This is a genomic window from Butyrivibrio sp. WCD3002 (assembly GCF_000424265.1).
Classification (GTDB): Bacteria; Bacillota; Clostridia; order Lachnospirales; family Lachnospiraceae; genus Butyrivibrio.
Genome location: NZ_AUJO01000013.1, coordinates 57,672 through 115,342, shown reverse-complemented (window position 1 = coordinate 115,342; position 57,671 = coordinate 57,672). Strand labels below are relative to the sequence as shown.

The 57,671-nt window shown below is 43.1% G+C and carries 44 protein-coding genes and 1 pseudogene (2 of these 45 cut by a window edge); 37 read left to right on the top strand and 8 right to left on the bottom strand.

Translation table 11 applies throughout. From position 1 onward, the window contains the following. The 11 genes and pseudogenes from G608_RS0112200 to G608_RS0112150 form a co-directional block, all read left to right on the top strand. A protein-coding gene (locus G608_RS0112200; protein WP_026496272.1) for a carbohydrate ABC transporter permease crosses the window boundary here: on the top strand, positions 1-96 show its 3' end. It extends 804 nt beyond the left edge of the window; only the last 96 of its 900 coding nucleotides appear in the window; the start codon falls outside the window, past its left edge; its stop codon occupies positions 94-96. A 125-nt stretch (positions 97-221) separates the two neighbouring features. Beyond that, the gene (locus tag G608_RS0112195) at positions 222-1,862 is read left to right on the top strand and encodes an extracellular solute-binding protein (RefSeq protein ID WP_026496271.1); all 1,641 of its coding nucleotides are present in this window, start codon (positions 222-224) and stop codon (positions 1,860-1,862) included. A gap of 96 nt (positions 1,863-1,958) precedes the next feature. Next, complete coding sequence (locus G608_RS0112190) at positions 1,959-3,509, top strand: carboxylesterase/lipase family protein (RefSeq protein WP_196809800.1); 1,551 nt, start codon at positions 1,959-1,961, stop codon at positions 3,507-3,509. A gap of 103 nt (positions 3,510-3,612) precedes the next feature. Beyond that, positions 3,613-5,097, top strand: coding sequence for an aminotransferase class I/II-fold pyridoxal phosphate-dependent enzyme (locus tag G608_RS0112185; protein WP_035795491.1), 1,485 nt, complete (start codon positions 3,613-3,615; stop codon positions 5,095-5,097). A 19-nt stretch (positions 5,098-5,116) separates the two neighbouring features. After that, the gene (locus tag G608_RS0112180) at positions 5,117-5,710 is read left to right on the top strand and encodes a hypothetical protein (RefSeq protein WP_026496268.1); all 594 of its coding nucleotides are present in this window, start codon (positions 5,117-5,119) and stop codon (positions 5,708-5,710) included. A gap of 11 nt (positions 5,711-5,721) precedes the next feature. Continuing rightward, positions 5,722-6,162, top strand: a complete 441-nt coding sequence (locus G608_RS0112175; protein WP_026496267.1) for a YaaR family protein — start codon at positions 5,722-5,724, stop codon at positions 6,160-6,162. 20 nt (positions 6,163-6,182) lie between these two features. Continuing rightward, positions 6,183-7,259, top strand: coding sequence for a DNA polymerase III subunit (locus tag G608_RS0112170; RefSeq protein ID WP_026496266.1), 1,077 nt, complete (start codon positions 6,183-6,185; stop codon positions 7,257-7,259). A gap of 3 nt (positions 7,260-7,262) precedes the next feature. Continuing rightward, positions 7,263-8,177 (top strand): annotated as a pseudogene (locus G608_RS24225) (PSP1 domain-containing protein); the annotation flags it as partial. A 376-nt stretch (positions 8,178-8,553) separates the two neighbouring features. After that, entirely contained in the window at positions 8,554-9,294 is a 741-nt protein-coding gene (locus G608_RS0112160; RefSeq protein WP_026496265.1) for a tRNA1(Val) (adenine(37)-N6)-methyltransferase, read from the top strand. Positions 9,295-9,327: 33 nt separating this feature from the next. Then, positions 9,328-10,200, top strand: a complete 873-nt coding sequence (gene rsmI, locus G608_RS0112155; RefSeq protein WP_026496264.1) for a 16S rRNA (cytidine(1402)-2'-O)-methyltransferase — start codon at positions 9,328-9,330, stop codon at positions 10,198-10,200. 16 nt (positions 10,201-10,216) lie between these two features. Then, positions 10,217-10,681, top strand: a complete 465-nt coding sequence (locus G608_RS0112150; RefSeq protein WP_026496263.1) for a restriction endonuclease — start codon at positions 10,217-10,219, stop codon at positions 10,679-10,681. A 69-nt stretch (positions 10,682-10,750) separates the two neighbouring features. Here the strand turns inward: G608_RS0112150 and G608_RS0112145 are convergent, their stop codons facing one another. The 3 genes from G608_RS0112145 to G608_RS0112135 all read right to left on the bottom strand — a co-directional run bounded on the left by G608_RS0112145 (position 10,751) and on the right by G608_RS0112135 (position 15,099). Beyond that, the gene (locus tag G608_RS0112145; protein ID WP_026496262.1) at positions 10,751-12,730 is read right to left on the bottom strand and encodes an alpha-glucuronidase; all 1,980 of its coding nucleotides are present in this window, start codon (positions 12,728-12,730) and stop codon (positions 10,751-10,753) included. 108 nt (positions 12,731-12,838) lie between these two features. Continuing rightward, entirely contained in the window at positions 12,839-14,215 is a 1,377-nt protein-coding gene (locus tag G608_RS0112140) for an MATE family efflux transporter (RefSeq protein ID WP_242829387.1), read from the bottom strand. Between the two features lie 83 nt (positions 14,216-14,298). After that, positions 14,299-15,099, bottom strand: coding sequence for an FRG domain-containing protein (locus tag G608_RS0112135; protein WP_051209270.1), 801 nt, complete (start codon positions 15,097-15,099; stop codon positions 14,299-14,301). 167 nt (positions 15,100-15,266) lie between these two features. Here G608_RS0112135 and G608_RS0112130 point away from each other — a divergent pair, with 167 nt between their 5' ends. The 3 genes from G608_RS0112130 to hflC all read left to right on the top strand — a co-directional run bounded on the left by G608_RS0112130 (position 15,267) and on the right by hflC (position 19,512). After that, positions 15,267-17,372, top strand: a complete 2,106-nt coding sequence (locus tag G608_RS0112130; protein WP_026496259.1) for a glycoside hydrolase family 3 C-terminal domain-containing protein — start codon at positions 15,267-15,269, stop codon at positions 17,370-17,372. Between the two features lie 220 nt (positions 17,373-17,592). Then, positions 17,593-18,615 (top strand): FtsH protease activity modulator HflK, encoded by a 1,023-nt coding sequence (gene hflK, locus G608_RS21050; protein WP_081677414.1) that lies wholly within the window; start codon positions 17,593-17,595, stop codon positions 18,613-18,615. A 21-nt stretch (positions 18,616-18,636) separates the two neighbouring features. Then, on the top strand, positions 18,637-19,512 hold the full coding sequence (gene hflC, locus G608_RS0112120; RefSeq protein ID WP_026496258.1) for a protease modulator HflC: 876 nt from the start codon (positions 18,637-18,639) through the stop codon (positions 19,510-19,512). A gap of 82 nt (positions 19,513-19,594) precedes the next feature. Here the strand turns inward: hflC and G608_RS0112115 are convergent, their stop codons facing one another. Beyond that, on the bottom strand, positions 19,595-20,893 hold the full coding sequence (locus tag G608_RS0112115; RefSeq protein WP_026496257.1) for a glycoside hydrolase family 5 protein: 1,299 nt from the start codon (positions 20,891-20,893) through the stop codon (positions 19,595-19,597). Between the two features lie 10 nt (positions 20,894-20,903). Beyond that, on the bottom strand, positions 20,904-23,678 hold the full coding sequence (locus G608_RS24300; protein ID WP_330367000.1) for a carboxylesterase family protein: 2,775 nt from the start codon (positions 23,676-23,678) through the stop codon (positions 20,904-20,906). A gap of 236 nt (positions 23,679-23,914) precedes the next feature. Here G608_RS24300 and G608_RS21045 point away from each other — a divergent pair, with 236 nt between their 5' ends. Next, complete coding sequence (locus tag G608_RS21045) at positions 23,915-25,396, top strand: glycoside hydrolase family 43 protein (protein ID WP_081677412.1); 1,482 nt, start codon at positions 23,915-23,917, stop codon at positions 25,394-25,396. On the opposite strand, the gene G608_RS21040 is transcribed toward G608_RS21045, so the two are convergent. Further along, on the bottom strand, positions 25,376-26,341 hold the full coding sequence (locus G608_RS21040) for a helix-turn-helix transcriptional regulator (RefSeq protein WP_242829386.1): 966 nt from the start codon (positions 26,339-26,341) through the stop codon (positions 25,376-25,378). The genes G608_RS21045 and G608_RS21040 overlap by 21 nt on opposite strands. Before the next feature lie 313 nt (positions 26,342-26,654). Here G608_RS21040 and G608_RS0112095 point away from each other — a divergent pair, with 313 nt between their 5' ends. From G608_RS0112095 to G608_RS0111990, 22 genes are all read left to right on the top strand, one after another. Next, positions 26,655-28,124, top strand: a complete 1,470-nt coding sequence (locus tag G608_RS0112095) for an endo-1,4-beta-xylanase (RefSeq protein ID WP_155833284.1) — start codon at positions 26,655-26,657, stop codon at positions 28,122-28,124. Positions 28,125-28,151: 27 nt separating this feature from the next. Further along, positions 28,152-31,076: an extracellular solute-binding protein gene (locus G608_RS0112090; protein WP_026496254.1), complete on the top strand. Its 2,925-nt coding sequence runs from the start codon at positions 28,152-28,154 to the stop codon at positions 31,074-31,076. 60 nt (positions 31,077-31,136) lie between these two features. Beyond that, positions 31,137-32,030 carry a carbohydrate ABC transporter permease gene (locus tag G608_RS0112085; RefSeq protein ID WP_242829385.1) on the top strand — a complete coding sequence of 298 codons (894 nt, stop codon included), beginning with the start codon at positions 31,137-31,139 and terminating at the stop codon, positions 32,028-32,030. 1 nt (position 32,031) lies between these two features. Beyond that, positions 32,032-32,895: a carbohydrate ABC transporter permease gene (locus G608_RS0112080; protein ID WP_026496252.1), complete on the top strand. Its 864-nt coding sequence runs from the start codon at positions 32,032-32,034 to the stop codon at positions 32,893-32,895. A 21-nt stretch (positions 32,896-32,916) separates the two neighbouring features. Further along, positions 32,917-34,440: an NHL repeat-containing protein gene (locus tag G608_RS0112075; RefSeq protein WP_026496251.1), complete on the top strand. Its 1,524-nt coding sequence runs from the start codon at positions 32,917-32,919 to the stop codon at positions 34,438-34,440. A 4-nt stretch (positions 34,441-34,444) separates the two neighbouring features. Continuing rightward, the gene (locus G608_RS0112070; RefSeq protein ID WP_026496250.1) at positions 34,445-35,104 is read left to right on the top strand and encodes a YIP1 family protein; all 660 of its coding nucleotides are present in this window, start codon (positions 34,445-34,447) and stop codon (positions 35,102-35,104) included. Positions 35,105-35,125: 21 nt separating this feature from the next. Next, the gene (locus G608_RS0112065) at positions 35,126-37,705 is read left to right on the top strand and encodes a DUF5696 domain-containing protein (protein WP_026496249.1); all 2,580 of its coding nucleotides are present in this window, start codon (positions 35,126-35,128) and stop codon (positions 37,703-37,705) included. Positions 37,706-37,721: 16 nt separating this feature from the next. Next, complete coding sequence (locus G608_RS0112060; protein WP_035792038.1) at positions 37,722-38,630, top strand: carbohydrate ABC transporter permease; 909 nt, start codon at positions 37,722-37,724, stop codon at positions 38,628-38,630. Next, on the top strand, positions 38,623-39,633 hold the full coding sequence (locus G608_RS0112055) for a carbohydrate ABC transporter permease (RefSeq protein ID WP_026496247.1): 1,011 nt from the start codon (positions 38,623-38,625) through the stop codon (positions 39,631-39,633). The genes G608_RS0112060 and G608_RS0112055 overlap by 8 nt, the downstream gene beginning before the upstream one ends. Before the next feature lie 83 nt (positions 39,634-39,716). Then, the gene (locus tag G608_RS0112050; RefSeq protein WP_026496246.1) at positions 39,717-41,258 is read left to right on the top strand and encodes an ABC transporter substrate-binding protein; all 1,542 of its coding nucleotides are present in this window, start codon (positions 39,717-39,719) and stop codon (positions 41,256-41,258) included. Between the two features lie 148 nt (positions 41,259-41,406). After that, entirely contained in the window at positions 41,407-43,137 is a 1,731-nt protein-coding gene (locus tag G608_RS0112045) for an SGNH/GDSL hydrolase family protein (protein WP_035795511.1), read from the top strand. Positions 43,138-43,290: 153 nt separating this feature from the next. Beyond that, a complete protein-coding gene (locus G608_RS0112040; protein ID WP_026496244.1) occupies positions 43,291-44,886 on the top strand; it encodes a xylulokinase in 1,596 nt (531 codons plus the stop codon). 11 nt (positions 44,887-44,897) lie between these two features. Beyond that, positions 44,898-45,593, top strand: a complete 696-nt coding sequence (locus tag G608_RS0112035) for an L-ribulose-5-phosphate 4-epimerase (RefSeq protein ID WP_026496243.1) — start codon at positions 44,898-44,900, stop codon at positions 45,591-45,593. Between the two features lie 192 nt (positions 45,594-45,785). Beyond that, entirely contained in the window at positions 45,786-46,619 is an 834-nt protein-coding gene (locus G608_RS0112030; protein ID WP_026496242.1) for a transketolase, read from the top strand. Between the two features lie 16 nt (positions 46,620-46,635). Continuing rightward, positions 46,636-47,577, top strand: coding sequence for a transketolase family protein (locus tag G608_RS0112025; protein WP_026496241.1), 942 nt, complete (start codon positions 46,636-46,638; stop codon positions 47,575-47,577). Positions 47,578-47,714: 137 nt separating this feature from the next. After that, positions 47,715-48,368, top strand: coding sequence for a ribulose-phosphate 3-epimerase (gene rpe, locus G608_RS0112020; protein WP_026496240.1), 654 nt, complete (start codon positions 47,715-47,717; stop codon positions 48,366-48,368). A gap of 198 nt (positions 48,369-48,566) precedes the next feature. Beyond that, positions 48,567-49,442: a methionyl aminopeptidase gene (locus tag G608_RS0112015; RefSeq protein ID WP_026496239.1), complete on the top strand. Its 876-nt coding sequence runs from the start codon at positions 48,567-48,569 to the stop codon at positions 49,440-49,442. A 140-nt stretch (positions 49,443-49,582) separates the two neighbouring features. Further along, positions 49,583-51,637: a methionine--tRNA ligase gene (gene metG, locus G608_RS0112010; protein ID WP_026496238.1), complete on the top strand. Its 2,055-nt coding sequence runs from the start codon at positions 49,583-49,585 to the stop codon at positions 51,635-51,637. A 136-nt stretch (positions 51,638-51,773) separates the two neighbouring features. After that, on the top strand, positions 51,774-52,709 hold the full coding sequence (locus G608_RS0112005; protein WP_026496237.1) for an alpha/beta fold hydrolase: 936 nt from the start codon (positions 51,774-51,776) through the stop codon (positions 52,707-52,709). Positions 52,710-52,800: 91 nt separating this feature from the next. Then, entirely contained in the window at positions 52,801-53,511 is a 711-nt protein-coding gene (locus tag G608_RS21035; RefSeq protein ID WP_051209264.1) for a YesL family protein, read from the top strand. Between the two features lie 235 nt (positions 53,512-53,746). After that, entirely contained in the window at positions 53,747-54,856 is a 1,110-nt protein-coding gene (locus G608_RS0111995) for an ABC transporter ATP-binding protein (RefSeq protein ID WP_026496236.1), read from the top strand. A 136-nt stretch (positions 54,857-54,992) separates the two neighbouring features. After that, positions 54,993-56,084, top strand: a complete 1,092-nt coding sequence (locus G608_RS0111990; protein ID WP_026496235.1) for a PucR family transcriptional regulator — start codon at positions 54,993-54,995, stop codon at positions 56,082-56,084. A gap of 52 nt (positions 56,085-56,136) precedes the next feature. On the opposite strand, the gene G608_RS0111985 is transcribed toward G608_RS0111990, so the two are convergent. Both G608_RS0111985 and tadA read right to left on the bottom strand, forming a co-directional pair. After that, positions 56,137-57,099, bottom strand: coding sequence for a radical SAM protein (locus G608_RS0111985; RefSeq protein ID WP_155833283.1), 963 nt, complete (start codon positions 57,097-57,099; stop codon positions 56,137-56,139). A gap of 45 nt (positions 57,100-57,144) precedes the next feature. Then, a protein-coding gene (gene tadA / locus G608_RS0111980) for a tRNA adenosine(34) deaminase TadA (protein ID WP_051209261.1) crosses the window boundary here: on the bottom strand, positions 57,145-57,671 show its 3' portion. 22 nt of this gene lie beyond the right edge of the window; 527 of the gene's 549 nt are visible here — the last part of the coding sequence; its start codon lies off the right edge, out of view — the gene reads right to left on this strand; the stop codon is at positions 57,145-57,147.

The following is a 57,671-nucleotide window of genomic DNA, read 5'->3' as shown; positions in this document are numbered from 1 at the left end:
TCAATCGTAGTTTCAACACTTCCGATCCTTGCTATTTATCCCTTCGTTCAGAAGTACTTTGTAACCGGTGTTATGGTTGGATCAGTAAAGGGTTGAGAAGGCCTAGAGAGATGTTTTCGAGCTTGGCCAGAGCATGTTCTGGCTAGGGCTTTAGCCCGAGAGCAGAACTTAATTAGTGGTATCAATTAAAAATGATATAAATGAAAGAGAGGTAATTTTTAATGAAAAAGAAGGTATTGGCAGTAATGCTGACAGCAGCAATGCTTGCAGGAACTATCGCAGGCTGCGGCAACAAGGGAGGCGACAGCGCAGGTACAGATTCCGCAAGTTCAGGAGATGCAGCTGCTACAGCAGAGGCAGGCGAATGGAACTGGCCCCTTTCCGAGAAAAAGGAGCTTAGTATCTGGATCGTTTGGAGTAACGACTATGTAGAGAATCCTAACGAACTTAAAGCTATCCAGAAAATGGAAGAAGAGACAAACGTACATGTTAACTGGCAGGTAGTTGACGCTGCATCCGCTCAGGAGCAGTTCGGTCTTATGCTTGCATCAGGTGAGTATCCGGATATCATCCGTGACTGCGGAACATACTATCCCGGCGGAACAGAGAAGGGTGTACAGGACGGCGTTCTCTTAGACCTTACAGATTATGTTGACAAATATATGCCTACATATCAGGCACTTCGTAAGAGCAACGAGCAGCTCGAGAAGGATACTGTAACTGATGAAGGTAAGATTGTTGGAACACGTACAATCGCATCTTACTTCGGTGATGTAAGAGGTGAGAGAGTTTGGGCAGGTATGGCACTTCGTGGTGACTGGCTTAACGACCTTGGCCTTGAGGTACCCAGAACTATTGATCAGTGGGAAACAGTTCTTACAGCATTCAAGGAGAACTATCCTGAGTGTGAAGCACCTCTTATGATCGGTACAAACGGTTACGACTACTTCAGCCACTTCCTTTCAGCTTATGGCTGCCTTGGTGAGTTCTACAAGGATGGCGACACAGTTAAGTATGGCCCTCTTGAAGATGGTTACAAGCAGTGGCTTACACTCTTCCATGATTGGTATCAGAAGGGACTTATCGATCCTAACTTCATGACAAACGCAGCCGACATCATGTCTCCTGCAGATTACATGGGCACAGGCAAGGCTGGCGCAGGTATTCAGCTTTGGGGTATGACAGCAGACGTATTTAAGCAGCAGGGTTACAACACAGATGAGGACTTCAATATCGTAGCTACATCTGCTCCTGTTCTTAAGGAAGGTGACACACCTGAAATCGGTTTTGCTACATCTGATCTTGTTAAAGAAGAAGTTGCTATTTCTACATCTTGCAAGGATGTTGAGCTTGCATGCAGATACCTTGACTACTGGTATTCACAGGATGCTATGATGCTTGATTCACTTGGTATCGAAGGCGAGTCTTACACAAAGGATGGCGACACATATCACCTTACAGACGCTATGCAGCAGATGGTTGATGAGGGTAAGGTTAACACACTTTCAGAGGCTGTTTACACATATTCACTTGGAACATCTGACTTCGGTCTTTACAACTGGGGTATGTTCGATCCTATCTACGAAGGAAATGCAGCACTTGATGCTTACGATGAGTTCGATAAGGACAAGTTCGACCTTATGCTTCCTTCCTGTATGACTCTTACAGATGCTGAGAACTCTGAGTATGTAACACTTTACACAGATATCCAGACACTTGTTCAGGAGAACACAGTTAAGTTCATCACAGGCGAGCAGTCACTTGATGACTACGATGCATTCGTAGAGCAGCTTAAGACCTACAACATCGATCGTTGCATCGAGCTTAAGCAGGCAGCACTTGATCGTTACAACGCTCGTTAATCTTTAAAGAAACAGAGAAGGTATTTAACAATATAGGGTAGGGGGATGATCATTATCCCCCTACCCAATTAATTACAGAAAAGTGGGGACATAATAATGAAATTTTTTAAACAGGATGAATCAACAATCGTAAGTACAAAGGCCGGAAAACTTCAGGGATATTTCTATGACGGTACTTACATTTTTAAGGGCGTACATTACGCAGAAGCAGAGCGTTTCTGTCAGCCTACAGAGGTAGAGCCCTGGGAAGGCATCAAGGATGCAACTTCTTTCGGAATGGTTTGCCCTCTTATGCAGCAGGATACACCCAGAGGAGAGCTGATGGTTCCTCATGCATACTGGCCTCAGGATGAGCACTGCCAGAACCTTAACATCTGGTCAACAAAGCTTTGCAAAGAAGCTAAGAAGCCAGTAATGGTATGGCTTCACGGTGGCGGATTCTTTGCAGGTTCTTCTATAGAGCAGCTCTGCTATGACGGAGCAGCAATGGCTAAGGAAGGCGACGTAGTAGTTGTTACAATCAATCACCGTCTCAACCTCCTTGGATACCTTGATCTTTCTCCTTTTGGTGAAAAGTACAAGAATTCCGGAAACTGCGGTAACGCAGATATGGTAGCAGCCCTTAAATGGGTTAAAGAAAACATCGCAGCTTTCGGCGGCGATCCCGACAACGTTACAATCTTTGGTCAGTCTGGTGGCGGTATGAAAGTTACCTCTCTTATGCAGACACCTGAAGCTGACGGACTTTTCCACAAAGGTATTGTAATGAGCGGAGTACTCGGCAAAGACTTTATGGATACAGGAAAGGGTGATGGCAGACCGATCGTTACAGCTATGCTTAAAGAACTTGGACTATCTGAGAACGACGTTGAAAAGCTTGAGACCCTTCCTTATCCGGCTCTTTGCGAGGCTTATGGCAAAGTAGTTGAGGATATCAAGAAGCAGGGACTTTACACAGGTATGTCACCTATGATCAATGACTGGTATAAGGGTGAGCCTCAGTTCGTAGGATTCACAGAGAATTCCAAGAAGATCCCGCTTATGATCGGTAGTGTATTTGGCGAATTCGCATTCATGCCTCTTACATTCGATAAGACAAAGATGACTGAAGAAGAGATGAGAGCAAAGGTTGCAGAGACCTTTGGTGATCAGGCAGATGAGCTCATTGAGAAGTTCAAGGCAGCTTATCCTGATAAGAAGATTGTTGATCTTATTTCTTATGACTCAATCTTCCGTGCGCCTACTAGAGTACTCATTGAGGAAGCAAGTAAGAGAACAGAAGCACCTGTTTACTCTTATGTATTTGCTCTTGAGTTCCCGATTCAGCACAACAAGCCCGCTTGGCACTGCTCAGATATTGCATTCTTCTTCCACAATATCGATCTCGTACCTGTAGCAAACGTACCCGGCGTATCCGATAAGCTTCAGGAGCAGATCTTCAAGGCAGTAATGAACTTTGCAAGAACAGGCGATCCTAACCACGAAGAGCTTCCTACATGGGATGCATCCAAGCCCGGTGATGAAGCTACAATGATCTTCGACAGAACCTGCGAGTGTAAGCACAACTTTGATGCAGAGCTCGTAAAGCTTCATTCAAGCATTATTCCGAAGTTTATGTTCGGCGGAGATGTTGAAATTCAGCACTAATTCATATCTTAAAATATAGTCATGACAGGCAGCTGCGTATGTAGCTGCCTGTTTTTATGATAAAATATAAATATATTCATTAAATTCCAAGAAAACGGACAAAATGGCGAAGAAACATATTTTAGACGAACTTAAAAACTTAAGAGACAGTGATCTCTATCCTTTACATATGCCCGGACATAAGAGAAATAAAAATGCAGGTCCCATGGCAGGCTATATGGATATTGATATCACGGAGATAGATGATTACGATAACCTCCATGATGCAGAGGGTATGATTCTTGATGCGGAAAAAAGAGCAGCAAAGCTGTACGGCGCAGAGGAGACGCATTTTCTTGTTAATGGCAGTACCTGCGGAGTACTAAGTGCGGTATCTGCGGCAGTATCAAAAGGTGGAAAACTGATAACAGCAAGAAACTGTCATAAATCCCTTTATAATGCAGCTTATCTGAGAGAGCTTGGCCTTGCATATATTATTCCGGAAAGTACGAAGATTTCCGGTCCTGTGGCAAAGGGTGAATGGGAAAGAGGCTCGGGTTTGGGAGATTCCTGTTATGAAAAAGGGACGAGACTTCTTGGAAGGATAAGTCCTGATTCAGTCAGGGAAGCACTATTACAAAATGAGGATACGCAGGCTGTTTTTATCACATCTCCAACCTATGAAGGGATATCATCAGATATAAAGGCTATAGCAGATATCTGTCATGAAAAAGGAGTTATCCTGATAGTTGACTCAGCCCATGGTGCACACTTTGGCCTGGATGACAGGCTGCCAAAGAGCGCGGTCTGCGAAGGAGCTGACATAGTAATATGCAGTGTCCATAAGACATTAGCCTCAATGACACAGACAGCGCTGATACATGTACAAGGGAATCTTGTTAACAGAGAAAGACTTCGCAGATACCTTAGGATTTACCAGTCAAGCAGTCCTTCATACGTATTAATGGCATCGGTAGATTCGTGCCTTAAGGATATTGAAGAACGGGGACAAGAGGTATTTTCAAGACTGATTAATTTCAGAAAAAAAATCGAAGAGGAAACAGCCGAATGCAGGAACATTTTTATCCCTGGCCTGGATGAGATATCAGATCCGGGGAAAGTACTTATATGCTCGGCATCAGCAAATATCACAGGGCAGCAGATATATGATATACTTCGTTTAGAGTATCATATGCAGCTTGAGATGGCAGGGGATGCCTATGGCCTTGCCATTATTACAGGTTATGATACGGATGAAGGAATAGACAGACTGATACAGGCCATAAAGGACATTGATTCGCGAATTTCCGCGAAGGATACTTCCGGCGAAAGCAAAACCTTTAATATTCCAAGGACAGTTTTCCCTTTATATAAGGCATGGGATGCAGATCCTGAGTATATCGACATAGCTCAGGCAGCAGGCAGGATAGCCGGAGATTTCATAAATCTTTACCCGCCGGGAATACCGCTTATAGTTCCGGGAGAAGTCTTTGATAAGGATTTGCTTTCTGAAATCGGCCAATTTATTAATGATGGTATGAATCTTCAAGGCGTGGAAATTACAGCCAGAGGAGAGAGACTGTTAAAAGTAATTAAAAGTGAAATATGATTTGGGGTAATTAATACTGATGGGAAAAATATATGAAATAATGGGCAGGAGCTCATGCGGTAAGGATACGATATACAAAAAGCTCCTTGAGAGAGGAAATGCGAACCTTAATAAGGTGATCATCTATACCACAAGGCCCATGAGAGACAGAGAGCGCGAGGGTGTACAATACTTTTTTTGCGATGAAGAGCGTTATCTGGAATTCAAAAACAGTCGAAAGATAATAGAAGAGAGGACCTATAATACGGTTTATGGTCCATGGCATTATTTTACAGTGGACGATGGACAGATAGATCTGGATAAAGGAAATTATCTAATAATCGGTACTATCGAGATGTTTACATCAATAAGCAACTATTTTGGGAAAGATAAGGTAGTACCCTTGATGATCCAGGTGGATGACGGAGTAATTCTTCAAAGAGCCCTTGGAAGGGAGTTGAAAAGAGAAAATCCGGGATATGATGAGATGTGCAGAAGATATCTTGCGGACAAGGCAGATTATTCCCAGGAGAACCTAAAGGCAGCAGGAGTCAACAATTTTTTCAATAATGACGGCGACATTGAGGATTGTCTTGGCGAAATCGAAGCATTTATCCTTGCGGATGAGAAATAAGAGAAAGCTATATGGATATACGAATAGACAATATTCAAAATACACAGCAGGTTCAACAGACACAGTCACAGCAGGAGGTGAGCGGTGACTTTAAATTCACGCTCACAAGTAAGATTGAGGACTCTTCGCTGGCAGAGCGTCTAAACCTTATGATGCAGGATATCGTCCAACAGGGAAAACAGATTTCCAAGAAAAACGATATCAGGGATATGCAAAGATACCGCTTTCTTATTAAGGATTTTCTTAACGAAGTGGTTACAAGATCCCATGCCTTTTCCAGGGAAAACTTCCTGGACAGAAGAGGAAGACATAGGGTTTACGGCATAATCAGACTTATTGATGAGAATCTTGATGAGCTTGCACAGGAGCTTGTTAAGGATGAAAAGGACAATATCCAGATACTGGCAAAGATAGGCCAGATTCAGGGATTACTTCTTGATATTTTTACGTAATTACGGGAGGAGCTGCAAAAATGGCGCATTTTGCAGACATAATTGATCAGGGACAGATAGTGGAGCACATGCAAAATGCCCTGAGAACAGGGAAAATATCTCACGCATATATTATCTCCGGGGATGTCGGATCAGGAAAAAAGCTGATCGCTGATACTTTTTCCAAAGCAATTCTTTGTGAAAACAGAATAGACGACGGAAAGCTTATTGAGAGCTGCGGCGAATGTCATTCCTGCAACCAGGCAGAGAGCGGATCACACCCTGACATCAGGAGAGTGACACACGAGAAGGCAACTATCGGTGTTGACGATATAAGGCAGCAGGTCTGCGATGACGTATATATAAAGCCCTATTCGGACCATAAGATATATATAATACCTGAAGCAGAAAAGATGACAATTCAGGCGCAAAATGCTCTTCTTAAAACGCTGGAGGAGCCGCCTGCATATGCGGTTATCATTATTCTGACAGCCAATATAGATGCATTTTTGCCAACTATTTTGAGCAGATGTATAGTTTTTCAGATAAAGCCTGTAAGAGACGATCTTCTTATGAAGTATCTTATGGAAAAGCGGAAGATTGTGGATTATAAGGCGAGACTGGCGGTTTCCTTTGCACAGGGGAATATTGGAAAAGCTATCTTACTATCTGAAAGTGAAGAATTTGAGAGGCTAAAAAACGGCACGATCGACCTGTTATCCAGAATGGAGCGGCTAACCGTAAATGAGATAACGGACAGAATGTCGGATATGCTGATTACAGGTAACTCGGCAGATGATAGCGGTGATATGGATACAGAAGAGAAAAAGGCCAAGTCCACCTCCAAAAAACCGGATCCTGACGCAGTTAATAACTATCTTGATATATTAATGTTTTTGGGCCGGGATTTCCTTGTGTATAAAGCCGAGGATAGCGCTGAACACTTGATTTTCGCGGATAAACTGTCGTATATTAGTAGTGTTACCACAAAATGTACGTTTAAACAGATTGGCAATATGATTAAAGCTGTCGATGAGGCCAGAAGCAGGATAAAAGCTAATGTTAACTCGCTTCTTACTCTCGAAATGCTAATGCTTAATATAAAGGAGAATTTATAATATATGACCAGGGTTATCGGCGTCAGATTCAGAACGGCCGGAAAGATCTACTATTTTGATCCCGGGGATTTTGAGATAAAAAAAGGAGACCACGTCATAGTTGAGACCGCAAGAGGTATCGAGTTTGGAACAGTTCTTTGCGATCCAAGGGATGTGGAGGATGAAGAGGTTACTAAGCCCCTCAAGGGCGTCCTTCGTATGGCAAATGATAAGGACGTTGAGCAGGAGGCTACCAACAGGATAAAGGAAAAGGAAGCTTTCCGCATCTGTAAGGAAAAGATCATCAAGCACGGCCTTGAGATGAAGCTCATAGATGCAGAATATACCTTTGATAACAATAAGGTGCTGTTCTATTTTACAGCAGACGGAAGAATCGATTTCAGAGAACTGGTTAAGGATCTTGCTTCAGAGTTCAAGACCAGAATCGAGCTTAGACAGATAGGTGTGCGAGATGAGACTAAGATAATCGGTGGATACGGCATCTGCGGAAGACCGCTTTGCTGCCACTCCTATTTATCTGATTTCATCCCTGTTTCCATAAAGATGGCCAAGGAGCAGAATCTTTCACTTAATCCTACAAAGATTTCAGGTGTGTGCGGAAGACTTATGTGCTGTCTTAAAAACGAAGAGGATGTTTACGAAGAGCTCAACCGCAAGATGCCGGGAGTAGGCGACATTGTTGCTTCTAATGATGGCCTTGAGGGCGAGGTTGCAAGCGTTAATATCCTTAGACAGACAGTTCGTATTCTTGTGGATGTGGACGATGAGAAGGAAGTTCATGAGTATCATGTGGACGATATCACTTTCCTTCGCAAAAAACAGAAGCATAAGCAGAACAATGCTCCCAAGGAGAAGGATGTAGATGAAGAGGCACTTAAGGCTTTAGAGCAGGAAGACATCTCAGGTCTTGATGAAGGAAGTGCCGTAGCACTCAAGGGCAACAAGGGCGGTGACAGAAACCGCGACAGAAAGAATAACGACAGAAGAGACAGACAGAATAAGCAGAACAGACAGGGTGGCCAGAACCGTCAGAATAATCAGAACGGTCAGGAACCTCAAAATACAGCCGGTAAAGATAATAATCAAAACGGTCAGAATAATCAGCCCGGTAAAAGTGCAGCTGATAAGGAAAACGTCCAGAATAATCAGGGCGGAAGCGTAGAAGCAACTGAGCAAAAGGGCCAGGGCGATGGCGATAACAGAAAAAAGAAGAATCGTCACGGCGGAAACAGAAAGAATTTTAACAAGAACGGTAAGGGTGGCGGAAAGCCCCAGGGCCAAAAGGGTAACCAGGATGGAAGCACCAAAGCTTAAGTCAGGTGAGAGACTTGATGACCTTCAAAGGAATGGTTTTCAGATAATCCAAAATCCCGAGAAATTCTGTTTTGGTATGGATGCGGTACTTTTATCTGCTTTTGCAGGTGCGGGAAAAGGGGCAAGAGTTCTTGATCTTGGCACGGGTACAGGAATTATTCCGATACTTATGGCCGCAAAGACAGAGGCAAAGGAACTGGTAGGTCTGGAAATCCAGGAAGAAAGTGCAGATATGGCGATGCGCAGCGTGATGCTAAATGATATAGCAGATCGCGTGCGCATTGTATGCGGAGATATAAAAGAGGCGGACAAAATATTTGAACCTGCCTCTTTTGACGTTGTGACAACAAATCCTCCATATATGATAATGGGACATGGACTAAGGAACCCTGAAGGCCCCAAGGCCATTGCAAGGCATGAAATTCTTTGTGATCTTGATGATGTACTTCGGGCAGCAAAGATAATGCTTCATCCAGGGGGCAAATTTTTCATGGTGCACAGGCCCTTTAGGCTTTCTGAGATTTTCGTAGCCATGACAAAGCACAGGATTGAACCAAAAAGAGTGAGATTTGTGCACCCCTACGCTGATAAAGAACCAAGCATGGTTCTTATAGAGGGACTTAGAGACGGTAAGTCCAGGTTATCTGTTGAACCACCGCTTATTATTTATAAAGAGGATGGCACGTATACTGATGAAGTCGCAGAGACTTACGGCTTTTAAGTATTAATTGCAATAAAGAAAATAGGAGTTTTAATGGAAGAAAACAGGACAGGAATGCTTTTTTTATGTGCAACTCCCATAGGAAACCTTGATGATATCAGCTTCCGCGTTCTCGATACGCTGAAAAATGTGGATATCATTGCGGCGGAGGACACGAGAAACAGTATAAAGCTTCTGAATCATTTCGATATTCATACAGAGATGACAAGCTATCATGAGTACAACAAGGTGGAGAAGGCAGAGTATCTCATAAGGCTTATGAACGAGGGCAAGGACATTGCTCTTATTACAGATGCGGGGACTCCGGCGATTTCAGATCCCGGTGAGGTGCTGGTTAGAATGTGCCATGAAGCGGGAATTATTGTGACATCGCTCCCGGGGCCGGCGGCATGTATCACAGCGCTTACGCTCTCGGGACTTAGCACCAGAAGATTTGTATTTGAAGGCTTTTTACCTCCTGCAGACGATAAAAAGGAGAGACGAAGGATTCTCGATAGCCTTAAGGATGAGCACAGGACTATCATCATGTACGAAGCACCTCATCACCTGAGGGGAACGCTGGCTGACCTTGCAGAGACACTTGGGGATAGGAAAATTACCATTTGCAGAGAACTCACAAAGCGCTTCGAGGAGATAGTGCCTACTACCATAAGCGCAGCCATAGCTTTTTATGAGGAGAATGATCCAAGAGGTGAGTATGTGCTTGTAATAGACGGGGTGAGCCTTCTTGAGCTTGAAAAAAGAGGGCAGGAAGAATGGCTTAAAATGAGCCTTCAGGATCACATGGCCTACTATGAAAAGGACGGAATGAGCAGAAAGGATGCCATGAAGCAGGTGGCTTCAGACAGAGGAGTCGGTAAGCGCGATATTTATAAGGCTCTTTTGGAGGAAGAAGGTACGGAATAAGATTTGGGGAGGATAAATGCAGGCAGATTTACTTAAAACCACATACATACTTATCGCTGTCATAGCAGTTATCCTGATTATGGTGGTTATCCTTCTTCTCATAAGGAGATGGAGAAACAGACCGCTTCCCATGGATGAGCTTGGCGGTCATGAATTTGAATATTACTGCGCTGATCTTCTAAAGAGCCATGGCTTTCAGGAGGCTACGGTCACTAAGGGAAGCGGAGACTTTGGGGCAGATATCCTTGCAGAGAAGGACGGAGTAAGTTACGCCGTGCAATGTAAGTGCTATGACAGACCAATCGGCGTAAAGGCCATACAGGAGGTGTATGCAGGAAAAGACTTCTACGACTGCATGGTCGGGGTGGTAATGACCAATCAGTATTTTACAGAGCCTGCAGTCACCATGGCAAAGAAGCTCAACATCATGCTTTGGGACAGAGGCTATATAGACAGTATGGAAAAAGAAAATGAGCATTAACAAAGTGCAAAAAAGAGGCTATGGAACCCGGTGTTCCATAGCCTTTAGTTTTACTGTTTCTCTATAAAATCAGAAAATATCTCTTCCCTTTTCATCGGCAATGCCGCTCTTTCTAAAGAAGTAGGAATTTACCTGATCACGCCATTCCTTGGCATTGTGAAGCTGCATTGAGAAGCGTTGCTTTACTCTTGCAAATGCTTCAGGTTCTATCTCTTTTTCAAGGCTATCCCACATAGCAGCAAGCTCTTCAGCCTCAGCTTCACCCTCAAAGTGAGTATCGTAGATGTATTGAATCAGCGTCCTTCCATCCTTAAGCTTCCAGGTGTAGGGAATATGGTGGAAGAAAAGAAGGAGTTCTTCCGGGCAGGTCTTGGGATCATTGTAGACTTCTGCGTTTTCCTTGTAGTATTGCTGAGCATAGCCTGTGCCCTTATCACTTCTGTCTACACCAAGTCCCAGGTGGTCCGCTCTGTGATAGGTGCCCCATCTTGAGTATTCATAACCATCTACACTTGGACCATAATGGGTTTCCGGTGTAACCATCCATCCAATTCCAAGGGGACATGTATATTTTTCATATATTCTTCTTGAATCAAGGAGCATTTTAACAAGCTTATCCTCAGCATCCTCGCTAAGATCAAAGGTCAGCTTAACCCATTCCCTGGCAATTTCTTCGGAAGAAAGTGTCATATCAAAAGCGAGTCTTCCAAAGCCGTAGGTGTTAGCTGCAGCCAGGTCATTTCCCGTCCAGTTGTAGTCATTACCGGTATTGATAACAGCAGCTATTCCACAGCTCTTATTGCCAAAGGCTTTTCCGCTTATGATATCTGAAACGCAGTCCTTGTCATCCTGACAGTGAGTTCTGAATTCAAGAACCTCCTTGAACATAGGCATAAGATAGCATAAATCAATCTGATGCCCTGTGTATTCCTGTGCGATCTGAACCTCCAGCATCTGATTTGTTTTAGTAAGACCGCCAAGAAGAGGAGAAACGGGTTCTCTTATCTGGAAATCCATGGGACCGTTCTTGATCTGAAGGATTACGTTATCGTGATATTCACCGTCAAGATCCTTGAAATAGTCATAGCCTGCGCGGGCTCTGTCTGTCTTTTTATCTCTCCAGTCCTGAGTGCAGTTATATACAAAGCATCTCCAGATTATGAGCTTATCGTATTGTTTTACTATGTCGGCCAGCATGTTTGCGCCGTCTGCCTGAGTTCTTCCGTAGGTAAAAGGTCCGGGTCTTCCCTCGGAATCAGCCTTTACAAGGAAGCCTCCAAGATTTGGAAGCTCTGTGAATACTTCCTTACATTTTTCCTTCCACCAGGAGATAACGCCTTCATCAAGGGGATCACAGATATCCATTCCACCGATTTCTATGGGAGATGCAAAGTTAAGTGACAGGTACATCTTAATACCATAGTCAGCAAATACATCCGATAACTCACTGAGCTTTGCAAAATATCTGTCTGTTATCATGTAGCTGGCGGCTTGCTTGACATTTACGTTGTTGATAACTATGCCATTAATGCCGATGCTCGCCATAAAACGCGCATAATCACGGGTTCTTTCATCAACTACAATCTCATTATTCACATAGAAAAATGATCTTCCGGAATAACCTCTTTCGATGCTGCCGTCCATGTTGTCCCAATGGTTCATCATGCGAAGCGGGTTGTCAGGCTCTGATAATAATTCAAAGTCAGCATCAGCCTCTCTTAAGGTGATAAGTCGTAAAAGTTCAAACATTCCATAGAGAGCTCCGTTTTCATCAGAAGCACCTATGGAGACTGTATTGTCAACCTTTTTTACAACATAGCCCTCTTTTGCTATGGATGAGTCTCTTATAACCCTGAGCAGGATATCTTCATTTCTATCTGTAATACTTGCACCGATAAGCTTTGGAAGAGCAAGGGAAAGTTCGTTCTTAAGGCTATTAATGATTCTGTTATCCTCATCAAATCCCTCGAAGGAAAAATTCCATTTTCCGCCATCATCGCTTACCTTGTGATAAGCAAGCCAAAGCTGTGACCAATCTGTATTTTTCATTGTAGTAATTCTCCTTAATGTACAAATAATGCCATGTAACACAATAATTCTAAAATTTTTCGTGGTACATGGCATTTCAATATTTGCGAAGTTGTATTTACTTATTGCTTAGGTAATTGCCTTGGTTTTCCATCTTCCGACTTTGTAGGTAAGGAAGGTTATGAATGCACCAAGGGTCCAGGTTATCAGCATGGAGAGCTGCATCATGTAGCAGTTACCCTGAGGAAGCTCCGGTGTTTTTGTCATGTATACAAAAATGTAAGCCATGGGTACACGCATGATTATGGATGAAAACATTGAGATCCACATGGGCGCCACCGTATCACCTGCGCCACGCATAATACCTGAAAGACACTGGGTTACCTCCATTGCGATGTAGCCTACAATCAGAATACACATCATCTTATAGCTCATATCGATGAGCTCCTGGGTACTTGTGAAAATTCCCATGATGTATTTTCCAAAGATTATGATCAGTACTGAGAGGACGGCGGAAATGCCCATAGCAGCCAGGGTTCCGCTCTTAGCTCCTTTTTCTACGCGATCGATTTTTCCTGCACCGATGTTCTGACCTGCGAAGGTAGTCATGGCACTTCCAAATGAAAATGCAGGGAGCATTACGAATCCATCTACTCTCATAACGATTACGTTAGCGGCAATATACAGCTCTCCGAAGGTGTTTGTCAGGTTCTGAACTACTATCATGGACATTGAGAAAATAGCCTGTGTCACACCTGAAGGAAGTCCTAACTTAATAAGATTCATGGTGTAGTACTTTTCGGGTATCAGATATTCCTTCTTCATGTCGAAAACATCTGACATTTTTGTGAGCTTTCTCATACAGAGAAATGCAGATACGAACTGTGCAAGTACTGTTGCAAGAGCAACGCCTGCTACGCCCATCTTGAAGGAAGCAACAAATACAAGGTCCAAAGCGATATTAAGGAATGTTGCAACCAGTAGATAAATTAGTGCTGAGACAGAATCACCAAGACCTCTCAGGATTCCGCTCATTATGTTATAGAAGCCTCCACCAAGAATACCGATAAAGATGATCCAAAGATAAACCGTACACCAGTCGATGATGCTCTCCGGGGTACCCAGGAGTTCCAATATGGGCCGCGTTATTATGGGACCAATGATCATAATGATGAGCGATGCAATTGCGGTTAATGTGATACTGCATCCAATAGCTTTTGATAAGTGTTCCCTCTGCTTTGCTCCGAAATACTGGGAAACCATGATTGATGCACCTACTGCGATACCCATGAAAAGAACCAGCATGAGATTCAAAATGGGACCGGCACTTCCAACCGCTGCAAGTGCGTTATCACCAACAAATCTTCCAACTATTATGCTGTCTGCCGTGTTATAAAGCTGCTGTGCGATGTTTCCCAGAAGCATGGGAATGGTAAATTTGACAATCTGCCTGACGGGGCTGCCCTCTGTCATGTCAACAGGGGCGAAAATACTTTTTAAACTCATAACTTTCACCAACTTCTTTTTCTTTCTCTTCTTTAATCTATGTTAATGAAAAGTATGACAATTGTCAAGGTTTTGGATGGCCATTATTTTACAAAATAATGCCTTCCAAGCCAGCGGGAAAGCCCGTCAAGACCGGGATACACTATCCTTTCGGAGATATTCTGGTGATCAAGCATGTCGCGAATCTGCCATCTGAGTTCCTTTTTGATTATGTACTTCACAGTCTTTTCGGTATTCTTGTCGAGAAAGCCCTGAATATCCTCCATGGCACTTGGAATAACCGCAAAAAACGAGTACTGGTTCACTATTCTGACATCAACAGAGGGTGGTTCGATCATAAGGATAGAATCTGAGCCCATATCCTCATCATACTGTTCAAGGGATGAGCAGATTTCAGCCAGCATATCCACGGAAAAAACAGTAGTAGCATATTTTGCAGCAATTTTCTGATATTTTTCCGGCAGGAGATCATGAAGCTCATGGATATCCGTTCTCCATACAGCGCTGTCATGGGCTTCCATCTCATCCATATCATTCTCGGTTACGGAAAAATGCAGGGCCATAAGAGGCGAAAAGGACCAGTCAAGAAGCCTTGTTGGCAGACCATGGTGCTGTCCGAAGATCATCTGACGCCACACAGAGCGCTCAATTGTGGGCTCTTCAAGAGCAGCATATTTAGTAAAGTTTCTCAGCATACATGGTTCAAGTTCCCTTCTTTTATCCTTACAATTGCGCATAAGACTTGTGGTCAAGGGAAACTCTGCGTCCGGCTGACCTCTGTAGACAAAGAGATTTCTGTGACGATCTAAGTCTTCTCTGTATTCCTGCTCGGAAACCATATCAAAAAGGGAATTCATATCAGAAATTTCAACCGTTTTAATCATATTGAGGACCCTCATATAAGAATGAAAACATTTATGGTTGCTTACAATAATATTTTATCACATTGCGCAATTTTTAAGAGCATTGAAGCAAAGAATGAGTGGAAAAAAAGAGGGCTAACACTTACAATTTGCTCATCAAACTGACTTTAGTTATAAGAGGATTCGACATGAACAGAGAAGAAGCAAGAAAAAGAGCAGAAGAGCTTGTCAGCAAGATGACCGTTCAGGAGAAGGCATCTCAGCTCAAGTTCGATGCAGAAGCAATCGACAGACTAGGAATTCCCGCATATAACTGGTGGAACGAGTCTCTTCACGGCGTAGCAAGAGCAGGCACCGCAACCATGTTCCCACAGGCAATAGGAATGGCTGCAGCCTTTGACGAGGAGCTTATGCAGGAGGTTGGTGAGGTAATCGCCACTGAGGGCAGAGCAAAGTACAATGAGCAGAGCAAGCGCGGTGACAGAGATATCTATAAGGGTCTTACCTTCTGGGCACCCAATGTAAACATTTTCCGTGATCCCAGATGGGGACGCGGTCATGAGACCTACGGCGAAGATCCCTTCCTTACAGGTAAGCTTGCAGTGCCTTTTATCAAGGGCATGCAGGGTGATGGCGAGTATATGAAGGTAGCTGCCTGTGCTAAGCATTTTGCAGTTCACTCAGGTCCGGAAGCTTTAAGACACCATTTTGATGCGAAGGCTTCCAAGAAGGATATGGAGGAGACCTACCTCCCTGCTTTTGAGACCTGCGTTAAGGATGCAGACGTAGAAGCTGTGATGGGAGCATACAACAGGACAAACGGTGAACCCTGCTGCGGACATGAGGTTCTTATGAAGGATACTCTTCGCGGGAAATGGGGCTTTAAGGGACATTTTGTTTCCGATTGCTGGGCTGTTCGCGATTTCCATGAAAACCACAAGGTTACAAGTATTCCTGAGGAATCAGTAAAGCTTGCCCTGGAGATGGGATGTGATCTTAACTGTGGTTGTACATATCAGAGAGTAATGAATTCATACAGAGCAGGAATGCTTGATGAAAAGTATATTACAGAATCATGTATCAGACTTTTCACAACAAGATTCCTTCTTGGTATGTTCGATGAGACAGAGTATGACAAGATTCCCTACACTGTAGTAGAGAGCCCTGAGCATCTTGCAGTTGCAAGCAGAGCGGCTCTTGAAAGTGTGGTAATGCTTAAAAACGATGGCGTTCTTCCTCTTAAGAAGGGCGAATATAAGACAGTGGGCGTTATAGGTCCTAATGCTGATTCCAGAGTTGCTCTTATGGGTAACTATCACGGAACAAGCTCTAAGTACGTGACAGTACTTCAGGGAATCCAGAACGCAGTGGGTGAGGACACGAGAGTTCTTTACTCAGAAGGCTGCGATCTCTGGAAGGAAAATATAAGCGGACTTGCTAACCCCTTCTATCCCGACAGATTATCAGAGGCTCAGACAGTTGCCGAATATTCAGATATTGTTTTCGTTGTACTGGGACTTGATGAGACACTGGAGGGTGAAGAGGGCGATACAGGTAACCAGTTCTCATCAGGAGATAAGAACGATCTTAACCTTCCTCTTTGTCAGAGACTTCTTTTGAAGAATGTCCTTGATATGGGCAAGCCTACAGTTGTCATTAATATGTCAGGAAGCTCTGTAAACCTTGAGCTTGCAGACGAGAGAGCAAACGCTATTCTTCAGGCATGGTATCCCGGAGCAAGAGGCGGTGAGGATATAGCTAAGATCATTTTTGGCGAAGTATCTCCTTCCGGTAAGCTCCCTGTAACCTTCTACGGAGAAGGCAAGGATCTTCCTGAATTTACAGATTACTCCATGAAGAACAGAACCTACAGATACTATGAGGGAACACCTGAATATCCCTTCGGCTTTGGGCTTACCTATGGTGATAACAAGGCGCTTTCAATGAAGGCAGGTGACTTCTCAGAGGAAGGAATGGATGTCACTGTAACAGTTAAGAACGATGGAAAAGTGGATACAGATGATGTGGTTCAGCTTTACATCAAGGATATGGACAGCGAATTTGCGGTAAGAAATTGCAGCCTTTGCGGCTTTAAGAGAGTGAGTCTCAGCGCCGGAGAAGAAAAGGATGTGATTGTTCACTTAGATAAAAGAGCATTTACTACAGTAGATGAAGACGGAAACAGAGAGATTTTCTCAAAGAATTTCACTCTTTATGCCGGCTTTTCACAGCCTGATGAGCGTTCTAAGGAGCTCACCGGCCATGAATGCGTATCTGCTAAAGTAACACTCTGATTAAAAAGCTTATAAATACCTTCTATTATACGGCGGCGGACCTTTTATGATCCGTCGCTGTTATTTTACATAAAAAGCAAGATAGAGCCCTGTAATAGTGATAACTGTATAATGAACGGCACACGGAATTACATTATAATCATATCAACATAAAAAACATGCAGATAGCGAAGATTACTGCTATACTGATTTTTGTTATGAAAAAAGCAGGAGGGAATAAATGGACGCAGAAAAGAAAGTAAATAAAAAAGTAGAACACTACAAGGACAGAAAATTCGGACCCTTTGTTCCGATAATCATTGCTCTGGTTTTCCTTGCAGGCGCCGCCTTCGACTCCTTCTACAATGTAAGTGAGCAGGAGCAGGCAGTAGTGACACAGTTTGGTAAGGTGGTGGCCACCAATAGCGCAGGACTGTATTTTAAGGTACCCTTTATCCAGGCTGTTCACAAAGTAGATATGACAACTCACGGTATCGGCATCGGATACACAATAGATGGAAATGGTCAGAACATTACTGTTGAGGATGAGGGACTTATGATCACTTCTGATTTCAACTTTGTTGATATTGATTTCTATCTGGAATACAAGGTAAGTGATCCTGTTGCTTATATCTATAACACAAGTGATCCTGAGACAATCATGAAAAATGCTGCACTGGCAAGCATCAGATCAACAGTTATAAACTTCCCTGTTGATGAAGTAATCACCACAGCGAAGGGACAGATTCAGTCTGATGTCAAGGCTCTTTTATCAAATGAGCTTACAAAGCAGGATATCGGTCTTACAGTTGTAAACGTATCTGTTCAGGACGCAGAGCCTCCGACGGATGAGATCAAGCAGGCCTTCAAGGCTGTAGAAACGGCTAAACAGGGTAAAGAAACCGCTGTAAACAATGCTAAAAAGTACCAGAGCGAGCAGGTTCCTGCTGCAGAGGCAAGCGCAGACAGAATTGTTCAGACAGCAGAAGCTGCAAAGGCTGCAAGGGTTGCAGAAGCAGAAGGTGAAGTTGCAAAGTTTAACAGCATGTTTCAGGAGTATAGCAAATACCCGCTTATCACCAAGCAGAGATTATTCTATGAATCAATCGAAGATGTTCTTCCCGGTGCAAAGCTGATCATTACTGACGGTCAGACCGAGCAGATTCTTCCCTTGGACAGCTTCAATCAGAATGATTTAGGAGCGGCAGCTCAGTTTGTTACTAATTCTGATGTAACAACAGAATCTTCTACAGATGGTGAATAAGATATTTGGAGGATACGATATATGAAAAAAACAATAGCCGGAACCCTGACAGCGTTTATCGTTGTAGCGCTTGTGGTAATCCTTGGCAATTCATTATTTACAGTTCATCAAAAAGAATTTGTTGCAGTAAGACAGTTTGGTAAGATTGTGCGAGTTGAAAGCGAGCCCGGTCTTAAGATGATAACTCCCTTTGTACAGTCAACCCAGAGAATCAATGCAGCAATCAAGATGTATGACATTCCTAAATCCGATGTCATCACAAGAGATAAAAAGTCAATGATAGCTGATACATACGTGCTTTGGAGAGTGGTAGAGCCGGTTAAATTTATCCAGTCACTTAACGCTATCGATTCAAGAGCTCAGGAGAGAATAGAAGCAGCTGTTTACAATGCAACAAAAACAGCCATCTCATCAATGAGTCAGGACGAAGTTATTGAGGCAAGAGGTGAGACACTCACAAAGCTCATAACAGAGGATGCTAACTCAGATATGGGCGGTTACGGTATTGAGATCGTTACAGCTCAGATAAAGGCTCTTGACCTTCCCGATGACAACAGAACAGCAGTATATGAGCGTATGACATCTGAACGTAACAACATCGCCGCTTCCTATCAGGCAGAGGGTGCAGCGGAAGCTCAGAAGATAAAGAATGAAACCGATAAAAAGGTCGCTATTTTAACAGCAGATGCTGAAAAGACCGCTGCACAGCTTGAAGGTGAAGGAGAAGCAGAGTACATGAGAATTCTTTCCGAAGCCTATAATACAGAGGATAAGGCGGATTTTTACAACTATGTTCGTTCTCTTGAAGCAATGAAAAAGTCTTTAACCGGTGGTCAGAAGACCATTATTCTTGATAAGAATTCAGAGATAGCAAGACTTCTCTACGGTATGAACTAAAACTTATAAGCGTAAAAAAAGAGGCTATGGAACTTAATTTGTTCCATAGCCTTTTGTTTTTACTGCAGTACCTGCGGGTTTTTTATTTATAAATCTCCATGATGGCGTCTACGACGCTTTCTCTGTACCAGGTCAGGTTGTTACGGTCAAATATTGCAAAGTGCTCATTGCCTGATTCATACTGTCCGTTGTCCCACCAGATGCAGGGTACGCCGTTTGCTTTTGCGATTGAGAGATAATCAGCAACCCATCTTGTTACCTGGCTTACATTATCATTTTTGTGGATGGCACCGTATTCAGTGATGATAACTGGAATATCCTTACTTAAGAAGGTCTTCTTTAAGTCATTAAATACGTCTAAGATATCCTTCTTGTGAGTGCCATCCCAGGTGTTAAGCTCCCAATCATCATCGATGTCAAAGGTAAATGCATAAGGAGTGTAGGCATGTATTGATACGCCTATATGGTCATCCTCAGGGATCTCAACATCATTAATTGTTACAGGAAGAGGAGATGCTGCAACAGATGTGATGAGAAGAAGTCTCTTCTCGTTGTTGCCGCCGGTTGCTCTTACGGTATCAACAAAGGTCTTGTTAAGACGATTTAAGCATTTTCTTACTTCGTCTGTTCCGCCGTCCCATTCGTGGGCATCTCCCTTTATTCTTGGCTCGTTTAAACCTTCGAATATCAGGTGGTCGCCATAGTCCTTGAAGTGCTCTGCAATCTGCTTCCAAAGTGCAGCGTGCTTTTCATCAACTTCGTCGATATGAGCATCATCCGGGATTCTCCAGTCCTCTTCGTGGTGAGTGTTGAGAATTACATACATTCCATCATCGAGAGCAAAATTTATAACTTCTTCGACTCTTGAAAGCCATGCTTCGTCAACAGTATAATCCGGTGCCTCGCCGATGTGGTCCATCCAGGTGGTGGGGATTCTGATAAGATCAAAGCCCTTATCGTGAATGACATCAATCATATCCTTGGTGGTTTTGGGGTTACCCCAGCTGGTTTCAGCGGCAACACCCTTTGTTCCGTGGGAATCGAAGGTGTTTCCGAGGTTCCAGCCGGTGGTCATTTCAGCAACCAGATCTTTTGGTGATATGTCTCTCATTTCGTATTTATCTCCCGCTGCTGCAGGTGCATCTTCTGTTGTTTCTTCATTGGCTTCATTGGCTTCATCAGCATCGTCTGCAGCATCTGTTTCGGTTTCATCTGTTTCTTCTGTAGCAGTAGTTTCGACTTCCTCGTTGGCAGCAGTCTCTGTTTCCTGAGCAGGAACAGTTTCAGCCGGCTTTTGTCCGCAGCCGCTTACTGTGGTAGCCATAAGGGCGGCAGCAACCATCACTGCCGAAATGTTTTTCTTAATTACATGTAACTTCATTTTTTGCTCCTTAATCATGTAAGAATTCTATGGAAGCAAGGCTTGCGCTTCCTGTACCATTATACCTTAGATAAAGAGCATGTGTGCCGCTTATTTTCGGGAACCTGCACTCAAAGGCTGTCCAGATATTTGAAGAAATAGCCTCTATTTCAGCAATAGGCTTTTCATTAATACCGGTCTTAACCTCAAATTTACCGCCAAAGTATGCCCTTGTGCGGATTCTAAGGCCTGTAGCATCCTTAAGGTCGAAGTATTTGAATCCGATTGTAGTGCCATCAGTAATGGACTTGATATATCCTGGATTCTGATCTCCATCGCCGCCTTCCTGAACAACTCTCGGAGCTGTGGGCTCAACGTAGATATCATGCTTCTCTGTAAAGATGTTGCAGGCAAGGTATGCCGGGTATTCACCTATATCGGAAAGAGGACCGCCGTTAAGTCCGCAGGATGTGATCTCTACCTGAGGAATGGAACCATCAGCATTAATTATGAGCTTTTCTGCGCAGCCCTGTCTGCTGTACCAGTTGCCGTTTGTGTGTCTGTGATAGAAGATATACCAGTCATCACCTATCTGAACCATGCTTCCGTGGTTATTTGCACCGTAAGCTGTAGCTTCCTCAGCCTTTTTGTAGCTATCTATGTGAAGATCGCAGTTACTTACAAGAACGCCGCCATACTTAAAGGGCCCTCTTGGATCCTTGGAGGTAGCATAGCAGAGCTCGTGCATAACCTCTGATGAGTAAATGAAGTAGTAGGTGTCGTTATGCTTTCTTATTGATGATGCTTCAAAGAATGCATGGCCTTCAAATTCAGTTCCGGCCGCATATTCTTTTCCGGGAGCTACGAAAATAGGAGCTTCCTTTATAGTCAGCATATCGGGACCAAGAACTGTCAGCATGGAGCCGTGTCTTGATTTATCTCCCTGTCCGCAGAAGCCTGTGTACATGTAGGTAACATCGCCTTCTGTGAGAACGCCGGGATCAAACTGAGGCTCATCACCTTCCTTATCTCCGAGCTTTGTGCCATCTTCATAGTGAACGTAGCCGTAGAACTCGTAAGGGCCAGCCGGTGTATCACTTACAGCCACGGAAACGATTGAAATCTTATCAAGTACATAATACAGATAGTATCTGCCGTCGGGACCCACTGTTACATCAGGGGCATAGAGACACATGTGTCCATCGGGATTAGCAGGATCCTGAGTCTTCTTATAAATAACGCCCTCGTAGTGCCAGTTACCAAGGTCATTTATGGGAGCAGAGTAGCAGATATAATCTCCGAGGCAGAAGGTCTCACCGTTGTAAAGATCATGGGATCCGTAAACATAGACTCTGTCTCCGAAAACATAGGGTTCTCCGTCAGGCACATATTCCCAGCTCGGAAGATAGGGATTTACAGCCTGCTTTTTGCTGTTCTGGCGGATGCCGCCTTCAAATCTTGGAGTTGCGCCTCTTCCGAGGAACTCCATCTCAGCTCTGCATTTATCTGTGTAGGGAATCCACTTGGGAAGCTCTTTGCCGTCCCAGCCCTTTCCGTTGGGATCGCCTGTTTTAATAAAGTTGGCAAAGTAGTCACACATCTGACGGGCAAGATCAAAGTGTCTTCCGGCATAGGGTCTGTGGCATTTTGAAAGTGATTCAAAGAAGAACCACAAATCTACGGAATGGAAGGTTCCGGGATAAGAATCACCCTTGTTGCCATCTCCCGGGATATCGGGGTCAAAGCGGTAGTAATAATTTTTCTGTCCGTTTTTCTCAGCATCAAGGAAGGTTTCTTTTACTGATTTTTCAACAATGCTTTCGCCATTAATTGCAAACTCATCGGAAGTATTTCCTGAAATTATGGGAGCCTTTGTGCATTTGCCCTCTGCAAGAAGCTCTATTGGATTACCTTTGCAGAACTGTCCGTCCATAATGGGGAACATTCTTGGATGATCAGCAATATATTTTCCATAGCCGTTAAAAATCTCTTCTGTGGAAAGTTTTCTTGCTTCTTCAAGTGTTGATACACCAAGAACCTGGAAGAATTCTTTTCCGTGAGCTTCTGCTTTTTCCAGAGAAAGAGGCTTGAAAATATCAGAGTCCTCATCGGGATGACGGATCATTCCGCTTATTACAACGGCGCCTTTTATGATGTCAAAATTCTCTTCGTTAGTGAACTGCTGCATTACGCTGGATCCGCCTGCTGACTGGCCTGCAATGGTAATTCTGTCAGGATCTCCGCCAAAGGCTGCGATATTTCTGTGAACCCAGTGAAGACCGGCTCTCTGGTCGAGAAGTCCAAAGTTACCGGGAGCATCGGGAGCTTCTGCTGTGATGTCAGGATGAGCAAGATATCCGAAAACATTCAGACGATAGTTTACGCTGACAACAATAACGCCGCGCCTTGCAAGCTTTTCGCCGTCAAATTCCATCTCGGCTGTGTAGCCCCACTGGAATCCGCCGCCAAAGAACCATACAAGAACAGGAAGCTTTTCGTCTGTCTTTTTTGCAGGTGTCCATACATTCAGATACAGACAGTCCTCACTAATCTCGATACCGGGATCTACGTGCCACTCGCGGCAGTAAATGTCTGTTCCAAGGCCCGGTCTGTCCTGAACGGATATGGGAGCAAATTCAAAGGCATTAAGTGTGCCGTCCCAATCCTTGCAGGGCTGAGGAGCTCTGAATCTGTTCTCACCCACCGGAGGAGCAGCGAAAGGAATGCCCTTATAAACTGTTATTCTGGGATCTGCGCCGGGCAGACCCTTAACTTTTCCATTTTCTACTTTTGTCTCTCTAAGCATGTCTTTTCCCCTTTATTTTGCTAACATTCATTAGTTTTTTAGTGAAAGAAATATATACTTAATTTATATTATCTGACACTTGTAAAGTCTTATCAATAATTGCTACGCCTTAGTCAATGCTTGCCTATATGCAGCTTTACGCAATTACTGAAATTATTTTCGCAACTTTTTTGTGGCGGCTCTTACAATCTCAAATTTATATTCTTAGTAAAGTAATATTTTGAGGAGACGTAAAAATGATGAACGTTTGCGCACAGCCTATAGAAATGACAGAGACTGTTGAGAATTTTGAATTAAAGGAGAGCGGCAAGGCAGCTACTGACCATAATCCGGTTATGGTGCAGCGCTTTGGTGCAGATCCTTACGCTCTTGTATATGACGGAAGAGTATACATATATATGACAGGTGATAAGATATCATATAATCCTGATCGCACTGTCAAGGAAAACACTTATGGGAATATAAATACTATCTGTGTTATATCTTCAAGTGATCTTGTAAACTGGACCGATCATGGAACCGTTTATGCGGCAGGTAAGCTTGGCGCTGCAAGCTGGGGCAACAATTCATGGGCTCCTGCAGCTGCTTATAAAAAGATTAACGGCAAGGATAAGTTCTTCTTGTATTTTGCCAATAACGGAAACGGCATAGCTGTTCTTACAGCAGATTCACCGACAGGACCCTTCACAGATCCTCTTGGAGAAGCTCTTATTTCAAGAGAAACACCCACCTGTGCTGAGGTTACATGGCTTTTTGATCCTGCCGTGCTTATGGATGATGACGGAAGTGCATATATCTACTTTGGCGGCGGCGTACCGGTACCTGATAAGGCAGATAACCCTGGAACAGCAAGAGTTGCTAAGCTTGGCGATGACATGATTAGCCTTGACGGTGATCCAAAGCCCATTAAAAATGTACCTTATCTTTTTGAGGATTCCGGAATAAATAAGATTGGAGACACATACTATTATTCATATTGCTCCAATTTTGACGTAACTAAGGATGCTACAAAGAAATACGGATTTGAGTCCGGCGAGATTGTAACCATGAAGTCAGAATCACCCATGGGTCCCTTCGAGCTTTGCAATCCTGTCCTCAAGAATCCTGAGTTTTTCTTTGGTCTTGGCGGAAATAACCATCACTGCATTTTTGAATTTAACGGCGAGTGGTACATTACCTACCATTCAAGAATTCTTGAGGAAAAGATGGGAGTTCTTGGCGGTTACAGAAGCACAAATATTGATAAGCTCATTTTAAATGATGATAATGAGCCCACAACAAGTAAGGGCACAAGAGCAGGAGTTAAGCAGCTTGAGACTGTTGATCCTTATAACGATGTGAAGGCTGTCACAATTTCAAACGCAGCAGGAATTGACACAAAGCAGTTTGGCGAAGAGGCTAAAAAGTACGGATCAGGAGATATGATTCTCTCTGAAATCTCTGATGGCAGCTGGACCTGTGTAAGCGGCGTAGATTTTGGAAAAGATGGCGCTAAGGAAGTTTCAGTAAATGCCTGTGGTGCCGGAAGCGGAAGCATTTCAATCCGCCTTGATACTCCCTCCGGAAAAGAGATGGGAACAGTTGAAATCGAGAAGCCCGGAAAAGAGCTTAAAAAGATAAAGGCTGTTTTGGACGAAAAAATAACCGGAAAACACAATTTGTACTTTGTATTCTCCGGTGAAGATTATGAAGTATATTCATGGAAGTTTGGGCGATGATACATCGCCCATATCTTTATTTCCCAGGCCGCCTGAGAAAAGGGTTCTGTATTCACCCGGCGTGCATCCCTTCTTTTGCTTGAAGGTTCTGTTGAAGGTAGGGATGCTTGAGAATCCGGCCTGAAGAGCAATATCTGTAATTGACAGATCGTCTCTTGTCAGAAGGACCTCTGTAGCCTTAATTCTGGTATTTATCAGATAATCGTAGAAGGTGCAGTTCATGTATTCCTTGAACAATCTCGAGAAATGGAACTTGGAGAAACCGCTGTAGGAAGCCACATCTTCCAGAGTGATCTTATTTGTATAATTCTCATCTATATAATCGATGGCATTATTTAATCTGTCGAAGTACTCTCGTCTCTTAACAGGTGATGTATCATTGAAAAGCTGAAGCTTATTCAGATGATATCTGGATAAGATGGTCAGTATCTGGAACAGATGAGAGTAGATCGAGAACTCATAGAATTCTGACTTTTGGAAATACTCGTTCCAGATCTGGGAAAAGAGATCGTAAATATCATTATATATAGGAGCATATTCATCCGGAGTTATATGGATGCAGTCCTGAAGCATGGATATAAGTCCCGAATATCCTCTTACAGATGAAAAGAAATCAATGTCAAACAGACATATGTATCTCTCTCCGGTTTTCGGAGCATGGAGATAATGCGATTTTCTGGGCGGAATAAAAATAATATCCCCCGGAAGAACGTGATGCCTGTCGGTATCAACATCAACGTCATAGAAATTTACAATAGGAAATACTATTTCCAAAGCATTATGCCAGTGAGTCGGATAATCCGTTGTCTCAATGTTGTGCCAGATACGGATGGAACTATCCTTAGGGAAGATAGACTTTTCGTTATCTCCCTCCAGCACACGCTCTGTAAAATCAGTATTCTGCTGATAATAATTGAGTTTTAACTCATCTTTCAATTTAATCACAATACGTACCCCTTGCTAACCCCAAATTAACATTGCAATCGTATATTAGCACAAATGATAACACATTACTATCAAATTTTGCTTTTTTGTTTTTAGTACAATGGTAATTTTATTAAAGAACACAAGGCATCTATGTGGTTTTTGTATATAGTGCACAAAAATCACGGTTCATTTTTTGCTCATTAATCGCAATATCTGAAAGGCGCAAGGCAAGAAATGGTAAGCATGCCCATTTTGAAGCCATTATACTAAGCATTATCATAGCTGACTATGATTAGCAAAATTTGGTAAGCAAATATTGGGAGGATACATCTTGTATCGGAGGGGCAAATCTTTTATTTCAGCAATTGCCTGCATGACAGCGTTGGGGTTAACACTTGGTGGCTGTGGCAGTGCAGATCATACAGAAAATCAAGCAGAATCAGAAAGTACCATAGCGAATGAATCGGCTGAGACTGAAAGCTCCGAAGAGAGTAAAGAAAGTCCTGCCGAGAGCGAAGAGGCTTCTGAGGGTGATTCGGAGGAAGCCGCAGAGGTCACAGAAACGACCGCGGAGGAGACAGAAGAGGTGGATGAAGCGCAGGAAGTTCCCATACTAAGGGACTGTGTACAACAGAAGATGGGATGTAGAATCGGATGCGCGCTTACAGGGGATGAGCCCTGGGACATTCCTCTCTGGAATCTGGTTACCACACATTTTAGTTCGGTAACACTTGGAAATGAGCTTAAGCCTGATTCACTGTTTGGGTACAGTGTAAGCACTTGCCCCGGAACAGAGGAGGCAGAGCTTAACGGAGAGACTATAACGGTTCCTGTTCTTAATTATAAGAATCCCGAGAAGATTCTTAATAAGATACTTAAATGGAACGAAGCCAATCCGGATAAGGCACTAGAAGTGAGAGGACATGTTCTTTTATGGCACTCCCAGACGCCTGAGTGGTTTTTCCATGAAGACTACGATAAGACAAAGCCTTATGTAACACCTGAGGTAATGACCAAGAGAGAAGAGTGGTACATAAGAGAAGTACTGACACACTTCACAGGCGAGGACAGTCCTTACAAAGATCTCTTTTATGGATGGGATGTTGTTAATGAAGCAGTTTCTGATGGTACAGGAACCTACAGAACAGATACAGAGAATCCAAACGAGGATCTTTCGGAAGACAGACACGGAAACAATTCAAGCTGGTGGCATGTATATCAGAGCGAAGAGTTCATAATAAATGCATTTAAATTCGCCAACAAATATGCTCCTGCAGATTTAGAGCTTTATTACAACGACTACAACGAATGTGTTCCGCAAAAAAGGCAGGGTATCATAAAGCTCCTTGAAGCCATAAAGGCAGAGGAGGGAGCTCCCGGAGAGGGAACAAGAATTGATGCCATGGGCATGCAGGGACATTACAGTGTAAACAGCAATGCCAATGATGTAGAGGTTTCAGCCGAAGCCTACGGCGAGGTGGTTGGAAATGTACAGATCACAGAATGGGATCTTTCAGCATCTGATGGCTACGATGGCAGCGTGGAAGCCATGGAGACAGAGTATGAGAAGCAGCGCAAGACATACAACCTTATGTACTACGCACTTCAGTCAGCAAAGAACTCAGGCAAGGTAAACATCACAGGAATGACCTTCTGGGGAACAGTTGATAAATACTCATGGCTGAACTTCCGCTCCAATGTCGGCGGAGGAAGTAAGAAAGACCAGAAACAGTGCCCGCTTTTGTTTGACAGTAATTACGAACCAAAGCCGTGCTTCTATGTTTTTGCGGATACTAATTAACCTAAAAAGGGAAAGAGACTTAAGGTAATGAACAAAAATCTAAAAACCGTAATTGGTGTAATCATAGCTTTAGCAGTAGTTATAGGTATATGCGTAGTACTTTCTCACACCGAGGTAAAAGACTTCCATGAAAAATATGAAGGAGTCGACCTTGCTGAAGAAGTAGAGGGTATGGAGAGAACAGGAAGCTATACCGGATACCTGAATGAACATGCCGGCGTGAAAAAAGCAGACAAGGATGTAGAGGTTAACCTCATGGATTACACATCCGAGGGCGATGTTCACGAAGAAGAAAATGCAGTTTTCACAGAGACAGGTTCAAAGATCACCTGGAATGTGGATGTGCCTGAAGAAGGAATGTACAGATTATTCATTGAGTACAAGCTTCCGGAGTCAAGAGGTGTAGCTGCAGAGAGAACAGTATACATAAATGATGAGCTTCCCTTTGAGGATGCAAGAAATATCGCATTCACAAGAATGTGGATGGACGGTGGCGAGGTCAAGGTTGATAACCAGGGCAATGAGATCCGTCCCAGACAGGTTGAGTATTTCGACTGGCAGAGTGCTTACTTCAAAGATGATATGGGATACATCGCTGAACCCTATCTCTTCTATATGAATAAGGGAGCAAACACTCTTACATTTGAAGCAGATAACGAGCCGATGCTCATTTCCAAGGTTGTTGTCAGTGCGGCAACAGAAAGACCTACTTATGAAGAGTATGCGGCAGCTAATGCAGGAAAGAGTGACAGCGCAGAAGCAAAGAGCTTCATGGAACTCATACAGGGTGAGGATTCAACAATAAGATCCGAGTCATCACTTTATGCAAAATATGACAGATCATCACCCACAACAAGTCCTAACAGTGTAACAACCACCAAACTCAACTATGTAGGTGGTGAGAGCTGGAGAAGCTCAGGACAGTGGATTGAATGGAACGTTGAGATTCCGGCAGACGGTTTCTACAACATCATGGTAAAGGGTCGTCAGAACTACGCAAGAGGATCTGTTTCAACCAGAAGCGTACTGATCGATGGCGAGATTCCTTTCAAGGAACTTGAGGAAATATCCTTTGGATATAACAACGATTGGGACAGCATTACTCTGGCAGATGAAAACAAGACTCCTTACAACTTCTACCTTACAAAGGGTACTCACACCATAAGGCTTGAGGCAACTCTTGGTGGAATGGGAACAATCCTTCAGGAAATGGAGGATTCAACCTACAGACTCAATCAGATTTACAGAAGAATACTTGTATATACAGGAGCAAATCCTGATATCTACAGAGATTATCATATTGATACAACATATCCCGAGATCATGGAAGCCATGGAGCTTGAAAGCAAGCGTCTCTACAAGATAGTAGATGACATGGTTGCATACTCAGGACAGAAGGCAGATAACATAGCAACAGCACAGACAATTGCTCAGCAGCTTGAAAGATTCTGTGCAAAGCCTCAGAAGATAACAACAGAGTTTGTAACCTTTAAAGATAACATCACATCACTTGGTACAGCTTCACTTAAGATGAGCGAGACCAAACTGGATATCGATTATCTGGTTGTATCAGGTACAGACACAAAGCCCAAGAAGGATAAAGCAAACTTCTTCACAAAGGCAGCACATGAGATCAAGTCCTTCGCAGCATCCTTTGTTGTTGATTACAACTCAGTCGGTGATGTTTACGATGAGAATTCAGGCGAAGAGATCGTAAAGGTTTGGGTACTCACTGGTCGTGACCAGGGTACAATCCTTAAATCCATGGTAGATGACGATTTCACTCCCAACTCAGGAGTAAAGGTTAACGTAGAAATCGTTGATCCCGGAGCACTGCTTAATGCAGTACTTGCAGGAAGAGGACCGAACGTAGTTCTCTCAGTTGGTGCAGATCAGCCTGTAAACTACGCTCTGCGTGGTGCAGCTGAAGATATAACCCAGTTCGATGGTTGGGAAGAAGTAATGTCCCACTATTCGGAAAGTTCTTATGAACAGTACAGACTTGATGGTCACATCTACGGAATACCTGAGACACAGACCTTCAACGTAATGTTTTACAGAAAGGACGTACTTGAGGAACTCGGACTTGAGCCTCCTCAGACATGGCAGGAACTTATAGAGATGCTTCCCACAATTCAGGGAAATAACCTCTCTGTCGGAATTCCTACCGCAGCAGGAAGTAGCGGTGCTACAGCAGCTTCAACATCAATCATGTCGAACGTTCCTGATCTTTCAATGTACTTCTCACTGCTTTATCAGTATGGCGGAGACATGTACAACGAAGACGGAACAAAGACAACTGTTAATACAGAGGCCGGAGTTAGGGCATTTGATGACTATGTAAGATACTTCAATGATTATGGTATACCTACAATTTACGACTTCGTCAGCAGATTCCGTTCTGGTGAGATGCCGATTGGTATATCCCCGTATTCGACCTACAACACATTGATGGTTTCCGCACCGGAGATCAGAGGACTTTGGGATTTCACTCTCATCCCCGGAACTGAAGTAAATGGTCAGATAGACAGATCGGACTTCATTACAGGAAGTGCCACAATGATGATCAGTACAGAGAATGATCAGCTCAGACAGAATTCATGGGAGTTCATGAAGTGGTGGGCAACAGCTGATACACAGGTAAGATTCGGTCGAGAGATCGAGGCACTCCTTGGTTCATCAGCAAGATATGCAACAGCCAACAGAGATGCATTTTCAAATCTGTCCTGGAGTGCTGACGACATAGCAGTACTTGATGATCAGTGGGATCAGACCGTTGGTATCAGAGAGGTACCCGGCGGATACTTCACCGGAAGACATATCTCAAATGCCATCAGAAAGGTAATAAATGAAAAGGTTGACTCACGAGAGACAATCATCGATTACTCGATTCTGATAGATGAAGAGATTGTAAAGAAACGTAAAGAGTTCGGTATGCCGGTGGAGGAATAAGGAGAAACTATAGCGATGAAGGAATACCTGCAGAAATATTTTGTACTGCGTAAACATAATATGAATGTTGCGTGGAAAAAGGCTAAGAACCGTAAGATGTGCTACCTTTTCCTCGCACCCTACGCAATCTTATTTACGATGTTTTATGTGTTTCCTGTAGTAGCCTCGATCTATTACAGCTTCACATATTACAACATACTCGAACCTCCTAGGTTCATAGGACTTCAGAACTATGTGAGTCTTGTTTTACAGGATGACATATTTCTGATCGGTGTGAAAAACACAATGATGATAGCGTTGATCACAGGGCCTCTTGGATACATTTTGTCCTTCCTATTTGCCTGGCTCATAAACGAGCTGCCCAGATGGATCAGAAGTATCGCTGTCATCGTGTTTTACGCACCGTCTATAGCAGGTAACTGCTATGTAATCTTCTCAGTATTCTTCAGAGGAGATGCTTACGGATACGTAAACGCGTTCCTGATGAATTTAGGTATCATTGATGCACCAATACTTTGGTTCATAAATCCTCAGTACATGCTTCCTATATGTATGGTAGTTATCCTGTGGATGTCACTTGGTACCGGATTCCTTTCATTCGTAGCCGGACTTCAGGGTGTAGACAGAGCACAGTTCGAAGCCGGATACATGGATGGTATCAAGAACAGATGGCAGGAGCTGTGGTATATCACACTTCCCAACATGAAGCCCATGCTCATGTTCGGTGCGGTAATGTCAATCACACAGTCCTTTGGTGTTGCAGACGTAACAATGGCACTTTGCGGATATCCCAGTACGGACTACGCAGCAAGAACAATTGTTACTCACCTGTTTGACTATGGCTTCTCAAGATTTGAGATGGGTTATGCCTGCGCCATAGCAACGATATTGTTCCTCATGATGATACTTTGCAATAAAGCTATTCAAAGTCTGTTAAGGAGAGTTGGAACCTGAAATGAGCAAGAAGCTAATCAAGAAAAGAAAGCCAAACAGATCTATCGCAGGAGATATAGCACTTTACGTTTTCCTGTTACTTGTAGCATTTGTAATGGCATTTCCAATTATATACGCAGTCAGCAGTGCATTGAAGCCTTTGGATGAGCTGTTTAAGTTCCCGCCGAAGATCTTCGCACAGCATCCTACAATGGACAACTTCTCGGATTTGTTTGTAACAATGGGTAAATCCTGGGTTACATTCTCCAGATACTTGTTCAATACAGTGTTCATAACCTTCCTTGGAACCTTTGGACACCTCATAATCGCATCCATGGGTGCATTCGTACTTGCTAAGTACGATTTCCCCGGCAACCAGACCTTCTTCAAGGTTGTAACAGTTGCCATGATGTTCACAGGTTGGGTAACACAGATTCCTAACTACCTGATCCTGAACAAACTCGGATGGATTGATACCTACTGGTCAATAATCATTCCCGCATTTGCTTCACCTATGGGACTTTTCCTTATGAAGCAGTTCATGGAAGGCCTTCCGACATCACTTATCGAGGCTGCCAAGATCGACGGTGCAAATGAATGGCTGGTATTTTCAAGAATTGTAATGCCTAACGTTAAGCCTGCATGGATGACACTTATCATCTTCTCAGTACAGGGACTTTGGAACAACAAGGCATCAACATACATCTATTCAGAGGAGCGCAAGACACTGGTTTATGCACTCCAGCAGATACAGAGCGGTGGTATTGCCAGAACAGGACAGGGCGCAGCCGTACTTGTAGTAGTAATGATCGTGCCGATCATAATATTCGTATTCTCAGAAAGTCAGATCCTCGAGACCATGGCAAGTTCTGGTTTGAAGGATTAATGCTGAAAGGACTTAAATCTTATGCGTAAGAAAAACATACTTTTAAAAACCGCAGCATTGGCTATGGCTGCAGCATTTACAGTCGTTACTCCGATAACGGCGCAGGCATCTGCGGAATATGGATATTCATACAATTACGATTACTGGGGTGATGTTCAGGAAAGCCCGGATCTGTATAACGTATGTAAGGTTTTCACATCCTCAGACTTAGGACTTGATGTGAAATTAAAGAACCCTCAGGGAATGTACGTACACGGTGACAGCATTTTCATCTGTGACAGCGGTAATAACAGAATCCTTGAGCTGAAAAGATCCTCCGCTGAGAATCTTGAATATGTAAGAACAATCGATTCTTTTAGCGGCGGCGAAGGCGAGACAACACTTAATAATCCCACTGATATAGCAATATCAGAGGATGGAGATATTTTCATAGCTGATCAGGGCAATGCAAGAGTAGTAAAGCTTGATAAAGATTTAAATTATCTTATGAAGTTTGAAAAGCCCGATGATAAGACACTTGATCCGAAGCTGGTTTTCCAGCCAAGTAAGTTGGCAATCGATACTGCTGAGCGTGTTTACTGTATAGCAGTCGGAATCAACAAAGGTCTTGTCAAATATGAAAATGACGGAACCTTCTCAGGATTTGTAGGAGCAACACCTGTTACCTACGACTGGACAGATTATATATGGAAGAAGTTCGCATCTCAGGAGCAGAGAGCCAAGATGGTATCCTTCGTTCCTACAGAGTATGACAACATCTTCATGGACTATGAAGGCTTCATATATGCCTGCACCGGTGCAGTTAAAGCTGATGATCTTAGAAACGGATCAGCAGATGCTGTCAGAAAGCTGAACCTTATGGGTAACAATATCCTGGTTCAGAACGGTGACTGGAATGCTTACGGTGATCTGTACTTCGGATCAGGCGGTGGTTACGAAGGACCTTCATACTTCACAGATATCACTGTAATGGACAATGACATCTACGCATGTCTTGATAAGAACAGAGGTCGTGTATTTGGATATGACGACCAGGGCCACATGGTATTCGCCTTTGGCGGAAACGGTAACATGGATGGTTACTTCAGACAGCCCTCAGCAATAGAGAGATATGGTCATGAGCTTTATGTACTTGATGCACTTGACTGCTCAATAACAGCTTTTGTACCTACAGAGTTCGGTAATCTCGTATATGATGCCATCGAACAGTTCGACCAGGGTAATTACGAAGCATCCGGTGCTTCCTGGGAGAGCGTAATGAATCAGAATGGTAACTACGATCTTGCTTATATCGGTATAGGAAGAGCACTTCTTCGCCAGAAGAGATACAAAGAGGCGATGGATTACTTCGAACTTAAGTATGACGCAGAGAACTACTCCAAGGCATACAGACAGTACCGTAAAGAGTGGGTTGAGGATCACATCGTAATAATCGTAATAGTGATTCTTGCGCTTTTCCTTATCCCGCTTTCAATCGGAAGGGTAAAGAGAATACGCCACGAAATAGACACAGCAGACATTTTCGTAGCAGGCAGAAACAGGTGAGGATATGATCGCAAAATTAAAACAGTTTAATACACCGAAAGAAAAATATATAGACTCCCTTAAGTTTGCATTATATTGCATCTCTCATCCGCTCGACGGATTCTGGGATCTCACCCATGAGGGCAGAGGAACTTATGCGGCAGCAAATACTATTTTGTTCCTTACACTACTTATCAGAATACTGAAGCTCAGATATACAAGCTTCATATTCGTACAGGTTTACTGGGAAGAGCTGAACATCTTTCTGTACCTGGCCAGTGTTCTTTTCCCGCTGGCCCTTTGGGTAGTAGGTAACTGGGGACTCACAACACTTTTCGATGGAAAAGGACGACTGGGGCAGGTTTACATGGCAACCTGTTATGCACTTACCCCTTATCCGCTGGTACAATTCCCGCTGATGATTTTCAGTAACTTTGTAACAGTAGATGAAGCAGAGTTCTACAGCACATTAAGTGCTTTAACACTAGTTTATGCGGCAATCCTGGTTGTTGTAGCCATGGGTCAGATTCATGAATACTCAGCCAAAAAGAACCTGCTGTTCACAGTAGCGACACTGTTCTCAATGCTGGTTATGATCTTTATACTTATGATCTTCTTTAGCATGATTTCGCAGGGTGTTTCATACTTCATATCCATTGCGAAAGAATTGATGTTCCGAATATAGGAGTAACAAGAGGTGACGAACTTGAAAAAGAACAATTTAGCCAAAAAAATAGGGAAAGCGGTTTTATCACAGCTTCCTAAAATAATACTTCTTCTGATCATCCTCGTAGGTGTGATAGTAGTTATGAACTACAAAGCACCGGCAGAACATGAGGAAGCGATTGCTCCTTACGCATACACAGGCGAGCAGGAACAGACAGTCATAGAGAATGATGAACTTAAGCTGGTAATGGATAACGCTACAACAGAGTTCTCCATTGAAGTTAAGGATTCCGGTAAAGTGTGGTACTCAAATCCCAAGGACGCAGCAAGTGATCCTATAGCACTTACTGATGAAAAAGCTCTTCTCCAGTCACCACTGGTAATGAGCTACTCAATCACACAGGGTCTTGAGACAACCTATAACTCATTCGGCTACAGTGCACAGAACGGAATTTATGAGATTGTTCCGGGAGATAATGAGATCCGGGTAAATTACTCAATGGGTACAGTTTCCAAGGAGTTCACAATTCCTCCTGTAGCAACCAAGAAGGCATTCAAAAAGCTTCTTAAGAAGATGGACAAGAAGGATGCCGATCTGGTAAAGCAGTACTACAAGAAATATGACATCAATAAGCTTAGCAAGAAAGACAATAAAGACGAGCTGATCGCAAATTATCCCATCATCGAAGAGAGTGTAATCTATGTCCTCAGACAGAAGACTAAGGATGCAACCAAGCAGCAGATGGAGGAGCTTTTTGCTGCAGCAGGCTACACCTATGATGATTATATAGAAGACAAAGCACTTGATATGTCTTCAACCTCATCAGATAATCCGATCTTCAATGCAAGCATCATTTACAAGCTTGACGGAAAAGACCTTGTAGTTGAAATTCCTTATGAAGATCTTGCTTATGATAAAGAAACACCTATTTATACGATAACACCTCTTCCGTATTTCGGAGCAGGCGGCCCTGAAGACGAAGGCTTTATCATGGTACCCGAGGGCGGCGGAGCAACAATAAGCTTTAACAACGGTAAAACAGCACAGAGCAGTTACTATGCTAATGTATATGGCTGGGATAAGTGCTTAAAGAGAGATGCAGTTGTACATGACACAAGAGCTTACTACGGAGTGTACGGTGTATCTGAAGGAGAGGATTCCTTCATCTGTATTCTCGAGGATGGCAGATCCTACGCAGCAGTACAGGCTGATGTAGCAGGCAAAAACAACAGCTACAATTACGTAAATGCAATTTACAGCGTAAATCAGCGTGAAAAATACGATGTAGGTGATATCGCTAACAGTGATATTTACGAATACATCCCTGAACTTCCAAATGAGACTCTCAGACAGAGATATTCCTTCATCGGTTCAGGAAGTTATGTGGACATGGCAAAGGATTACGGCAGCTATTTACAGAATGAGTATTCAGGATATCTGGATATGCTTGATGAAGAGAGCACACCTGTTGCCATCGAGATAGTCGGAGCCATCGACAAGATCAAGCAGATTGTTGGTATTCCGGTATCAAGACCTCTTAAGCTTACAAGCTTCGATGAAGCTGCAGATATAGTTACACAGCTCAGTGACAGCGGCGTTACCAACATGGATGTCAAGCTCACAGGATGGTGTAACGGAGGTGTTAAGCAAAAGCTTCTTAAATCAATTAAGCCCATCGGTGCACTTGGTGGAAAGAGCGACCTTAAGAGCTTCATAAGCACAGCTGAGTCAAAGGGCGCAACAGTTTATTTAAACGGAATTACACAGTATGCATATGACAGCAACATATTCGACGGCTTCTTCTCATTCCGCGATGCAGCCAAGCTCATCAGTAAAGAGAGAGCACAGCTTCATGAATACAGTCATATCACATATGCAGAGAGAGAAAACTCAAACAATACATACTATCTGCTTCACACAGAGCTGGCTGACAGCCTTGTGAGCAATCTTGCAAAAACAGCTGATAAGTACGCAGCAGGCGCTTCCTTCCAGGATCTGGGCATGGATCTTTCATCAGACTTCTACAGGAAGAACACTTACAGCAGACAGGCGGTTCTTAACCTCCAGACAGAGAGGCTTAAGAGCATTGCCGATGCAGGAACACCTATCATGGTAAACATGGGTAATGATTACGCAGTTCCCTATGCAAGCATGATAACAGACATGGATTTAAGAGGTAGTGAGTACACAATCCTCGATGAGTGCATTCCTTTCTTCCAGCTTGCAGTACATGGAAGAACAAACTACACAGGAAAAGCAATCAATATCTGCGGAAACGAAGAGAACGAGGTTCTCTACAGCGCAGAGTACGGCGCAGGTCTTAATTTTACATTCATGGAAGAGACATCATTTGCAACACAGAAGACCTTATACACAGATTACTACGGAGCAACCTTTGATGCATGGAAGGACAAGATGCTCGAGATCTACACAAGATACAACAATGAACTCGGACATACCTTCAATCAGGAAATGGTAGACCACAAGAATCTGAGCGCAGACGTCTCCCGTACCGAATATGCCGATGGAACAGCGGTTTATGTAAACTACGGTTACAGCGAATTTGTAACTGAGGATGGAGTAAAGGTTCCGGCAAGGGATTATATGGTAACTAGGTGAGAAAGGATAAATAGTAATGAGTAAGCAGAAAAACAAACTGGCCGGATTACAGAAAAGAAAAGCCATATCAGGATATCTTTTCATATCCCCGTTCATAATCGGTTTCCTGGTATTCCTTGTTAAACCGCTTTTTGAGTCATTGTATATGAGTTTTTGTAATGTGGATCTTTCAGCAGGTAAGATTACGAAAACTCTGGCGGGATTAGAAAACTTCAAGTTCGCATTCAGAGTTGACCCTGAATATACAAGACTCCTTGTGGAAGAGCTTTCAAGAATGATGGTTTATTCACTGGCTATAATCGTGTTCAGCTTTTTCGTGGCACTGATCCTTAACCAGAAATTCAAGGGAAGAGCTCTTGTAAGAGCTATATTCTTCCTTCCGGTTATTCTTTCATCCGGTGTTATTATCGGTCTTGAATCAAATAACCAGCTCATGGCATCCCTGGCTCAGACAATTGAGCAGACAACAGAGGGTGTCAGCGTGACAGCAGCTCTTGAGGATATATTGAGAACAGCAGGCGTCGGTGTAAGAGCATACGAGCAGGTATTCGAGGTTATCGACAATATCTATGATGTAGCCCTTGCATCAGGTATCCAGATCATCATTTTCCTCTCAGGACTTCAGACCATCTCATCAAGCATGTATGAAGCCGCTGATATCGAGGGATGTACTAAATGGGAAAGCCTCTGGAAGATCACATTCCCTATGATAAGCTCACTTTTCCTTGTTAACTGGATTTACACAGTAGTCGATTTCTGTATGAGATCTGATAACCAGGTTATCGAGAAGATTCAGAAGGTTATGATCGATCAGCAGCAGTACGGAAATGCTTCAGCAATGTCTTGGATTTACTTTGTGCTTGTCCTTGCGTTTGTTGGAATTACATCATATTTCATTTCAAAGAGGGTTTACTATTATGACTAATTCAGAAGCTATGGCAAGCTATAAAAAGATGGGATTCTGGGAGAGAAACAAGCTCTCAGGAGGATACCTTCTTAAAAAAGTAATCGGAGAAAAGGCAGTAAGTATCATAAGATTCATTCTTTTATTCGGAATGTGCTTCATGATCATTCAGCCCATACTCAATAAAATCTCTGTAAGCTTTATGACAGAGCAGGATCTGTATAACCCCGTTGTAATCTCAATACCCGAGCATTTCACAACAGCCAATTACAGACTTGCTGCAGAGCTTATAAGCTTAAAAGAAGCGGTACTCAATTCATTTTTGATCTCACTTACCATTGCGGCACTACAGATTGCAGTGTGCACACTGGTTGGTTACGGATTTGCAAGATTTGAGTTCCCCGGTAAGAAGTTCTGGTTTGCGATGGTCCTTTTGGTAATTCTTATTCCGCCGCAGACAATTGCCAGCTCACTTCACCTTCACTTCAGATACTTTGATGTTCTTGGTATTTTCAAGTTGATAACCGGAGAGACGCTGAACCTTCGTGGATCAAAGTTACCTTATTACCTGATGAGTGCCGGATGTATGGGACTAAAGAACGGATTGTATATTTACATGATCCGTCAGTATTTCAGAAATATTCCCGGCGACCTGGAAGAGGCTGCTTATGTTGATGGTTGCGGAACACTTAAGACCTTCTTCACAATCATGCTTCCTCAGGCAAGACCTATTATTACTTCATGCTTCCTGTTTGCATTTGTATGGCAGTGGACAGACGGATTCTATTCCAGAATGTTCCTTGGAAGCACAAAGCTTGTAAGTACAGGACTTTCAAGAATCGTAGACAGCCTTGGAGCTTACATTCAGAGAATTAACGGAGTTAAGACCACAATTTCTGTTGCATATTCAAACTGTATTCTTGCAACAGGAACACTTATCATCATTGTACCTATTATTGTTATTTACCTCTTCGCACAGAGAGAATTCGTAGAAAGTATTAGCAGTACCGGTATAAAGATGTAAAAAAAGTAGTCAGCCGGAGCCTTTGCTCCGGAGGATATAAAAGTTTCCTATGAGTAGGAGTATTCAAAAAGGAGGATTAGAGTATGAAAAGATCTCTAACAACAAAGACAACCGCTGTTATCACAACAGCAGCCATGCTCATGAGTATGGCAGCATGCGGTGGCTCATCAAACACTGAGGCACCTGCAACTGAAGCAGACCAGGCTGAAGCTACAGAGACAGAAGAAGTAGCTGAGGATGCTGCAGAGGAAGAAACAGAGGACACAGAGGAAGCAGCTGATGAAGAAGAAGCTGACGAAGAAGAGGATGAGGAAGAGGAAGAAGTAGCTGATAGCGACTACGATCCTTATCAGGTTATCACAGATGCTGATGGCAACCCCATCGACCTTGGTGGTATGGATATCATCATCCGTGACTGGTGGTCAGGTGACCCGGCAGAACCTCAGAACGATTATGAGGAAGCTCTTCAGGAGTACAGAGATTGGATCCAGGAGACATACAACTTCACAATCAAGTCTCAGGCTATCTCCGATTGGGGTTCAACACCTACAGATTTCGTAGATTACGCTACAACAGGTGATGATGGCTCTAACTACCTCTTCACACTTCGTGATGATCCGGCTATCACATCAGCTATGGCTAACGGTCTTATGTATGACCTTTCTACACTTGACTGCCTTGATTTCTCACAGGATAAGTTCCAGAGAAACAAGCTTCATGAGCAGTACTCAGATGGCGACAAGATCTATGCTATGTTCGCTGGATATTCAGAAGCTCGTACAGGTGTTTACTTCAACAAGAGACTCCTTACAGATGCAGGTATCGATCCTGAGACAATCTATGATATGCAGGCAGACGGAACATGGACATGGGATGCTTTCGAGGATCTCCTTTCCAAGGTTCAGAGAGATACAGACAACGATGGTGTTATCGATGTTTATGGTCTTACACTTAACGAAGGTGTTATGACAACTGAGGCAGTATTTGCTAATAACGGTGAGTTTATCGGCAAGGATGCTAACGGATTTACATATGAACTTGAGAACCCTAACACACTTGAAGCTCTTGAGTGGTGCGTAAAGATCTATGACAACTATGATATGCCCGATCCTGAAGGCGCTGAGTGGGATTACTACAAAGAAGCATTCATCAACGGACAGGCTGCATTCCTTGTAGAGGATGAGTATGCTGGATGCCCTGGCAACTTCCTTGAGGATATGCCTGATGAACTTGGATTCGTTATGTTCCCTAAGGGACCTAAGGCTTCTGATTACATCAACGTTTGGACAAACAACCCGGTTTCAATTCCTGCTTGCTATGATGCTGATAAGGCTTGGAAGCTTGCATTCGCTTGGAACCTTTACACAAATGCTCCTGCAGCTGAGTATGTAGATTACAACGGATATCTTTCAACAGCTAGAAATGGTATCTTCGACAGCAGAGCAGTTGATGAGACTATCACAATGATGACAGAGAAGGGTACTATCGCATACCACGGCATGGTTCCTAACCTCAGCCTTGGTTCTGACTTCGTATGGAACATCGCTCCCGGCGCAGTTGTATCTGAGCAGGTTGAAGCAATCAGAGATACATGGAAGTCTTATGTAGATGATGCAAACAAATAATTAACATTTAACAGAAACTGTTAATGTAAATTTGGGCGGTGTCTGTAAAGACATCGCCCTATTTGTTTTTTAGGCAGATAACGTCGGTACTTTTTTAAAGAAGTGCTTTTTAACAGAACAAAATTGAAGGAATTTGATTATGCAGGTAATGGAAAGAAAAGGACCCACAGCGCCAAAGGATCCGGAGAAAAAACGCCCATATTTTTTCATAATGCAGGGTAAGGGAATATTCGGAGCTCCTCAGCCTGATGGAAGGGGAATTCAGTTTATATATGAAAATGACGGAAGGATCATTGATGCTGCAAAGCTTTCCGGTAATGTAACAGATGAAGAGATGCTTACTAACCTTAAGAGCACAAGGGGCTTCAGAAAAATGGTTCACAGTATCGGTGTAAGTGTTTCTTCAAGAATCAATGATGAAAAAGTAAAATTTGTAATGCAGATGTATCCGAGAAATCCCGGAGAACCTGCGACTGAGATAACAAAAGAATTTGAAACCGATGGTATGGAGACGACTATTGATCTTGCTGATGTTTCATGGGTTCCTACAGATTATGAGATAGGACAGATCCGCTTTGAATTTCCGGAATCCGGAGTTCAGGCAATGGCAGATGTGAGATTTTATCTAAACGACGGATTTACAGCTCCTCCGCAGCCAATGGAATATGCGGTGGATTTTGAATCTGACGGATATAAAGAAATGATTGCGAGAAGCCTTATGAAGGCAGGCAATACAAAAAGACTTGAAAAGGTTCTCGAAAAAGCGGCAATGGGTGAAGAAGTAACACTTTCATTCATAGGCGGTTCAATAACTCAAGGAGCAGGTGCTATACCGATCCATGAGAAAAGCTATGCAAGACTTTTTGCCAATGAATTCGAGAAGAAGTTCTCTAAGGAAGGAAAGGTTAAGCTTGTAAAAGCAGGCGTTGGCGGAACTCCCTCAGAGCTTGGAATGATCAGATTCGAGAGAGATGTTTTAAGAGATGGTCAGGAACAGCCGGATCTTGTAGTGATCGAGTTTGCTGTTAATGACGAGGGCGATGAGACCAAGGGCGTATGCTATGAGTCACTTGTAAGAAAGGCTCTTGCGCTTCCCTGGAAGCCTGCTGTAATACTGCTTTTTGCAGTATTCTCATACGACTGGAATCTTCAGGACAGACTGTCACCTGTCGGAGAAAGATATAACCTTCCTATGGTAAGCATTCTGAATGCTGTGACACCTCAGTTTTCTCTGCTTCCACAGGATGGCAGGGTAATATCCAAGAACCAGTTCTTCTATGATGTATATCACCCAAGTAACCTTGGACATCAGGTAATGTGTGACTCACTTCTTTATGTACTTGATGAAGTAAATGCAGGAAGAGTCGGAAGTAATGAAGAAGAAATACCTGTTGAAGATATCGCACCTGTCCTTGGCAAGGATTTTGAAAAGGTTATACTTCTTGACAGAAAAGAAATGCCGCTTTTAAAGAGCAGATTTGGAATAACTCTTTTTGAGATGGGTGCCTTCTCAGAAATAGATAAGGATCTTCAGAAGGTCGAGATGGATAGCGAGATTACTCAGGTTCCTGAGTTCCCCTATAACTGGGCACATCTTGATGATGCGCAGGGAGATGATCCTTTCAGATTAAAGCTTAGCTGTAAAAAGCTGCTGCTTGTTTTCAAGGATTCGGGACTTCCGACAGCAGGTACAGCAGAGGTATTTGTTGACGGTAAAAAGGTAATGGATGCCGATCCTTTAAAGACAGGCTGGACTCACTGCAATCCTGTCATCATCCTTAATGAGGAAGAGACAAAGGAACACGAAGTCGAGATTCGTATGGCTAAGGATATGGAGAGTAAAAAGTTCACAATACTGGGCTTTGGCGTTGTCGAATAAAAAATATTACACAAAAAAGTAAAATATTTTAAATTTTTATAAAAAATTAGTCCGCATAGTAGTGCGGACTATTATAAACTATATTATAATGTTCATTGTGAGCATAAACACTAACACAAAACCAGGCAAAATACAGAAGGGAAGGTGCATTAAATGGGAGATGCAAAAAGTTTTATCGCTGAAGGCAAGACTTTACTAGGAATTGAATTTGGTTCAACCAGAATCAAGGCAGTGCTTACAGATATGGATAACAATCCTATAGCACAGGGTTCTCACAGCTGGGAGAACAGACTTGATAATGGTATCTGGACTTATACCCTTGAGGATATTTGGGGTGGACTTCAGGACTGCTATGCAAACCTTGCTAAGGACGTTGAGAAGCAGTATGGGGAAAAGCTTACTAAGGTCGGAGCTATGGGCTTTTCAGCAATGATGCATGGCTATATGGCTTTTGATAAGGATGGAGAACTTCTTGTTCCCTTCCGTACATGGAGAAATACAATTACCGAGAAGGCTTCTGATGAGCTTACAGATCTTTTCGGCTATCACATTCCTCAGCGTTGGAGTATCGCTCATCTCTATCAGGCAATGCTTAACGGCGAGGAGCATGTTAGCAAGGTTGATTTCTTTACAACTCTTGCAGGTTATATTCACTGGCAGCTTACAGGCGAGAAGGTTCTCGGCGTAGGAGATGCTTCAGGTATGTTCCCTATCGACTCATCAACATGTGATTATAACGAGAAAATGGTAGGTCAGTTTGACAAGCTTACAGAGGAGAAGGGCTTTGGCTTTAAGCTTCGCGATATTATTCCGAAGTCTCTTCCCGCAGGAGCTGACGCAGGAAAGCTTACAGCTGAAGGCGCTAAGAAGCTCGATCCTACAGGAACACTTCAGGCAGGTATTCCCGTATGTCCTCCCGAGGGCGATGCAGGAACCGGAATGGTTGCCACAAACTCAGTTGGCGTAAGAACAGGTAACATCTCAGCAGGAACATCAGTATTTTCAATGGTCGTTCTTGAACATGACCTTTCAAAGGCATATCCTGAGCTTGACCTTGTTACAACACCTTCAGGCGAGCAGGTTGCAATGGTTCACTGCAATAACTGCACATCTGACCTCAACGCTTATGTAGGACTTTTCAGAGAGTTTGCACAGGCTGTTGGCGCCGATGTTGATGATGATACACTTTACGGAACACTTTACAGAAAGGCTATGGAGGGTGACGCAGATTGCGGCGGACTTCTTGCATATAACTATTTCTCAGGTGAGAGCATTACAGGCTTCAACGAAGGAAGACCTCTTTTCGTAAGAAGACCTGATGCAAAGATGAATCTTGCAAACTTCATGAGAACACATCTTTACACAGCACTTGGCGCTCTTAAGGTTGGTAACGATATCCTTATGAAGGAGGAGAATGTTAAGGCTGACTTCTTCTTTGGCCAGGGAGGATTCTTCAAGATAAGAGGCGTTGGTGACAGAGTTATGGCAGCAGCCCTCGATACACCCATTAAGCTTATGGAGACAGCTGGAGAAGGCGGTCCCTGGGGTCAGGCAATCCTTGCAGGTTTCATGCTTAATAAGGAAGATGGAGAGACGCTTGAGAATTACCTTAACAATAAGGTATTTAAGGATGGCAAGGTTGAGACCTGCGACCCTGTTGCTGATGACGTTAAGGGCTTTGATGAGTTCATGAAGGATTACAATGCTGGCCTCGCAATCGAGAGAGCTGCAGTAGATGTACTTAAGTAAAGGAGTAAATCATGTTAGAAGAACTTAAACAGAAAGTATACGAAGCAAATATTCTGCTTCCCAAGTACGGACTTGTAACCTTCACATGGGGCAATGTCAGTGAGATAGACAGAGAGTTAGGGCTTTTTGTAATTAAGCCAAGCGGCGTAGACTATGAGACCATGACTCCCGACGATATGGTTGTTATGGATCTTGATGGTAATAAGGTTGAGGGAAAGCTTAATCCCTCTTCCGACACACCTACTCACGTAGAGATTTACAAGGCATTTAAAGAAGTGGGCGGCGTTGTTCACACACATTCATCCTATGCCACAAGCTGGGCTCAGGCAGGAAGATCCATTCCCTGCTACGGCACAACCCATGCAGATTATTTTTATGGCGAGATTCCCTGCGTAAGATGTCTTACCAAGGAAGAGATAGAGGATGCCTATGAGGAGAACACAGGTCATCTTATCGTAAATGAGTTTAATGCCATGGGAAAAGACCCTGTTGCTGTTCCTGCAGTTCTTTGCAAGAACCACGGCGTATTCTCATGGGGTAAGGATGCTCATGAAGCCGTTCATAACGCAGTAGTAACAGAGGAAGTTGCCAAGATGGCATACAGATGCGAGGTTATCAATCCCAGAGTAATGCCAGCACCTCAGGAGCTCCAGGATAAGCACTACTACAGGAAACACGGTGCCAATGCTTATTATGGACAAAAGTAATCACTTAGCCCGGTTTTTTCGGGCTTAGTGTACTACTTTGTTCTGGCGAGGGCTTTGCCCGAGAGCAGAACTTCCTTATTAACAATATTTACGAATAACACCGCAAAAAATACGATAGACGCATATTTCTAAGTGTGCTAAATTTTATGTGAAGATTTTTCGCGCTATTAAAGCAAAGGAAGTGGAGGAATTATGACAAATAAAGAATTGCAGAAAATTGCAAACGAAGTCCGCAAGGGCATTGTTACGGCTGTTCATGCAGCAAAAGCAGGACATCCCGGCGGATCACTTTCAGCAGCAGATATCTATACATATCTGTATTTTGAGGAGATGAACATCGATCCCAAGGATCCTAAGGCTGAGAACCGTGATCGTTTTGTTCTTTCCAAAGGACATACAGCACCCGGACTTTACTCAGTAATGGCTCAGCGTGGTTATTTCCCTGTTGAGGAGCTTACAACTCTTCGTAAGCTTGGATCAAGACTTCAGGGACATCCCAGCATGCAGTACCTTCCCGGACTTGATATGTCTTCAGGTTCACTTGGACAGGGTATCTCAGTAGCATGCGGTATGGCACTTTCTGCAAAGCTTGATAATAAGGATTTCAGAACTTACACACTCCTTGGTGATGGTGAGATTGAAGAGGGTCAGGTATGGGAGGCAGCTATGTTTGCAGGCTTCCGTAAGCTTGATAACCTTGTAGTTATCGTTGATAACAACGGCCTTCAGATTGACGGACCTATTGATCAGGTTTGCTCACCTTATCCCATCGACAAGAAGTTTGAGGCATTTAACTTCCATGTAATCAATATTGATGCTCATGATTTTGATGCGATCAGAGCAGCCTTCAAGGAAGCAAGAGAGACTAAGGGTCAGCCCACAGCTATCATTGCTCATTCCATAAAGGGTAAGGGTGTATCCTTCATGGAGAACCAGGTTTCATGGCACGGTGTTGCACCTAACGATGAAGAGTACGCACAGGCAATGGAAGATCTTAATAAGATTGGCGAAGCATTAGAAGCATAAAAGTGGAGGTTACAAAATGAGCGAAGTTAAGAAAATTGCTACCAGAGACAGCTATGGTAAAGAGCTTATCGAGCTGGCTAAGGTTAATGATAAGGTTGTAGTTCTCGATGCTGACCTTGCTGCAGCAACAAGAACAGGCTGGTTTAAAAAGGAGTTTCCTGAGAGACATATCGACTGCGGTATTGCAGAGTGCAACATGATGGGTATCGCTGCAGGTCTTGCAACAACAGGTAAGATTCCTTTTGTCAGCACATTTGCTATGTTTGCAACAGGACGTGCTTTCGAGCAGGTTCGTAATTCAATCGGATATCCCCATCTCAACGTTAAAATCGGCGGAACACATGCCGGTATCACGGTAGGTGAGGACGGAGCAAGCCACCAGTGTAATGAGGACCTTGCTCTTATGCGCACAATTCCCGGAATGGTAGTTATGTGCCCTGCAGATGATATCGAGGCAAGAGCTTGCGTACGCGCAGCAGCTGAGCACGAGGGCCCTGTTTACATTCGTTTTGGACGTGCAGCTTGTCCTGTAGTTAATGACAGACCTGATTACAAGTTTGAACTTGGTAAGGGAACAGTTCTCCGTGAGGGAACAGATGTATCCATCATCGCTACAGGTATCGGTGTTGGTTCTGCTCTTGAAGCAGCTGAAAAGCTTGCTGCAGATGGCATCAGCGCAGAGGTTGTAAACATCTGCACAATCAAGCCCATCGACAGAGAGCTTGTTGTAGCAACTGCAAAGAAGACAGGCAAGGTTGTTACAGTTGAAGAGCATTCCGTAATCGGCGGTCTTGGAAGTGCTGTATGTGATGTACTTTCAGAAGAGTGCCCTACAGTTGTTAAGAAGATCGGTATGCAGGATCGCTATGGTGAGTCCGGAAGTGCAGGAGATCTTGTTAAGAAGTATGGTCTCGATGGTGAGGGTGTATACAACTCAGTTAAGGAATTCCTTAAGTAATTTATGCAATAATGATTTGACTCTCAGCCCACATATGTGATATATGTGGGCTGTTCAATTTTTTAAATATTGAATTTTGACAGAAATAATATATTACTTAAACGAACTAAAGAAATATAAAAAGGAATCAGAGAAATATGAACATTCTTGCACCATCAATTTTATCAGCAGATTTTACTGTCCTTGGAGAGCAGATCAAGGAAACAGAGGCAGCAGGAGCTGAGTACCTTCATTTTGACGTAATGGACGGTATATTTGTTCCTTCCATATCCTTTGGACTTCCTGTTTTAAAGTCTATTCGCAAGGCATCAAATCAGGTATATGATGTACACCTTATGATAGAGGAACCCATCAGATACATTGAGGAATTTGCCAAAGCAGGAGCGGATATTATAACCTTCCATCTTGAAGCTGCTTCAGACCCAAGAGAAGTAATAGAGAAAATAAAGAGCTGTGGTAAAAAGGCAGGTATCTCAATAAAGCCCAAAACATCTGTCGATGCATTAAAGCCTTATCTTGAACATGTGGATATGGTTCTTATCATGACGGTTGAACCCGGTTTTGGCGGTCAGAAATACATGGATGAATGCACTGCAAAAATAACTGAAGTGAGAAAACTTATCACTGATGCAGGTTTTTCCACAGATGTTGAGATAGACGGCGGAGTTACAATAGACAATGTCAATGTTCCATTAGAAGCAGGAGCAAATGTTATAGTTGCAGGATCTGCTGTTTTTAATGGTGATATTACCGAGAATACAAAGCTTTTAATGGAAAAGCTCACAAAGTGATATTTCCGGATATAACTGATTTTTGCATATATAAAATCAATAACAGGAAGCGGTGGCAGAGATGCTGCCGTTTTTTGTGTCCTACTGTGCCCTTTATTGACAATAGCGGCGCAAAAAGGCATACTAGAAATTGGCTAACTAGCTGTAGGTATGGATTTCTGACTATACAATAAGTTTGTGGCTAAAGAAAGGCAGAAGATGTACAAGAAGATTGAAAGAAATGCACCTTGCTGGTGCGGCAGCGGTAAAAAGTATAAGAGCTGTCATGAGGCCTTTGATGATAAGATCATAGGTTATGAGCGAATGGGACATATCGTCCCGAAGAGATCACTTATTAAAACAGAAAAAGATATCCTTGGAATCAAAGAGAGTGCCAAGATTAATATGGCATGTCTTGATGAAGTTGCTGATAAGATCAAGGCCGGAATGTCAACTCAGGATATTGATGACATTGTTGCAGATGTTACAAAGAAGATGGGCGGTATAGCAGCACCTCTTAATTATGAGGGCTTCCCCAAAAGTGTCTGCACATCCATTAATGACATGGTTTGCCATGGTATACCTTCCAAAGACGACATTCTTAAGGATGGCGACATTATTAATGTTGACTGTTCTACTATATTAAATGGCTATTTTTCAGATTCTTCCCGAATGTTCTGCATCGGTGATGTGGATCCTGAGTGGAAGAAGCTGGTTGATGTGACCAAGGAAGCTATGGAGATAGGTATTAAAGCTGTAAAGCCCTGGACCCCTTTGGGAGATATGGGCGATGCAGTTCACCAGCATGCGCTTAAGCATGGCTATACAGTAGTTCGCGAAATCGGCGGACACGGATGCGGCAATGAATTCCACGAAGAGCCTTTTGTAAGCTTCGTAAGTAAACCAGGTACCGAGATGCTCATGGTACCCGGCATGGTATTTACGATTGAGCCCATGATCAATATGGGTACTGACAGAATCTTTGTTGATGAAGAGAATGACTGGACCGTTTACACAGAAGACGGTGCACCGTCAGCTCAGTGGGAAGTAGAGCTTCTGGTCACAGAAGACGGCTGCGAGCTTCTTTGCTGGTAACCCTCATCTGTCAGCTTCGCTGACACCTTCTCCCTGGAAGGGAGAAGGCAAAAAACAAAAATATATATCACCTCATTTGATGCCTTCCCCCTTTAGGGGGAAGGTGGCACGAAGTGCCGGATGAGGGAGAAGGAGATATAATGCAGAACAAAGGTAAATATTATATAACAACGGCAATTGCCTATACATCAGGAAAACCTCATATCGGAAACAGCTATGAGATAGTCCTTGCAGATGCAATTGCCAGATACAAGAGAAAAGATGGTTATGATGTTCATTTCCAGACTGGTTCTGATGAGCATGGCCAGAAAATCGAGACAAGAGCTATTGAGGCAGGATTTGATAGCCCTAAGGCATTTGTAGACGATGTGGCAGGCGTTATCAAGGGTCTTTGGGACATGATGGATACCTCCTATGATCGTTTCATCCGTACAACAGATGAGGATCATGTACAGCAGGTTCAGAAGATTTTCAAGAAGTTCTATGATCAGGGCGACATCTATAAGGGTTCCTACAAGGGAATGTACTGTACAGAGTGTGAGGCATTCTATACAGAGTCTCAGCTTGTAGACGGAAAATGTCCTGAGTGCGGATCAGATGTACATCCCGCTGAAGAGGAAGCATATTTCTTCAAAATGAGTAAGTATGCACAGCAGCTTATCGATCATATCAACAGCCATCCTGAATTCATTCAGCCTGTTTCCCGTAAGAACGAGATGATGAACAACTTCCTTCTTCCCGGTCTTCAGGATCTTTGCGTATCAAGAACCTCATTTAAGTGGGGAATTCCTGTAACCTTTGATGAGAAGCATGTTGTTTATGTATGGCTTGATGCACTTTCAAACTATATAACAGGTATCGGTTTTGATGTAGATAACAGCAGTGAGTCCTACAAAAAGTGGTGGCCTGCGGACCTTCACCTTATCGGTAAGGATATTATCAGATTCCATACAATCTATTGGCCTATTTTCCTTCTTGCTCTTGGCGAGCCTCTTCCGAAGCAGATTTTCGGACATCCCTGGCTCCTTCAGGGCGGCGAGAAGATGAGTAAGTCCAAGGGTAACGTTATCTACGCTGATGACCTTGTAAGTATCTTTGATGTAGATCCTGTTAAGTATTTCGTGCTTCACGAGATGCCTTATGATAATGATGGTGTTATTTCCTGGGAACTAATGGTTGAAAGATACAACTCTGACCTTGCTAATACCCTCGGTAACCTTGTAAACCGTACAATTGCTATGTCCAACAAGTACTTTGGCGGAGTAGTGGCGGATAAGGGCGTTGAAGGCGGCGTAGATGCTGACCTTAAGGCTGTATGCACAGGTGCTTATGAAAAGGTTGAGAAAAAGATGGATGAGCTTCGCGTAGCTGATGCTCTTACCGAGATTTTCACAGTATTTAAGCGCTGCAACAAATATATTGATGAGACTGAGCCCTGGAACCTTGCAAAGGATGAGGCACAGTCAGACAGACTGGCAACAGTTCTTTATAATCTTGTTGAAGGTATTACAATCGGCACAAGTCTTCTTGAGCCCTTTATGCCCAGAACTGCTGAGAAGATCTTTAACATGCTCAATACAAAGAGCCGTGATTTTGATACCCTCTCTGAGTTTGGTAAATATGTAAGCGGCACAAAGGTGACAGATGCTCCTGAGCAGTGCTTTGCAAGAAAAGATCTTAATGAGGTTCTTGCAGAAGCAGCAAAGATCACTGAGAAGCAGAAGGCAGATTATATTGAGTCTCAGAAGAAAGCAAAAGAAAACCTCACAAAGGCTGGAATGCTCAGAGAAGCAAACGCTATCGTAATCGGTGGCGGTGATAGTGATGCAGAAGAAGGTGCTTCCGAGGGTATCGATATTCCTGCAAAGGATGAGATCACCTTTGATGATTTCATGAAGCTTCAGTTCCAGGTAGGTGAGATCATCGCATGTGAAGCTGTTCCGAAGTCCAAGAAGCTTCTCTGCTCACAGGTTAAGATTGGAAGCCAGGTTAAGCAGATTGTATCCGGAATCCGCAAATACTACACTCCCGAGGAGATGGTTGGTAAGAAGGTTATGGTTCTTGTAAACCTCAAGCCCGCAATGCTTGCAGGTGTTAAATCAGAGGGTATGCTCCTTTGTGCAGAGGATGCAGAGGGTAATCTTGCACTGATGACTCCTGAGAAGGCAATGCCTTCAGGTGCTGAGATAGCATAAATTATTATTTTGTGACATAATTTACGAATTTTTAAGAATGCACATTACGAAATTGTGGTAAAATAGTATTTAGAAAAACTGTCAAAAAATGTGGATGGTATAGAAAATTTTTGGCATTACTATTAAGGGGGTTATTATGGCACGAAAAGAGGAGCTTACCTACAAATCAAGAGACCGCGAAACCACGATTCATGCAATAAGATGGATTCCTGAGGAGAAGCCGATCGCAATATTGCAGATAATTCATGGTATGCAGGAGTTTATAGACCGCTACGATGAATTTGCAAGATATATGGCAGATAATGGCATTCTCGTTATAGGTAATGATCATCTTGGTCATGGCGGATCAGTTTCAGAGAGAGTTCCTTATGGATATTTTTGCAAGAACGATCCTGCTACAGTGCTTCTTAGAGATGCGCACAGACTTAAGAAGATGACTCAGGAAGAGTATCCCGGAATCCCTGTAATACTTATGGGACACAGCTTTGGATCCTTTGTTGCCAGAGAGTATCTTACAAGATACGGCACAGGTATTCAGGGCGCCATCATTCAGGGAACAGGCTATATGTCTATAGGTACCATCAAAGCCGGCAAGGGAATGGCTGCTTTCATTGGCGCTATGCTTGGTGAAAAGCACAGATCAGGATTCCTTAACAACACAGCATTTAAGGGATACCTCAGCCGTATATCCAGTCCCAAGACCAAGTTTGACTGGCTCTCACACAATGAAGAGAGTGTAAATAAATACATAAATGATCCAAGAGATAATTTTGTATTCACAGTAAACGGTTTTGAGACACTTTTTGAGCTTCTTTCAAGAGTTCAGGATACAGGCAAGATGGAGGATATTCCCAAGAAGCTTCCTATCCTTCTTACAGCAGGAAAAGAAGATCCCGTTGGTGAGTATGGCTCCGGTGTAGAGCAGCTCTATAAGGTTTGGACAGAGCAGATCGGTCTTACCAATGTTGAACTTAAGCTCTATGACGGAATGAGACATGAGCTTCAGCAGGAGATCGGAAGAGAAACTGTATTCGCTGATCAGCTTGCATGGATCAAGAAGACCATCGGATAAAAAATATTTAATGAATTATATGTCTGAGCATGATATTATGTATTGTGCTCAGGCATTATTTTTTTGTTTCTAGATTTAGGAGTTATTTATTATGGGAAAATTATTTGATTTAGACAGTCCTTTTATGAGGGCGCTTAACAAAATCGCAGATCTTATGCTGCTCAATCTTGTAGTTTTATTCTTTTTGGTTGTTCCTTTTACAGGTGGTGCGGCTCTTACCGGAATGCATTATGTACTTCTTAAGATGGTTAGAGATGAAGAGAGCTATATTATAAAAGGCTTCTGGAAATCCTTTAAGCTTAATTTTAAGCAGGCAACTATTCTGTGGATCATCGTTTTTGCAGTAGGTGCGATAATTGGTGTTGACTTTGCATGGATTTATTACAACGCTACAAAGGTACCGGCTGCTTATACATATGTAATGTTTGGTGTCAGCATACTGCTTTACATGGTTTCGCTTTACATCTTCCCGCTGCAGTCAAGGTTCGATAATCCGATTAATCGTACTCTGAAGAATTCTGTGATGTTTGCAATCCTTGGTCTGCCAAGAACGGTAGGAATGACTCTGGTTTCACTTATTCCGATCGTTCTGCTTTACTTTTTTGATATGCAGATCCTTCCTATTCTCATCCTTTTTGGAGTAACAGGACCTTCATTTCTTATGGCGCTTATGTACAACGGACTTTTCAAGAGATTTGAGCCCAAGGTAGAAGAAGAGGTCAAAGAGCCTGTGAATGACGAAGATGACGAAGAACTTCAGGCAGCAATCAAGCGCATGCAGGAAGCCAGAGACAGGAAATAAAAGCCAATAATTCAAGCAGGATTTAAGGTGATTTGTCACATTGTACATAAGATTTTAATATCTTTGTGCAAAAATTCCTAACCAATTTATAAAAAAATTATTAAATGGCAATTCTTACAACGAATGGTCAAATCTTTGTATAATTGTTGCATAGCCAAAGCATAGTGCTTTGGCTATACTTTTATTTGTCAGGAGCGGAAAGCTCTTTTTTTGAGAAATAGGAGGGAAACTAAAAATGGCAAGTTTAACACTTGAAAATGTATGCAAAGTTTATCCTAACGGTTTCGAAGCTGTTAAGAATTTCAATCTTGATATCCAGGATAAGGAGTTCATCATCTTCGTAGGACCTTCAGGATGTGGTAAGTCAACAACACTTCGTATGATCGCAGGTCTTGAGGACATCTCTTCCGGTACACTTAAAATCGGTGACCGTGTAGTTAACGATGTAGAGCCTAAGGACAGAGATATCGCAATGGTATTCCAGAACTACGCTCTGTATCCTCATATGACTGTTTATGATAACATGGCATTTGGTCTTAAGCTTCGTAAAGTTCCGAAGCAGGAGATCGATAAGATGGTAAAGGATGCAGCTAAGATCCTTGACCTTACAAACCTTCTTGATCGTAAGCCTAAGGCTCTTTCAGGTGGACAGAGACAGCGTGTTGCTATGGGACGTGCTATCGTTCGTAATCCTAAGGTATTCCTTATGGATGAGCCTCTTTCAAACCTTGATGCTAAGCTCCGTGTTCAGATGAGAACAGAGATCGCTAAGCTTCACCAGAGACTTGGTACCACAATCATCTACGTTACACACGATCAGACCGAGGCTATGACACTTGGTACAAGAATCGTTGTTATGAAGGACGGTGTTGTTCAGCAGGTAGATACACCTCAGAACCTCTATGATAAGCCTTGCAACCTCTTCGTTGCAGGATTCATGGGATCACCTCAGATGAACTTCCTTGATGCAGAAGTAGAAGTATCAGGCGACAAGGCTTGCCTCAAGATCGCTGGCCAGTCAATCGAGCTTCCTCCGGCAAAGGCTAAGAAGGTTATCGATGGTGGTTACGCTGGAAAGACTGTAACATTCGGTATCCGTCCTGAGGATGTTGATGATTCTGAGATGGTTGTTAGCACATCTAAGGCTGTATTCGAGTCAACAATCAACGTATACGAGCTTCTTGGTGCAGAAGTTTATCTGTACTTTGATCTTGCAGGCTTCCCTGTAACAGCTAGAGTTGATTCTCGTACAACAGCTAGACCTGGCGATAAGGTTAAGTTTGCTTTCGATGTTGAGAAGATTCACGTATTCGACAAAGAGACAGAGAAGGTTATCACAAACTGATATATGCTAGCATAATATGCGCAAATAATGAGCTGTGCTTTACGTAAATTCGTAAGGCACAGCTTTTTTTCTATATACAACGTGCTAAAATTATTTTAGAATTAATCATATATTAATTAACGGAGGCAGAAATATCATGATTTCAGCTCAGATTATACAGACCAGTATAGACGAATTATCAGCAATAACCAGGGTTCAGCTAAGCGTCTTGGATTTGAATGGTAAAATTGTTGCTGCTACAGCTGAAGCGCCTTCATTTGACAGCGCTTTTATTTCGGATTTTGCAGGATCAGCCGTTGACTCTCAGGTTATTGGCGGGGTTCATCTCCTTAAGATTTTTGACGAGGGAGAGCTTTTGTACATTCTAATAGCTTCCGGTCAGGGCGAAGACGCTTACATGGTTGGAAAAATCTGTGTGAGTCAGCTACAGAACCTTATTATCGCCTACAAGGAAAAGTACGACAGAAATAACTTTTTCCAGAACCTTCTGTTGGATAACCTCCTGCTTATCGATATTTATAATCGTGCAAAGAAGCTAAGAATAGATGTAAATGTGCCAAGAGTAATCATTCTTGTTGAGACAAGAGCAGAGAGGGACAGTGGTGCAGCAGAGCTTTTATCCAGCATGTTCACATCCCAGGCCGGGGATTATGTAACTGCCGTTGATGAGAACAGCGTTATCCTCGTGAAGTCTGTTAAGGCAGGCGAGAGCTACGAGGATATAGATGATATCGCAAACACTATTGTAGATATGATGAACACGGAGGCTATGCTTGATGTTCGCGTATCCTACGGAACAATAGTAGGGGAGATTAAGGACCTCAGTAAATCCTATAAGGAAGCCAAGATGGCTCTTGATGTAGGAAAAATCTTCTACGCAGAGAGGCATGTGACTGCATATAATACCCTTGGAATAGGCAGACTAATTTATCAGCTTCCCATTAATCTTTGCAGGATTTTCATCGATGAGATATTCGGTGACAGAGAGGTTCCTGAGAACCTTGACGAAGAGACACTAAACACTGTTAACAAGTTCTTTGAGAACAATCTTAATGTATCAGAGACTTCAAGACAGCTCTTTGTGCACAGAAATACTCTTGTGTATAGGATTGAGAAGCTTCAGAAGGCAACAGGTCTTGATGTAAGGACCTTTGATGAAGCATTGACCTTTAAGATTGCAATGATGGTTCTCAATTATATGAGATATGTAGATAAAAGCGATTTCTAAGTGTTGTGAAAACATAAAAATTTCGCCGGATAGTGACTAGCTATCCGGCGTTTTATATTCCTTCAAAATCAAAGGCAGGAATAAAGCTTTCTGAATCAGTGCCGCTTCCCTGGAAAAATCCATTTTCGATTCCGAGATCTATGCAGTAGTCAATAAGTTTGTCGTAGTCATCTTCATTTACGCCGGTAAGGAGTTCCGGGAATTCAGTCAGATCACCGTGGGGTGTAAACTGATTCATGATGCTTAGATATACTTTGTCTGAAAAGGTAGATAAAAGCTCTCTTACCACATTCATGGAATCCCTTAGCTGACCGGGAAGCATCAGGTGACGCACAATGACACCGGATTTCATGAGGGGGCCGAAATAATCATCTTCGCTGTTTTCCATAAGATCATTATAGGCAGAAGCGCCAATACCTTCGGTAAATAGTGGCTCACCAACCTGCCGAAGCATTTCAGATATTGCAGCCATGGAAACCTTAAAATATGAAGGTGCTTTGCTGTACCTTATTGCCAGTTCGTCAGAGTAATACTTACAATCCGGTAAATATATATCAATAAGTCCATCAAGAGCCTTTATAGTCTCAACATTTTCATAGGCACTAGTGTTGTAGACAATTGGTATTATCAAACCTTCTGATTTCGCCTTTTCAAGAGCGGGAATTATCAGAGGAACAAAATGTGTTGGTGTCACAAGATTTATATTGGAAGCCTTTTTGTCCTGAAGCTCTAAAAATATCTGTGATAAGCGATCCGTAGAAATTTCCTTTGAAATATCGCCTGATGCAATCTCGCTGTTTTGACAGAAGACACATCGCATATTACAGCCGGAGAAAAATACTGTCCCCGAGCCATTTGTGCCTGAAATGCAGGGCTCTTCCCACATATGAAGGTAGGCCATTGCAGCGGTAAGAGTGCCGCCCTGACCACAGTAGCCCTTTATGCCGGCTACTCTGTTTACGCCGCATTTTCTTGGACATAGTATGCAGTTTTCAAGTGAAAGAATATCTGACATTAAGGGATATACCTCAGAGAACTTGAGAAATTAAAATAAGAAGGTTTATTCATTTGAATCTTCTAAAGCCATGGCAGCCTTTTTGGCTTCTTTTTCTGCCTTGTTTCTTTTTCTGAGCTCAGTAAAAAATTCCTTAAGGATAGCACTGCAGTCTTCCTCAAGGACGCCCTTTGTGATCTCGACCTGGTGATTAAACTCAGGGTTGTCAAGAATGTTGATGACAGTTCCGCCGGATCCTGCTTTGGGGCTTAAGGCACCCATAACGACACGGGGAATTCTGGACTGGACTATGGCGCCTGCACACATCTGGCATGGCTCTAAGGTGACATAAAGAGTACAGTCCTCAAGTCTCCAGTCCCCAATCTTTTTACAGGCCTTTTTAATAGCTGTAATCTCAGCATGACAAAGCACGGACTTATCGGTGTTACGTCTGTTGTAGCCTCGACCTATTATTTTTCCGTCATAGACGATTACGCAGCCGATCGGCACTTCACCCAGTTCTATGGCTTTTCTTGCTTGTGCAAGGGCAGCCTTCATGTACTTTTTATCAAGCTTATCTCTGAGAATATCAT

Coding starts and splice junctions, on each gene's coding strand:
- G608_RS0112195 (WP_026496271.1), top strand. CDS start 222: ATGAAAAAGAAGGTATTGGCAGTAATGCTGACAGCAGCAATGCTTGCA.
- G608_RS0112190 (WP_196809800.1), top strand. CDS start 1,959: ATGAAATTTTTTAAACAGGATGAATCAACAATCGTAAGTACAAAGGCC.
- G608_RS0112185 (WP_035795491.1), top strand. CDS start 3,613: ATGGCGAAGAAACATATTTTAGACGAACTTAAAAACTTAAGAGACAGT.
- G608_RS0112180 (WP_026496268.1), top strand. CDS start 5,117: ATGGGAAAAATATATGAAATAATGGGCAGGAGCTCATGCGGTAAGGAT.
- G608_RS0112175 (WP_026496267.1), top strand. CDS start 5,722: ATGGATATACGAATAGACAATATTCAAAATACACAGCAGGTTCAACAG.
- G608_RS0112170 (WP_026496266.1), top strand. CDS start 6,183: ATGGCGCATTTTGCAGACATAATTGATCAGGGACAGATAGTGGAGCAC.
- G608_RS0112160 (WP_026496265.1), top strand. CDS start 8,554: ATGGAAGCACCAAAGCTTAAGTCAGGTGAGAGACTTGATGACCTTCAA.
- rsmI (WP_026496264.1), top strand. CDS start 9,328: ATGGAAGAAAACAGGACAGGAATGCTTTTTTTATGTGCAACTCCCATA.
- G608_RS0112150 (WP_026496263.1), top strand. CDS start 10,217: ATGCAGGCAGATTTACTTAAAACCACATACATACTTATCGCTGTCATA.
- G608_RS0112145 (WP_026496262.1), bottom strand. CDS start 12,730: ATGAAAAATACAGATTGGTCACAGCTTTGGCTTGCTTATCACAAGGTA.
- G608_RS0112140 (WP_242829387.1), bottom strand. CDS start 14,215: ATGAGTTTAAAAAGTATTTTCGCCCCTGTTGACATGACAGAGGGCAGC.
- G608_RS0112135 (WP_051209270.1), bottom strand. CDS start 15,099: ATGATTAAAACGGTTGAAATTTCTGATATGAATTCCCTTTTTGATATG.
- G608_RS0112130 (WP_026496259.1), top strand. CDS start 15,267: ATGAACAGAGAAGAAGCAAGAAAAAGAGCAGAAGAGCTTGTCAGCAAG.
- hflK (WP_081677414.1), top strand. CDS start 17,593: ATGGACGCAGAAAAGAAAGTAAATAAAAAAGTAGAACACTACAAGGAC.
- hflC (WP_026496258.1), top strand. CDS start 18,637: ATGAAAAAAACAATAGCCGGAACCCTGACAGCGTTTATCGTTGTAGCG.
- G608_RS0112115 (WP_026496257.1), bottom strand. CDS start 20,893: ATGAAGTTACATGTAATTAAGAAAAACATTTCGGCAGTGATGGTTGCT.
- G608_RS24300 (WP_330367000.1), bottom strand. CDS start 23,678: ATGCTTAGAGAGACAAAAGTAGAAAATGGAAAAGTTAAGGGTCTGCCC.
- G608_RS21045 (WP_081677412.1), top strand. CDS start 23,915: ATGATGAACGTTTGCGCACAGCCTATAGAAATGACAGAGACTGTTGAG.
- G608_RS0112090 (WP_026496254.1), top strand. CDS start 28,152: ATGAACAAAAATCTAAAAACCGTAATTGGTGTAATCATAGCTTTAGCA.
- G608_RS0112085 (WP_242829385.1), top strand. CDS start 31,137: ATGAATGTTGCGTGGAAAAAGGCTAAGAACCGTAAGATGTGCTACCTT.
- G608_RS0112080 (WP_026496252.1), top strand. CDS start 32,032: ATGAGCAAGAAGCTAATCAAGAAAAGAAAGCCAAACAGATCTATCGCA.
- G608_RS0112075 (WP_026496251.1), top strand. CDS start 32,917: ATGCGTAAGAAAAACATACTTTTAAAAACCGCAGCATTGGCTATGGCT.
- G608_RS0112070 (WP_026496250.1), top strand. CDS start 34,445: ATGATCGCAAAATTAAAACAGTTTAATACACCGAAAGAAAAATATATA.
- G608_RS0112060 (WP_035792038.1), top strand. CDS start 37,722: ATGAGTAAGCAGAAAAACAAACTGGCCGGATTACAGAAAAGAAAAGCC.
- G608_RS0112055 (WP_026496247.1), top strand. CDS start 38,623: ATGACTAATTCAGAAGCTATGGCAAGCTATAAAAAGATGGGATTCTGG.
- G608_RS0112050 (WP_026496246.1), top strand. CDS start 39,717: ATGAAAAGATCTCTAACAACAAAGACAACCGCTGTTATCACAACAGCA.
- G608_RS0112045 (WP_035795511.1), top strand. CDS start 41,407: ATGGAAAGAAAAGGACCCACAGCGCCAAAGGATCCGGAGAAAAAACGC.
- G608_RS0112040 (WP_026496244.1), top strand. CDS start 43,291: ATGGGAGATGCAAAAAGTTTTATCGCTGAAGGCAAGACTTTACTAGGA.
- G608_RS0112035 (WP_026496243.1), top strand. CDS start 44,898: ATGTTAGAAGAACTTAAACAGAAAGTATACGAAGCAAATATTCTGCTT.
- G608_RS0112030 (WP_026496242.1), top strand. CDS start 45,786: ATGACAAATAAAGAATTGCAGAAAATTGCAAACGAAGTCCGCAAGGGC.
- G608_RS0112025 (WP_026496241.1), top strand. CDS start 46,636: ATGAGCGAAGTTAAGAAAATTGCTACCAGAGACAGCTATGGTAAAGAG.
- rpe (WP_026496240.1), top strand. CDS start 47,715: ATGAACATTCTTGCACCATCAATTTTATCAGCAGATTTTACTGTCCTT.
- G608_RS0112015 (WP_026496239.1), top strand. CDS start 48,567: ATGTACAAGAAGATTGAAAGAAATGCACCTTGCTGGTGCGGCAGCGGT.
- metG (WP_026496238.1), top strand. CDS start 49,583: ATGCAGAACAAAGGTAAATATTATATAACAACGGCAATTGCCTATACA.
- G608_RS0112005 (WP_026496237.1), top strand. CDS start 51,774: ATGGCACGAAAAGAGGAGCTTACCTACAAATCAAGAGACCGCGAAACC.
- G608_RS21035 (WP_051209264.1), top strand. CDS start 52,801: ATGGGAAAATTATTTGATTTAGACAGTCCTTTTATGAGGGCGCTTAAC.
- G608_RS0111995 (WP_026496236.1), top strand. CDS start 53,747: ATGGCAAGTTTAACACTTGAAAATGTATGCAAAGTTTATCCTAACGGT.
- G608_RS0111990 (WP_026496235.1), top strand. CDS start 54,993: ATGATTTCAGCTCAGATTATACAGACCAGTATAGACGAATTATCAGCA.
- G608_RS0111985 (WP_155833283.1), bottom strand. CDS start 57,099: ATGTCAGATATTCTTTCACTTGAAAACTGCATACTATGTCCAAGAAAA.